The 57,671-nt window shown below is 40.7% G+C and carries 44 protein-coding genes, 3 tRNA genes and 1 pseudogene (1 of these 48 cut by a window edge); 24 read left to right on the top strand and 24 right to left on the bottom strand.

All coding sequences use genetic code 11. The annotated features are described in order from the left end of the window. Positions 1-81: 81 nt before the first annotated feature. The 3 genes from FUA25_RS12270 to FUA25_RS12260 all read right to left on the bottom strand — a co-directional run bounded on the left by FUA25_RS12270 (position 82) and on the right by FUA25_RS12260 (position 2,994). Complete coding sequence (locus FUA25_RS12270; protein WP_147757208.1) at positions 82-465, bottom strand: DUF3037 domain-containing protein; 384 nt, start codon at positions 463-465, stop codon at positions 82-84. Further along, positions 452-1,231, bottom strand: coding sequence for a HipA family kinase (locus FUA25_RS12265; RefSeq protein ID WP_147757207.1), 780 nt, complete (start codon positions 1,229-1,231; stop codon positions 452-454). The genes FUA25_RS12270 and FUA25_RS12265 overlap by 14 nt, the downstream gene beginning before the upstream one ends. A 101-nt stretch (positions 1,232-1,332) precedes the next feature. After that, complete coding sequence (locus tag FUA25_RS12260; RefSeq protein ID WP_147757206.1) at positions 1,333-2,994, bottom strand: ABC1 kinase family protein; 1,662 nt, start codon at positions 2,992-2,994, stop codon at positions 1,333-1,335. Positions 2,995-3,139: 145 nt separating this feature from the next. Between FUA25_RS12260 and polA the strand changes: the two genes are divergently transcribed. Further along, positions 3,140-5,977, top strand: a complete 2,838-nt coding sequence (polA, locus tag FUA25_RS12255; RefSeq protein WP_147757205.1) for a DNA polymerase I — start codon at positions 3,140-3,142, stop codon at positions 5,975-5,977. Between the two features lie 103 nt (positions 5,978-6,080). Continuing rightward, the gene (locus tag FUA25_RS12250) at positions 6,081-8,996 is read left to right on the top strand and encodes a M16 family metallopeptidase (protein WP_147757204.1); all 2,916 of its coding nucleotides are present in this window, start codon (positions 6,081-6,083) and stop codon (positions 8,994-8,996) included. An 88-nt stretch (positions 8,997-9,084) separates the two neighbouring features. Here the strand turns inward: FUA25_RS12250 and FUA25_RS12245 are convergent, their stop codons facing one another. The 7 genes from FUA25_RS12245 to FUA25_RS13505 all read right to left on the bottom strand — a co-directional run bounded on the left by FUA25_RS12245 (position 9,085) and on the right by FUA25_RS13505 (position 18,143). Further along, complete coding sequence (locus FUA25_RS12245; protein ID WP_147757203.1) at positions 9,085-10,161, bottom strand: GNAT family N-acetyltransferase; 1,077 nt, start codon at positions 10,159-10,161, stop codon at positions 9,085-9,087. After that, entirely contained in the window at positions 10,158-11,159 is a 1,002-nt protein-coding gene (locus tag FUA25_RS12240) for a polysaccharide deacetylase family protein (RefSeq protein ID WP_228411703.1), read from the bottom strand. The genes FUA25_RS12245 and FUA25_RS12240 overlap by 4 nt, the downstream gene beginning before the upstream one ends. A 116-nt stretch (positions 11,160-11,275) precedes the next feature. Further along, a complete protein-coding gene (locus FUA25_RS12235) occupies positions 11,276-13,417 on the bottom strand; it encodes a S46 family peptidase (protein ID WP_147757202.1) in 2,142 nt (713 codons plus the stop codon). Positions 13,418-13,483: 66 nt separating this feature from the next. Beyond that, the gene (locus FUA25_RS12230; RefSeq protein WP_147757201.1) at positions 13,484-13,819 is read right to left on the bottom strand and encodes a hypothetical protein; all 336 of its coding nucleotides are present in this window, start codon (positions 13,817-13,819) and stop codon (positions 13,484-13,486) included. Between the two features lie 11 nt (positions 13,820-13,830). Beyond that, entirely contained in the window at positions 13,831-15,825 is a 1,995-nt protein-coding gene (locus tag FUA25_RS12225; RefSeq protein WP_147757200.1) for a heavy metal translocating P-type ATPase, read from the bottom strand. A 15-nt stretch (positions 15,826-15,840) separates the two neighbouring features. After that, positions 15,841-17,811: a TonB-dependent receptor plug domain-containing protein gene (locus tag FUA25_RS12220; protein WP_147757199.1), complete on the bottom strand. Its 1,971-nt coding sequence runs from the start codon at positions 17,809-17,811 to the stop codon at positions 15,841-15,843. Between the two features lie 38 nt (positions 17,812-17,849). Then, on the bottom strand, positions 17,850-18,143 hold the full coding sequence (locus FUA25_RS13505) for a DUF6660 family protein (protein WP_410493481.1): 294 nt from the start codon (positions 18,141-18,143) through the stop codon (positions 17,850-17,852). A gap of 154 nt (positions 18,144-18,297) precedes the next feature. On the opposite strand from FUA25_RS13505, the gene FUA25_RS12215 reads away from it, so the two are divergent. Together FUA25_RS12215 and FUA25_RS12210 are read left to right on the top strand one after the other, a co-directional pair. After that, positions 18,298-18,708 carry a hypothetical protein gene (locus FUA25_RS12215; RefSeq protein WP_147757198.1) on the top strand — a complete coding sequence of 137 codons (411 nt, stop codon included), beginning with the start codon at positions 18,298-18,300 and terminating at the stop codon, positions 18,706-18,708. Between the two features lie 57 nt (positions 18,709-18,765). Next, on the top strand, positions 18,766-19,227 hold the full coding sequence (locus FUA25_RS12210; RefSeq protein ID WP_147757197.1) for a hypothetical protein: 462 nt from the start codon (positions 18,766-18,768) through the stop codon (positions 19,225-19,227). Positions 19,228-19,289: 62 nt separating this feature from the next. On the opposite strand, the gene FUA25_RS13285 is transcribed toward FUA25_RS12210, so the two are convergent. Beyond that, positions 19,290-20,678 carry a T9SS type A sorting domain-containing protein gene (locus tag FUA25_RS13285; RefSeq protein ID WP_185146708.1) on the bottom strand — a complete coding sequence of 463 codons (1,389 nt, stop codon included), beginning with the start codon at positions 20,676-20,678 and terminating at the stop codon, positions 19,290-19,292. A gap of 1,185 nt (positions 20,679-21,863) precedes the next feature. Continuing rightward, a complete protein-coding gene (gene ligA / locus FUA25_RS12200) occupies positions 21,864-23,867 on the bottom strand; it encodes an NAD-dependent DNA ligase LigA (RefSeq protein ID WP_147757195.1) in 2,004 nt (667 codons plus the stop codon). Positions 23,868-24,116: 249 nt separating this feature from the next. Here ligA and FUA25_RS12195 point away from each other — a divergent pair, with 249 nt between their 5' ends. From FUA25_RS12195 to FUA25_RS13500, 6 genes and pseudogenes are all read left to right on the top strand, one after another. Then, positions 24,117-27,113: a SusC/RagA family TonB-linked outer membrane protein gene (locus tag FUA25_RS12195; protein WP_147757194.1), complete on the top strand. Its 2,997-nt coding sequence runs from the start codon at positions 24,117-24,119 to the stop codon at positions 27,111-27,113. Positions 27,114-27,125: 12 nt separating this feature from the next. Further along, positions 27,126-28,580 carry a SusD/RagB family nutrient-binding outer membrane lipoprotein gene (locus FUA25_RS12190; protein ID WP_147757193.1) on the top strand — a complete coding sequence of 485 codons (1,455 nt, stop codon included), beginning with the start codon at positions 27,126-27,128 and terminating at the stop codon, positions 28,578-28,580. A gap of 2 nt (positions 28,581-28,582) precedes the next feature. Then, on the top strand, positions 28,583-29,332 hold the full coding sequence (locus FUA25_RS12185; RefSeq protein ID WP_147757192.1) for a glycerophosphodiester phosphodiesterase: 750 nt from the start codon (positions 28,583-28,585) through the stop codon (positions 29,330-29,332). A 1-nt stretch (position 29,333) separates the two neighbouring features. Beyond that, positions 29,334-30,920 (top strand): calcineurin-like phosphoesterase C-terminal domain-containing protein, encoded by a 1,587-nt coding sequence (locus FUA25_RS12180; RefSeq protein WP_147757191.1) that lies wholly within the window; start codon positions 29,334-29,336, stop codon positions 30,918-30,920. Positions 30,921-31,035: 115 nt separating this feature from the next. Beyond that, positions 31,036-31,863 carry a 50S ribosomal protein L11 methyltransferase gene (gene prmA, locus FUA25_RS12175; RefSeq protein ID WP_147757190.1) on the top strand — a complete coding sequence of 276 codons (828 nt, stop codon included), beginning with the start codon at positions 31,036-31,038 and terminating at the stop codon, positions 31,861-31,863. 54 nt (positions 31,864-31,917) lie between these two features. Beyond that, positions 31,918-32,151: pseudogene (locus FUA25_RS13500) on the top strand (lysozyme); the annotation flags it as partial. 6 nt (positions 32,152-32,157) lie between these two features. Here FUA25_RS13500 and FUA25_RS12165 read toward each other — a convergent pair. From FUA25_RS12165 to FUA25_RS12150, 4 genes are all read right to left on the bottom strand, one after another. Then, positions 32,158-33,087, bottom strand: coding sequence for a HEPN domain-containing protein (locus FUA25_RS12165; protein ID WP_147757189.1), 930 nt, complete (start codon positions 33,085-33,087; stop codon positions 32,158-32,160). A gap of 690 nt (positions 33,088-33,777) precedes the next feature. Beyond that, positions 33,778-33,851 (bottom strand) — tRNA-Arg (locus tag FUA25_RS12160). 36 nt (positions 33,852-33,887) lie between these two features. Next, positions 33,888-33,962, bottom strand: a tRNA-Pro gene (locus FUA25_RS12155). Positions 33,963-33,987: 25 nt separating this feature from the next. Then, positions 33,988-34,072 (bottom strand) — tRNA-Ser (locus FUA25_RS12150). Between the two features lie 145 nt (positions 34,073-34,217). On the opposite strand from FUA25_RS12150, the gene FUA25_RS12145 reads away from it, so the two are divergent. The 5 genes from FUA25_RS12145 (at position 34,218) to FUA25_RS12125 (ending at position 40,282) form a co-directional block, all read left to right on the top strand. Beyond that, positions 34,218-35,234 (top strand): N-acetylmuramoyl-L-alanine amidase, encoded by a 1,017-nt coding sequence (locus FUA25_RS12145; protein WP_147757188.1) that lies wholly within the window; start codon positions 34,218-34,220, stop codon positions 35,232-35,234. 99 nt (positions 35,235-35,333) lie between these two features. Then, positions 35,334-36,728 carry an aspartate ammonia-lyase gene (aspA, locus tag FUA25_RS12140; protein ID WP_147757187.1) on the top strand — a complete coding sequence of 465 codons (1,395 nt, stop codon included), beginning with the start codon at positions 35,334-35,336 and terminating at the stop codon, positions 36,726-36,728. An 8-nt stretch (positions 36,729-36,736) separates the two neighbouring features. Next, positions 36,737-37,621 carry a glycosyltransferase family 2 protein gene (locus tag FUA25_RS12135; protein ID WP_147757186.1) on the top strand — a complete coding sequence of 295 codons (885 nt, stop codon included), beginning with the start codon at positions 36,737-36,739 and terminating at the stop codon, positions 37,619-37,621. Further along, positions 37,618-39,237, top strand: a complete 1,620-nt coding sequence (locus FUA25_RS12130) for an amidohydrolase (RefSeq protein WP_147757185.1) — start codon at positions 37,618-37,620, stop codon at positions 39,235-39,237. The genes FUA25_RS12135 and FUA25_RS12130 overlap by 4 nt, the downstream gene beginning before the upstream one ends. Position 39,238: 1 nt before the next feature. Next, complete coding sequence (locus FUA25_RS12125) at positions 39,239-40,282, top strand: hypothetical protein (RefSeq protein WP_147757184.1); 1,044 nt, start codon at positions 39,239-39,241, stop codon at positions 40,280-40,282. On the opposite strand, the gene FUA25_RS12120 is transcribed toward FUA25_RS12125, so the two are convergent. The 3 genes from FUA25_RS12120 to FUA25_RS12110 all read right to left on the bottom strand — a co-directional run bounded on the left by FUA25_RS12120 (position 40,272) and on the right by FUA25_RS12110 (position 43,295). Then, complete coding sequence (locus FUA25_RS12120) at positions 40,272-41,750, bottom strand: lipopolysaccharide biosynthesis protein (protein WP_147757183.1); 1,479 nt, start codon at positions 41,748-41,750, stop codon at positions 40,272-40,274. The two genes, FUA25_RS12125 and FUA25_RS12120, sit on opposite strands and share 11 nt — an antisense overlap. Beyond that, entirely contained in the window at positions 41,747-42,550 is an 804-nt protein-coding gene (locus FUA25_RS12115) for an FkbM family methyltransferase (protein WP_147757182.1), read from the bottom strand. The genes FUA25_RS12120 and FUA25_RS12115 overlap by 4 nt, the downstream gene beginning before the upstream one ends. Positions 42,551-42,635: 85 nt before the next feature. Continuing rightward, positions 42,636-43,295 (bottom strand): DUF2461 domain-containing protein, encoded by a 660-nt coding sequence (locus FUA25_RS12110; RefSeq protein WP_147757181.1) that lies wholly within the window; start codon positions 43,293-43,295, stop codon positions 42,636-42,638. A gap of 95 nt (positions 43,296-43,390) precedes the next feature. Between FUA25_RS12110 and FUA25_RS12105 the strand changes: the two genes are divergently transcribed. From FUA25_RS12105 to FUA25_RS12070, 8 genes are all read left to right on the top strand, one after another. Next, entirely contained in the window at positions 43,391-44,149 is a 759-nt protein-coding gene (locus FUA25_RS12105; RefSeq protein ID WP_147757180.1) for a hypothetical protein, read from the top strand. Positions 44,150-44,265: 116 nt separating this feature from the next. After that, positions 44,266-46,020, top strand: a complete 1,755-nt coding sequence (locus FUA25_RS12100; RefSeq protein WP_147757179.1) for a DEAD/DEAH box helicase — start codon at positions 44,266-44,268, stop codon at positions 46,018-46,020. A gap of 190 nt (positions 46,021-46,210) precedes the next feature. Continuing rightward, on the top strand, positions 46,211-46,849 hold the full coding sequence (locus FUA25_RS12095) for a DUF47 domain-containing protein (protein WP_147757178.1): 639 nt from the start codon (positions 46,211-46,213) through the stop codon (positions 46,847-46,849). A gap of 30 nt (positions 46,850-46,879) precedes the next feature. After that, positions 46,880-48,022, top strand: a complete 1,143-nt coding sequence (locus tag FUA25_RS12090) for an inorganic phosphate transporter (protein ID WP_147757177.1) — start codon at positions 46,880-46,882, stop codon at positions 48,020-48,022. Positions 48,023-48,128: 106 nt separating this feature from the next. Then, positions 48,129-49,100 carry a polyprenyl synthetase family protein gene (locus FUA25_RS12085; RefSeq protein WP_147757176.1) on the top strand — a complete coding sequence of 324 codons (972 nt, stop codon included), beginning with the start codon at positions 48,129-48,131 and terminating at the stop codon, positions 49,098-49,100. Positions 49,101-49,188: 88 nt separating this feature from the next. Then, the gene (locus FUA25_RS12080; RefSeq protein ID WP_147757175.1) at positions 49,189-50,142 is read left to right on the top strand and encodes a GSCFA domain-containing protein; all 954 of its coding nucleotides are present in this window, start codon (positions 49,189-49,191) and stop codon (positions 50,140-50,142) included. A gap of 19 nt (positions 50,143-50,161) precedes the next feature. Then, a complete protein-coding gene (locus FUA25_RS12075) occupies positions 50,162-50,926 on the top strand; it encodes a TatD family hydrolase (protein ID WP_147757174.1) in 765 nt (254 codons plus the stop codon). A gap of 168 nt (positions 50,927-51,094) precedes the next feature. Further along, positions 51,095-52,246, top strand: a complete 1,152-nt coding sequence (locus FUA25_RS12070; RefSeq protein WP_147757173.1) for a hypothetical protein — start codon at positions 51,095-51,097, stop codon at positions 52,244-52,246. Between the two features lie 42 nt (positions 52,247-52,288). Here the strand turns inward: FUA25_RS12070 and FUA25_RS12065 are convergent, their stop codons facing one another. The 5 genes from FUA25_RS12065 to FUA25_RS12045 form a co-directional block, all read right to left on the bottom strand. Further along, positions 52,289-53,542 carry a DEAD/DEAH box helicase gene (locus FUA25_RS12065; protein ID WP_147757383.1) on the bottom strand — a complete coding sequence of 418 codons (1,254 nt, stop codon included), beginning with the start codon at positions 53,540-53,542 and terminating at the stop codon, positions 52,289-52,291. A gap of 206 nt (positions 53,543-53,748) precedes the next feature. Next, complete coding sequence (locus tag FUA25_RS12060) at positions 53,749-54,234, bottom strand: DUF6438 domain-containing protein (protein WP_147757172.1); 486 nt, start codon at positions 54,232-54,234, stop codon at positions 53,749-53,751. 78 nt (positions 54,235-54,312) lie between these two features. Then, on the bottom strand, positions 54,313-55,296 hold the full coding sequence (obgE, locus tag FUA25_RS12055) for a GTPase ObgE (protein WP_147757171.1): 984 nt from the start codon (positions 55,294-55,296) through the stop codon (positions 54,313-54,315). Positions 55,297-55,400: 104 nt separating this feature from the next. Then, on the bottom strand, positions 55,401-55,979 hold the full coding sequence (locus FUA25_RS12050; protein WP_147757170.1) for an adenylate kinase: 579 nt from the start codon (positions 55,977-55,979) through the stop codon (positions 55,401-55,403). A gap of 92 nt (positions 55,980-56,071) precedes the next feature. Continuing rightward, positions 56,072-56,626: a phosphoribosyltransferase gene (locus FUA25_RS12045; protein WP_147757169.1), complete on the bottom strand. Its 555-nt coding sequence runs from the start codon at positions 56,624-56,626 to the stop codon at positions 56,072-56,074. A 172-nt stretch (positions 56,627-56,798) separates the two neighbouring features. On the opposite strand from FUA25_RS12045, the gene FUA25_RS12040 reads away from it, so the two are divergent. After that, positions 56,799-57,671, top strand: the 5' portion of a protein-coding gene (locus FUA25_RS12040) for an adenylosuccinate synthase (protein WP_147757168.1). 414 nt of this gene lie beyond the right edge of the window; 873 of the gene's 1,287 nt are visible here — the first part of the coding sequence; its start codon is at positions 56,799-56,801; its stop codon lies off the right edge, out of view.

Genomic DNA, 57,671 nt, shown 5'->3' with positions numbered 1-57,671 from the left:
GGCAACTTGAAGAAATGACAAAACGGGTTGCAGAAATGGTATCGCAGCATTGTTTATTCATTTCTGTATTTGGTTTTTCCCTTATTTTACCAATTCCTCAAACAACCTCTCAAAAGTGGTGTCTAGATCCTTAGTTTTTCCCGGATGCGGGCGCGAAGTCTGTATCACAGAACTCCGGACTGCCGTTAACCAGCGGAACCTTTCAGGAATATCGAGTGCGGCAATTTCACCGCCGGCTTTCTCGCCGTTGGTAACGTGCCGGAAATTTTCAAGATTCTGCAGAATATCTTCAAAATCCATTTCAGAATGCATGAGCTGAAACTTATGCGGACACAGATGAAATTCCACCCGGATGTATTTTTCTTTTTTTGAAAACATGACGAGACCGATGTTAAAGAACTCTTCCCGTTCCACCTTTGGAACCAGCCTGATGACGGCGTATTCGTAAATTTTAACCTCTTGCATTTTTAGCTTCATTTACAAAGTTATGGGAATTTTCGAGCCGGGTTTTCAGGAAATTGAAATAAACTTCCCTGATTTCTTCCGGAGAATCGTCCGTATCATTCCAGTTCAACCATTCCAAAGGTATTAGGTTCACGATTCCGCGCAGAATCTCATCATTGAGAACCGTTTTGGCGAAAGCATCCGCTTCATCAAGCATGGTGGCCTGCGAGAGCAGAACATGGTCTTTTACATAAGCAAAAGGACTTAAGGCATGTTTTTCGAAATTCATCCACGAATGATGGAAATAAAAGGAGGCACCGTTATCGATGACCCATAGTTCCTTATGCCACATCAGCAGATTCGTGTTCTTAAAAGTCCGGTCGATGTTCGTGATGAAAGCGTCGAGCCAGACAATTTTGGAAGCCAGCAGCGGATCTACTTTTACTGAAGAATCATACGCAATCGCTCCAGAAAGGAAATGCAGCGCCAGATTAAGTCCTTCCGAAAACTTCAGAAGATCCTGGATTTCTTCATCGCCTTCCGTTCTTCCGAAATCCACATCCAGATTCGCGAAAACAAGTTCTGGAATCCTCAATCCCAAAACTTCAGCGATTTTTCCGCCTAAAAGTTCAGAAATCAGCATCTTAACGCCGTGACCGCCACCGCGGAATTTGAGGGCGTATTTGAAATCGTCATCTGCTTCAGCCAGCGCCGGAAGTGAACCGCCTTCGCGCAAAGGCAGAATGTAGCGCATGACCGTAACCGTTCGTAAAGATAAATCCTGCATGGTTACAAAATTAATCATTAAAAACTTCGGAATAAAAAAAAGTTACCCGAAGACCGGATAACTTATTTTTCAAAAATTATTGATGATAAACGTTCAGTCCATCAGTTTTTGTGTTTTTTAAAACTTTCGTCCCGGAACATAATGTTGTATACCAGAAAAAGTCCGAGGCCTATTGCAATCATAAAAAAGATAAAAGGCAAAATGCCGTAGCCCATAATGGAGTAGGAGGAAGGAATTCTCATGAGCAGCGCCGCACCAATAATCATCGCGGCAATGATGAGTCCGGAAGTGATTCTGTTTGCCACTTTTTGGAAACCGTCGGTCAGCCTTTCTTCATCAATCGCATTGATCTTGATTTCCAGGTCATTATTGGCCAGGTTTTCGGTGATTTTGTTGAGTCGTCCGGGAAGATTTTCGATCAGTTTTTTATTGTCGAGCAGAAATCCGTACAGATTTTCGGGCTTCAGTTCTTTCTTCATCTTTTCGTTCACCATCTTTTCCATAAACTTCCGGATGGCTTTCTGAAGATCGTATTTCGGCGTTAGAACTGCGACGATCTGATCCAGATTCAGAAGAATTTTTCCCAGAATATTGAGTTCCACGGCCAGTTGGATGCCGTCATCGGCTGCAATTCTGTTCATCTGAAGCAGAATTCTGCCCGTCTCCATGTCTTCAGCATTTGTACTCACGCTGTCCATCACGAGTCTGTTGATGTTTTTTCTGAAGTTTTCCAGATTCGCTTTCGCGGAATCATATTCGCTGATTTCGAGCAGGGCATCTGTAATGGCGTCGCCGTCTTTTTTACTCATCCCGACGAGGAGCATCATGATTTTTTCCTGAAGTTTCGGGCTGAATTTTGCGACCATTCCCAGATCCATCAAGGCAATCTTATCATCAGAAGTGAGGTGAATATTTCCCGGATGCGGATCTGCGTGGGCAAAGCCGTCAACGATGATCTGTTTCAGATAGGCTTCCACCAAATCATCGATTACCGGATTAAAGTCGGTTTCAATTTTTTTAAGATTCCCAAGGGCGGTTATTTTTTTTCCGTCAATAAAATCCATCGTCAGGACTTTCGAGGAAGAATATTCGGCAACAGGAGACGGAATAACCAGGTGCTGATAACTTTTCAGATTTTCTTTCAGAATGAGAAGGTTCTGTGCTTCTTTATTGTAATCGAGTTCGTTAAGGAGGATGAAGCGAAGTTCTTCAATCACATGATCCAATGCGTATTTTTTCGCAGCCTTTGAATGGTTAACCGCTAGATCTGCCATTTTTTTCAGCGTGTCCAGATCTTCCAGGAAATTTTTCCGGATCCCCGGTCTTTGGATTTTCACAGCAACGACACGTCCGGAATGGAGTAAAGCTTTATGAACCTGACCGATAGATGCACTGGCTAACGGCACCTGATCAAAATCAACAAAAGCTTTTTTGATTTTTACCCCGATTTCTTCTTCAAATATTTTTTCAACTTCTTCATATGAAATGGTTTCGACGTCATCCTGAAGATTGGCGAGTGCATTCAGATAATGATCCGGCAGCAAATCGGGTCTTGTGGAAAGTAACTGCCCCAATTTTACATAAGTTGGTCCCATTTTCTTCAGATCTTCTACAAGTTCCTCCGGTTTATGACTGAATTCGAGTTCATTTTCATCATCATCATTCAGTGGAGAACCCGCCGTGGATTTTACGACATCACTGTTGTAATATTTTAAAATAAAGCTGAAAAATTTGGTGTAAGTAGTGATCTGTTCGAGTGACATCCTTTGTTTTTTAAGGGTATAGAAAAAAATGTACCATAAAAATTCTGAGGGTCCTGAATTATTGCTTTAAAACCTGTTTGGGAATTTTCTTTCGCAGTGCCAATCTTCAGTATTTTAACTTCCGGCAATTTCCTATCTTTGCTTTATGACACACGATAACGACAAACGCTTGTTTCTGATTGATGCTTATGCCATGATTTTCCGCGGTTATTATGCCCTGATCAGAAGTCCGCGGATGACCAGTGACGGTAAGGATACTTCGGCAATATTCGGCTTTACGAATTCTTTGATCGAACTGATCCGCCGCGAAAAACCTTCTCATTTGGCAGTTGTTTTTGATGTCGGCCAGGCGAGTATCCGTACGGTAGATTTTGCTGAATACAAAGCCAACAGAAGCGAAACTCCGGAAGCTATAAAGTTGGCGATTCCATATATTCACAGGATCCTTGAAGCGATGCACGTTCCGATTTTGGGTGTGGAAGGTTATGAAGCCGACGATGTCATCGGAACCATTGCCTGCAAAGCCGAAAAAGAAGGTTACCTCACGTACATGGTAACGCCCGATAAGGATTTTGCGCAGTTGGTAACCGATAAAATAAAAATCTACAAACCAGGACTGAAAGGTGCCGAATTCGAAATTTTAGGGATAGAAGAAGTCAAGGCAAAATACGAAATTGAAGATCCGAAACAGGTGATTGATTTCCTGGCGATGATGGGCGATTCAGTGGATAATATTCCCGGACTGGAAGGAGTCGGAGAAAAAACAGCAAAGAAATTTCTGAAAGAATACGGCAGTATTGAAAACCTTTTGGCAAACACCGATAAAATCACCGGTAAACTCCGCGAAAAAGTGGAAGCCAGCGCAGAACGCGGGATTTTATCCAAAAAACTGGCGACCATTATTTGCGATGTACCGGTAGAATTCCATCAGGAACAGTATGACCTTGAAACGCCGGATTTTGAAAAAGTAAAGGAGGTTTTTGATGAAATTGAATTCCGCAGGCTTTATGAAAACCTGTACCGGGCTTTTGCACCGGCGATAGCAGATCCTAATACCGTTTCGCGATACGATAAAGTTGAAAAAGCAACTCCGCTTGGCAATCTTGGCGCTGCTGCGGTTCAGCTCGACCTTTTTGCAAGCTATGAAGAACTTGATCACGCCACCAATACCAAATCAACAATAAAAGATAACGACCATCTTTACCAGTTTATCGATTCCCCAAAAGCACAGAAAATGTTGGTCCGGAATTTACTCGCCCAGAAAGCGGTGAGTTTTGATACCGAAACCACTTCTTTAAATGAAATGGAAGCCGAACTGATCGGGATGAGTTTCTCATACAGGAACGGTTTGGCGTACTATATCCCGCTTTCTGAAAAGCGTGAAGAGGTTTTGGAGACTCTGGAAATATTCCGTCCGTTTTTTGAAAAAAAGGAGATTGTAAAAATAGCGCACAATTTAAAATTCGACTACAAAATTCTGAAGCAATATGGTGTTTCCGTTGAAGGCGCAATTTTCGACACGATGATCGCGCATTACCTGCTGAATCCCGACGGAAGGCACGGCATGGATTACCTTTCGGAAATGTATCTGCATTACAAACCGGTTTCCATTGAGACGCTCATCGGCAAAAAAGGAAAAAACCAGGGCACACTGCAGGATCTTTCGGTGGAAGAGCAGACGAATTATGCGGCAGAAGACGCCGATATTACATGGCAGCTTTACGAAGTTTTTGCACCGCAGCTTAAAATAGAGAATCTGGAGGATTTATTCTTTAAGGTCGAAATGCCTTTGATGAAAGTTCTGGCCAAAATGGAACTGGAAGGCGTTTCTCTCGATAAAAACTGGCTCGAACAGGAGAGTAAAGACCTGGAAAATGATTTGCGCGAACTCGAAAGAAATATTTTTGAAATTTCAGGAGAAGAATTCAATATGAATTCTCCACGACAGCTGGGCGAAATCTTATTTGAAAAAATGCAGCTTGACCCGAAAGCAAAAAAAACAAAAACCGGGCAATACGGTACTTCCGAAGATATCCTGCAGAAACTTTCCAGCAAGCACGAAATCATCAAATATATTCTGGAATACAGAACCTATCAGAAACTGAAATCGACTTATGTAGATGCTTTGCCTTTACAGATTGATAAAGACGACAACCGCGTTCATACCAATTTTTCCCAAACCACGGCCGCAACCGGCCGTTTGGCTTCGGTAAATCCGAATCTTCAGAACATCCCGATCCGGACTTTGCGCGGTCAGCAGATTCGCGGCGCATTTGTAGCCGGCGAAGGAAAGAAAATTATTTCTGCCGATTATTCCCAGATTGAACTCCGCCTCATTGCGGAAATATCGAATGAGGAAAATATGATTCTCGCATTTCAGAATGGCGAAGATATTCACGCTTCCACGGCTTCCAAACTCTTTAAAGTTCCGTTGGAAGAAGTGACGAAAGTGCAGCGGAGCCAGGCGAAAACGGTGAACTTCGGAATTATTTACGGTCAGGGCGCTTTTGCTTTGGCTGAACAGACCGGACTTTCCCGTACCGAAGCCAAACATATGATTGAAGCCTATTTTGAAACGTACCCACGGCTTAAGAAATACATGGGAGAGCAGGTTCAGAAAGCACAGGAACTCGGGTATGTCGAAACCATTCTGAACCGCAAAAGACATCTGAAAGACATCAATTCTGCGAATTTTGTCGTAAAGGCTCATGCTGAAAGAAATGCCGTAAACGCCCCGATACAGGGAAGTGCGGCGGATGTCATCAAACTGGCGATGATTAAAATCGACGAAAAACTTTCTGAAAAAAATCTAAAGACAAAAATGCTGCTGCAGGTTCATGATGAACTCCTGTTCGAAGCTCCGGTGGAGGAAGTGGAAGCCGTTACGGAGCTGATCAAAACCGAAATGGAATCAGCATTTGAAACGAGAGTTCCGCTGCTCGTGGAAGTTGGCGTGGGCGATAACTGGCTCGAAGCGCATTAACCTGATTGGAATATTGCCTTCCTTGGACGAGAGTAAACGTTTAAGAATCAACACTTATGTAATAATTAAAAATACTTCTATATTTATCCTTAAATAATTTTTAATGAAAAAAATCCTAACCACTTTAACAATAATGGGAGCGCTTACGATGACGAACGCACAGAAATTCGAGACGAAGAAAATCACAGATAAAGCCGGATACACTTACGAAACGGTAACAAACGATAAAAATGGGGTCAGAGTCTATACCTTAAAAAACGGACTGAAAGTTTACCTTGCCCAGAACTTCGACGCACCGAAAATACAGACTTACATTCCTGTAAGAACAGGGAGCAACAACGATCCGTCCGACAATACCGGTTTGGCGCATTACCTTGAACACATGATGTTCAAAGGCACCTCGAAACTGGCCTCTTCAAACTGGCCTGAGGAACAGAAATTGATCAGCCAGATTTCTGATCTGTACGAACAGCACAAAGCTGAGCAGGATCCGGAAAAAAAGAAACAGCTCTATAAAAAAATCGACGAGGTTTCTCAGGAAGCCAGCAAATTTGCCATTGCGAATGAATATGACAAAGCGATTTCATCACTCGGTGCTTCTGGAACAAATGCGCATACCTGGCTCGACGAGACGGTGTACAAAAACAACATTCCGAACAACGAGCTTGAAAAATGGCTTAAAGTAGAGAAAGAAAGATTTTCTGAACTGGTTTTAAGACTTTTCCATACCGAACTGGAAGCGGTGTACGAGGAATACAACCGTGCGCAGGACAACGATTCACGTCTCGTGAACTATGAACTGATGGACGCGCTTTTTCCGAAACATCCCAACGGTCAGCAAACCACGATCGGAAAATCGGAGCACCTGAAAAACCCTTCCATGGTAGCGATTCACAGATATTTTGATACGTATTATGTGCCGAACAATTACGCCATGGTTTTGGTGGGAGATCTTGATTTCGATAAAACGATTAAACTCGTGGATCAGTATTTCGGAAGTTTCAAATTCAAGGAACTGCCGATGAAAAAAATGGTTTCGGAAGAACCCATGACCAAAGTGGTGGAAAGAACTGTGAAAAGTCCTTCCGCTCCGCGTCTGCAACTGGCCTGGAGAACCGATTCTTACGGAACGAAAGAAGCCCGAATGGCGGATATCGTGGCGAATATTTTGACAAATTCCGGTGAATCAGGACTTATTGATCTGAATATCAACCAAAGCCAGAAAGCATTGAGAGCGATGGCTTATGCGTCGCCTTTTAAAACCTACGGAACATTTTCGATGATGATTGTCCCGAAAAACGACCAAAGCTTAGACGAGGCCAAAAAACTAATGTTGGATCAGCTGGAGCTCGTAAAGAAAGGTCAGTTTCAGGAGTGGCTGATCCCTGCGATCATCAATGATATGAAAATCCAGAGAATGAAAGGCTTTGAAACTGCTGACGGACTCGCGACAACCCTTTACGGAACTTACATCAACAAACAGGACTGGGAACAGGAACTGAATGAGATCAATGAGTACGAAAAAATCACGAAAGCCGATGTGGTAAAATTTGCGAATGAGTTCTTCAAGGATAATTATGTGGTCATTAAGAAAGAAAAAGGCACAAACGATAAGCTTGTCCGCGTAGAAAATCCCGGAATTACACCGATTAAACTGAACAAAGATGCACAGTCAGGTTTTCTGAAAGAAATTCTGAGCGAAAAATCTTCAGAAATCAAACCGGAATTCATCGATTTTTCCAAAGCCATCAAAACCGACAAAATTGAGGGCAAGAAAGCAAGTTTTGTGGAAAACAAATACAACGATGTGGCTCAGGTGTACTTCATTTATCCTTTCGGAGGAGACCATGACAAAGAACTGAGCCTTGCGACGCAGGTTTTGCAGTATTTAGGGACCGACAAACTTTCTGCAGAAGACCTGAAGAAAGAATTCTTCAAACTGGGAATCTCTAATGATTTCAGGACTACACCTGATCAGCTGATTGTTTCGCTGAGCGGGCTTGAAGAAAATATGCCCGAAGGAATCCAACTTTTGAAAAATTGGATGCAGAACGCAAAACCGGATCAGAAAGTGTATCAGGAAAATGTGAAAACCATTCTGGAAAGCCGCGATATTGCCAAAAAAGACAAGGCCAGAATCATGAGTGCACTCACGAATTATGCGAAGTACGGAAAAGTTTCCAGATTTACAGACGTGGTATCGGAAGCAAGGCTCAACGCTATCAGGTCTGAAGAAATGACCAAAAAGATTCAGGATCTGCTCAAAATGCCGTATGAAATCTTCTTTTACGGAAATGATTTCGGCGCATTTAAGAACTATGCTAAAACTTTTGTAGAAAACGAAACCGTGAAAGTTCCGGCGAAAAAAATCTATCCCGAACCGGCAACTGAAGGAAAGGTGTATTTCACGAATTATGATATGGTGCAGACGGAGATGAGCAAGATTGCGAAAGGCCGGAATGTCAACCTGAAAAATTTCGGAAAAATCAACGTCTTTAACGAATATTTCGGGCGCGGACTGTCATCTATCGTTTTCCAGGAAATTCGGGAGAGCAAGAGTCTGGCGTATTCTGCGTATGTTTCTTATGCGAACAACAGTGAGCTGAACCATCCGGATTATATCACGACTTATATCGGAACACAGGCAAACAAACTGCCGCAGGCGGTAAATGCAATGGATGAACTGATGGCCAATCTGCCACAGGTTCCGGCGCAGTTCGAGAACGCGAAAAACGCAGCCCTGAAGCAAATCGCTTCCGGAAGAATCAACAGGACCAATATCTTCTTCAACCAGCTGAATCTTAAAAAACTGGGAATCGACTATGATATCAGAAAAGATATTTATTCGGAAATCCAGAAACTTACTTTGGCAGATGTAACCGACTTTTACAATGCCGAGATGAAACCGTTGAAATACAACACCGCAATTATCGGGAAAAAAGAAAATCTTGATATGAACGCGATGTCCAAAATGGGAACATTGCAGGAAGTGAGCCTTGAAGAGATTTTTGGATACTAAAACATTAATCCGCCTGAATCTATAAAGAAAGGTCGGATTCCAGAAGGGAAAAATAAAAAATCTACGGAAATACACTCCGTAGATTTTTTTATGTAAACACCGGATCACCATCACCGTCCTGATAGTGAGGGTCGAAATTTTCGGGCAGAACCTTTAACAGATCCTTATGGTACAGATATTTTCTTTCTGCATTTTTATGATACAGTTTTGGAAATTTTCCGGAAATCAGTTGTTCATTTAAATGTGTATGATAGGAAATCAGGGTTTTGATCTTTTTTTCAATAATGAAATTTTTAAGAAAGTTCACAAAATCTTCCAGGTCGCCCTTACTGAACAGATAGGGAATCTTTAAATGTCCGTCACGCATCTGCAGTAATGCACCATCAGAAAGATGACCGGAATCATCATAGATCTTCACCCAGAAATATTTAAAATCTTTGGAATAACTTGAAAACAGATATTTTTTCAGCGTTTCCCGGCCTTCTAAAATCCATGGATTTCTGATGATGAGGTTCAGTTCTGCTGCCGTTCGGGTTGAAGGAAAATGGCTGATAAATCTTTCACTCTCTTCATCCACATCATCCTTAATTTCAAAATGAAGAGATTTTGATTTTTCCAGTTGCCTTTTAGCTGAAACCAAACTGTTCGCAAGTAAGTCAACTGTTTTAAAAATCGGCTTCAATTTTGAGAGACCGGTTTTCTTCCTCGGAATGAGCGTTTCGAAATCGGTTCTGAAATAGAAGCGCTGTCCTTTTTTTGACGTGATATATTCAACTTTTCCGGTTTTCATATACAGGTTTTCAGCTTCCTTTGTAAACTCTGTCATGGCGATTTTTCCATTGTACCTTTCAAAAACCTTCTGCAGGAGTTGCTGTGCAATTTTCTTACCGCGAAAATTTTCGTTTACATATACGGTGCTTAACCATGCATATTTAACAGGCATTGAATCAACCGTAAGCAGGTCGGGCAATGAACCGAGATAGCCGGCCAATTTTCCGTTTTCGAAGGCGAGAGAGAGCAGCACATCATCTTCATCCGCTTTGGGATTTTGGATCTGCGATAAGGCGCGGTGTTTGGTAATGGGCAAAAAATCAAAGGATTCATATTCACCGGAATGGATAAACTGTTCCAGATCCTTTTTGTTAAGGCATTTCAGAATAATCATTTGCGGTGAATGGTATTTTTGTTGAGCAATTTTTTCAGTTTAAAGTAAGCAATTTCCTCCTTCAGGATCTGGGCAGCGTCTTTGCCATTTTCCATAGGAATTCTCTGCAGATTTTTTTTAACACTGTCGAGTTTTAATCCGGCACTTCCGAAAGTACAAAACAGATCCTCTTTTTTATAAATCTCATCAAAAAATTCCTTTTTGACCCCGTAATCGGTAAACGGAAAAGCGAAACTTTCAACATTGAAATGTTTTGTAAGAAATTCGTGTCCGGCCACCGTATTCTGAATCTGTTCAGCGGGTTCCAGTGTGTTGTAAAGAGGATGATCAAACCCATGGTTGGAAATTCCGAAACCTTTGCTTACCACTGAGTGCAGCTGATCCAAAGTCATATAGGGTCTGTAATCGATCAGAAAATCTGTGAAACTGAATTTAAAATGAGATGCGATTCGGTCTAAAATAAACCGGTCGTCATAAGTAAATGCCTGAATCTTCGAAATCAGCAGTTTTTTGATGTCATGAGTCAGTTCGATTCCGGGAATAGTAGTAAGTGTGTTTTTATCCATCTGTGCGACTCTTTCAATCAGCAGACTTGCCTTGCAGCGGAACATTAAATCCTGATTACCGATAAATGCAGGGTTAATGAAATTAACGGCATAAATGCCTTTCCGTTCCAAAATGGGAACCACCACATCGTGAAATTCCACCAAACCGTCATCGAAGGTGAGAAGCGCTATTTTTTTTTTAGGTTTGAAATATCCGTTGTGGAAATCCTTGAATTCATCCCAACTCACGAACTGGAAATTGCGGGAAAGAATATCCAGGTCTTTTTCAAATTCTTTTTGCGTTTTGTACTGGATGATGTTTCGAAGATGGGGCAGAGGCCCATCTGAAACCGCGTGATAAACAGGAATGCAGTAATCCAGAGGATAAGATTTTGCAATATCGTCCGTCTGAAATTTCGAGCCTAGGCTGATTATTTTTTCTTTGATCCCCATTTCGCAATTAATGATTTTTGACCGATTTCAATACCATCAATTCTCAAAACATCACTCAAAAATAAGCAAAAATCCCGTGAAAATTCACGGGATTCATTTTTTTGATTTGTAAATAATTATTTTACAATCTTCATTTCATTGATCAGCCATTTTGCATCGGCATATTTATCGATGATGAAAAGGATGTATTTTGTATCCACCATGATATTTCGGGAAAAACGCGGATCGTAATTGATGTCGCTCATCGTTCCTTCCCACTGCCGGTCGAAATTCAGGCCGATGAGGTTTCCGTATGCATCCAGCGCCGGACTTCCGGAATTTCCGCCGGTCGTGTGGTTGGTCGCGGTGAAATTTACCGGTACATCTCCCGTTTTATCTTTATAAATGCCATAATCCTTGGTATTGTACAGATTGATCAGTTTTTTGGGAACATCAAATTCATAATCTCCCGGAACATATTTTTCCATAATTCCGGCAACATGGGTCTGATAACCGTAATAAACCGCATCTCTCGGGTTTGAGCCTTTCACCTGCCCGTAAGTCACACGAAGCGTAGAATTGGCATCCGGGAAAAACTTGCGGTCTTTGTCAGTTTCCATTTGCTGCGCCATGAATTTTTTCTGAAGCACATCGATCTGGCTTTGCAACGCGGCGAATTTTCCATCGGTAGAAGAAAAGTACGTTTCTCTCATGGAAGAAGCCAGCTGAATGATCGGATCGTTTTTCAACGTTTTGATCAGTTCCGCAGGATTTGAAAAAACCTTATTGATGTCAGTATGAACAGTCGCACCGTTTAAGGCATGCCGACCGGTAATCACGGAATTTTTAGACCAGCTTTCTACAGTTGCCAGATTTTTGGCTTCATCTTTATACTGACTGAAATTTGCCGGCTGGAACTGCAGTGGCGTTTTATTGGCATAAAGTGCAAGCAGTTTTGCCGTTACTTTCGCGTCGAGTTCGCCGCTGTAATCTTTGTAAAATCCGGACAGACGTTCCTTGAAAGCAGTAGTGGCTTTTTCATCTATTTTACCGGCTTCATAAGCCTGCATGAAACTCAGATATTGGTTGGCCAGCGTTAATGTTTCTGCGTTTCTCACCACTTCCGAATAATAGGAACGGTTCAGCGCATAGGGTGACTGTTCGGTGTAAAGGCGGTTAAGTTCATCAATCGTCGGTTTGATCTGTGCATTTTTTGCAATCAGAGACTGTTCGTATTGTTTCTTTTTTCCGACCGCGTCCGATTTTTTCAGACCTTCCACTTCGCCGATCCATTTTTTCCAGTAATTGGCTACGGAAGCGTATTTTGAAGCGTATTTGATTCTGGTGGCGGCATCGGTACGCATTTTTTCATCCAAAGTTTTTAAAGCCACTTCACGAACCGAAATCATCGCCGGATCGGTCTCATTCATCACTTTTTCTACTGCGATGGCGGGTAAATATTCCGTTGTTCTTCCCGGGAATCCGAATACAAACGTGAAATCGTTCTCCTGTTTGTCTTTAATGGAAACGGGAAGGAAATATTTCGGTTTGTACGGGATATTGTCTTTGGAATATTCTGCGGGTTTGTTGTTTTTGTCGGCATAAATCCTGAACATGGAGAAATCGCCGGTGTGTCGCGGCCAAACCCAGTTGTCGGTATCTGACCCGAATTTTCCGATGCTTTGCGGCGGTGCGCCAACCAAACGGATGTCTTTATACGTTTCAATGATGTAAGCGTAATACTTATTGCCATAATAAACCGGACGTACCACTGCTTTTTGCCAGGATTCCAGTTTAAAACCGGCTTTTACCGTTTCAATATTTTTGTTGATAAGTTCCTGTGAAGCTTTAGCATCAAGATTTTGAGTTCCTTCCAAAACTGCAGCAGTTACTTCTTTGATGTCAGCGATGAAATCAACCGTAACCCCCGGGTTCGGAAGTTCGCCGTTCATGTCTTTTGCCCAGAAACCGTTTGTGAGCAGGTCATTTTCAACAGTAGAATGGCTCTGAATGTTGTCATAACCACAGTGGTGATTCGTGAGCAACAATCCCTGTGCTGAAATGATTTCTGCCGTACAGCCACCGTCGAACTGAACGACCGCATCTTTAATACTCGGTTTTGAAGGATCAAAAATCTGTTTTGCGGAAATTTTCATTCCGAGATCTTTCATTTCCTTTTCATTGAGCTCCGTAGGAATCCACATTCCGCCGTACTGTTGCCCGAAAGCCATCACCGCCGGAAAAAGGATTGCCGAAAGCAATATATTTCTTCTGTTCATTTTAAAAATTTGTCTAAAAATAAGGAATTTTGCGGAAATGAAAAGCCTCATCCTTGTATGGATACCTTATTTTTTTGGTTTCTTTTCGTTCTTTTCGAGTTTTTCGGCCGCAGCGCATGAAATTTCCATCAGTTTTTTCCATTCCTGCTGATGTTCAAAAGGAATCACGTACCAACCGCCCATGGGTCTTCCTTCTGCCGGCGTAAAAACGCTGACGCCGGAGAGTTTCAAGGCTTCTTCCAGGGTTTCTCCGGAAATTTTTACGACCAAAAGATCGCGCCAGAACATTGCGCCTGCCTTTCCGTTTGGCATTTTAATGCATAAGGCACCAAACATTTTTCCTGGCCTGGCATTCGGAATCTGTTCTGCAAGTTCTGAAAAGTACTGTTCTTCCTGAGACATGATTGAATAATTTAATTATTTAATTTCTTTGAAAAGTCCATATGCTGGATTCTTATGGCGTTCAGAATGGCCAGAAGCGCGACGCCGACATCCGCGAAAACCGCTTCCCACATCGTTGCCAAACCGCCTGCACCTAAAATTAAGACAACGGCCTTCACCCCGAAAGCCAGAATGATATTCTGCCACACAATTTTTTTCGTTTCCTTTCCGATTTTAATCGCCATAGGGATTTTCGAAGGTCTGTCGTCCTGAATCACGACATCTGCGGTTTCAATAGTAGCATCGCTGCCCAGGCCGCCCATCGCAATTCCCACATCACTTAAAGCAACCACGGGAGCATCATTCACACCGTCGCCCACAAAAGCAACGGTTCCGTTCCCCGATTTTATCTCCTTTACCTTATTCACCTTGTCTTCGGGCAAAAGATCGCCGAAAGCATCGGTAATTCCGATTGTTTTTGCCACTTCCTGCACCACAGCAGATTTGTCGCCGCTCAGCATTGTGGTTTTGATTCCTAATTTTTGAAGTGATAAAACGGTGGAAGCCGCATCCTCTTTAATCTGATCTGAGATCGTGAGATAACCTGCAAATCTTTTGTCGAGTGCCACTGCAATCAATGTATCAGAAACGGTATGATGGCTGATGTGATGCTGAATTCCGAATTTTTCCAGGAGCTTGAAGTTGCCGGCCAGAAATTCTTTGCCGTCGACCGTTCCTTTCAGGCCGTAACCGGCAATATCTTCCACATTTTCCAATAAAATGGAATGCTTGACCTCGCCGACAAATTCATGAACAGCAGTGGCGATCGGGTGGGTGGATTTGCTTTCCAGAATATTCAAATACTGCAGAATTTCTTCTTTATTAAAATCTTTTTCGATAAAAACCTTCTGGACTTTAAAGACGCCTTCCGTCATGGTTCCGGTTTTATCCATCACTACATGATTGATACTGGCCAGAACATCGATAAAATTGCTGCCTTTAAACAAAATGCCATTCCTGCTTCCTGCTCCGATTCCGCCAAAATATCCGAGCGGAATGGAAATCACCAACGCGCACGGACACGAAATCACCAGAAAAACCAAAGCACGGTAAAGCCAATCCCTGAATTCGTAATCCTGAACAAAAAAGTAGGGAAGGAGACAAATCCCAATCGCAAGAAAAACGACGATAGGGGTGTAAATTTTTGCAAATTTCCGGATAAAAAGCTCGGTTTTCGCCTTTTGAGAGGTGGCATTCTGAACCATCTCCAGGATTTTAGACAGTTTAGAATCCCGGTAAGCGGTATTGATTTTCACTAAAGAAACCGTGTTGAGGTTGATCATGCCCGCCAAAACGGTGTCGTCTTTTTTCTTCGTACTCGGTTTACTTTCGCCGGTTAAGGCAGAAGTGTTGAAAGAGGCGGTTTCCGAAAGCAGTTTACCGTCGAGCGCCAGTTTTTCGCCCGGTTTTAACTGAATGAGCTGCCCGATTTCCGCACTTTCTGCTTTAATTATTTTAGGAATGTTATTTTCCATCACCGTAACTTCATCCGGACGCTGATCCAGCAGGATGCCAATATTGCGTTTGGCCTTCTGCACAGCCATCATCTGGAATACTTCACCAACGGAATAAAAAAGCATCACCGCAACTCCTTCCGGGTATTCGCCAATGGCAAAAGCACCGACTGTTGCAATGGTCATCAGCAGGAATTCTGAAAAGAAATCTCCATTTCTGATGCTCGAAAATGCTTCCTTCATCACCGGTAAACCTACAGGAAGAAATGCCGAAATATAAAGTGCGAGCCGAAGCCATCCGGTAAACCATTCAGGTTTCAGCACATAATCCAGTAAGATGCCAGTGAGCAGCAGAATTAATGAAAATAGCGCTGGTAGAAACATCTTTAAAGGAGATTTTCCGTCGTTTTCATGAGAATGATCGTGGTCATGACCGTTGGTTTCGTGGTCTTTGTCGGATTTTCCGTGAATTTTTATGGGTTTGTCCTCTGTGGAACAACATTCTTTAGACATAATGGGTTGTTTGATTTAAAATTTATATTTAATACCACCATTAAAGGTTCTGCCTTCTGTATGGGTCCAGATTTCATCAAATACCGGTTCGGCATGGCTTCCGGAAACGACCGGTTTATACCGGCTTTGTCTGGTATCGGTGAAGTTTTCAAAATTAATAAACACCGAGAATTTTCCGAAATATTTCTCTGCCATAAATCCAAGTTCCCAGTAGGGCTGCGTTAAACTGCGGTCGTATAAATATTGTTGATCGGTGAAATAGGCTTCGAATCCTGTTTTGAATTTCCCTTCCTTTTCTGCCACCAATGCCAAATTAATGCGGTTGGCGGGAACCAAAGGTATTTTCTGGGTATCTGGAAGATAATCTGCCTTTGTGTCGGTGTAGGTATACCCTCCAAAAAATTTGATAAAATCTTTATAAATGAGTTTAATATTGGTTTCAAAACCTTTGCTGAAAACATCTTCCCCGGTATTGGTCAGGAATGGATTTCCGGCATGGTCAGCGTCCAAAACAAGAGAATTTTTAAGTTGGGTATAAAAAAACATCTGGTTGATGCTGAAATCCAGGTTTTCGCCGATTTTCGTTTTAAAATTTACATCCGCGGTCGCTCCTGTACTTTTTTCAGAACTTATATTCTGCAGTGCCTTTAAATTTTGGAAATGAAAAGTATCCGTCTGTTCGGTGAAGGAAGTGGGCGTTTTATATCCAAAGCCGCCGCCAATTCTGGTGCTCCATTTGGTGTTAAATCTATAAAGCAGGGACGTTTTTGGGAGCAGGAAACTTTCTTTCTTCACAAAAAGAACGTTGCCGTAATTTACAAAATCGGCACGGAGACCATTCTCAATTTTAAAGTTTTCGGAAATGTCCCAGGTGTGCTGCACGTAAGCACCTGACGTTTCGGTGCGGAAGGTCAGATCAGCAACGACCTGCGCAGTACGGTCTTTAAAATGGTCATTGATATAGTTTGCGCCGAGTACCAAATTCTGATTTGTAAAACCCCGGTTCCATGAAAAGTCCGAATAAAAATTCCTGCTGGTTCCCTGGAAAGTGTAATCCGGAATCTGAATGGATCTGTCGAATATATTGAGTGCAGTTCTCAGATTGATTTTGGAATCCTCTTTGAAACGGTGCTCGAATTCCAACGTTGTGGTATTTCTGATGGAGGAATTTTTTTCAAAATATTGGTGAAATCCATCGGTATTTCCGGTAATTGCCTGCATGTCTCCACCGGTACGGTTCCCTGTTGTAAACGCATTTCCCAGGATTATTTCCGAATTTTCAGACAGATAAAGAAATATTTTAGGATTGAGTGTGAATTCCCGGGATCGCGGAAGCTCGGAAAAATCATCATGATCTACATCAAATTCTTTTTGGGAATTGAATAATCCTGTAAAAGTGTATCCGAATTTTCCGTATTTCCTCGAAGTGAAAACTCCAAGATTCAGAAGTCCGGTATTGGCGTAATTGGTGATGATGTCCAGATTCTGCCTTTCTTTCGGCTCTCTGGAGATGAAATTAATGACGCCGGCGATGGCGCCTGCTCCATAAAGCGTGGAAGACGGCCCTTTAATGATTTCGACCTGATTTAAATCCAAAGGTGGAATTTCCAGAATGCTTAAACCATTGGCGAAGTTGCCGAAACTCGGAAAACCGTCTTTCAGAAGCTGGGTATATCTTCCATCCAGCCCCTGAATCCTGATGCTGGAATTTCCTGATGTCGCCGAAGTTTGCTGTACAGCGATTCCAGTGCTTTCATGAAGGATCATTGCAACGTTTGAAGGTCTCATGTTGGATTTTTCGTCAATTTCTTCCAACGCTATCGTTTCGATACGGGTGGGGGTATTGGCAATGGTACGGCTGGTTCTGGTTGATTTTAAGATGACTTCTTCAATCTCTTCAGTGGAGGGTGATTTTAAAGTGTCGGTTTGGGCATAAACAGAAGGATACAGCATTAAAAATAATACTGAAAATAATATATTTTTCATTGAAATTTTATTTGTTAAACTTTTTTAAAGAAAAGAGCTTAACAAAATTTTGGAGGCTGCCAAACCACATTCCCAACTTCATAACGAATTTTGGAATCAGGGTTTGAGAATTGTGAAAAATACTGAGATAAAAGCGGAGCTAAAGTAAACTTCTCAAATTCGGCAGTGCGGTAAGGTACCCTGCAACATGAGCACCCGCAGAAGGGAGAACAGAAATCGCTTTCGGAATGTTGGCTGTCATGCTGTTTTTGAATGTGCGACGCGGTGTTTTCATCAATAAAAGTACCGTCGCTGCAGGAAACAGAAATTAAAAATGCGAAAAATACCGCCATGATGAATCCAAAAATCTTCACATCACAAACTTACAGAAATTTTAAATATCAAACGTTTCCAAATTACGACCAATAAACTTCAACGCTATTGATCTGAATAAATCATTTCCCGTGGCACTACTTTTGAAGGTCAGAATAAAACTAAAACTAAAACATGGAATCTCTTTACGAACAGTTGTTGTGGCTTTTTATTCTGGCTATTCCGGTTGCGTGTATTGCGTGGACCATCACCCATGAAGAAATTTTTAAAGAACCACGCGAATACTGCGTGAAAAGATCGCAGGAATGCCAAAAGTTGGTAGAAAGGAAGTTTTTTTACCTTTTTACTTGTGAATATTGCTTCAGCCATTATGTAACTGCCCTTTTTTTGATCATTACACAATATAAACTTCTTTTTGAAGACTGGCGGGGCTACCTGATTTCTTTTTTTGCGGTGGTTTTTATAGCCAATGTCTATATGAGTTTATTTGCTTTTTTGCGTCAAAACCTGAAAGTGGAGAAAATTGCAGCCAAACTCAAAGAGAATGAATTGCAAGAAGAGAAACTTCGGAAACAACAAGATTAATCAAATAAATAATAAACAGGCAGTAAACCGCTTTATATTTACCTTAAAAATTAAATTATGGAAGAAAATACAAGATTAACGAAATATGGGTATGATGAATACACCGTTATTACCAATTTCGAAACTTATGAGGATGCTGTAAATTATGCAGCAGAACATCAGGGAGAACTCATTGAGGTTGGCTTTACCAATGGTGCCGACAGTCCGATGCCAAACATCGACGGAAATCTGATCGCTGAAAAAAGGCCTTTCAAAGTAGGTCTTGATCCTGAATATAAAGTCTATTATTCTTCAGACGAAGGTTTCCAGGAAATGGCGGAAAATATTCTGGAAGAAATGAAGAAAAAGGAAAATGATGTCGCGCCGGAAGACTGGCTCGCAGACCAGAATATTGCTACCGGTGACCGGATTATCATTGAAAAAGATGGCGAAGTGCACACCGTTACGACCCGCGAACGAATCAAGTACCTTATGCGCGGGAATGTTTATGAGCTGGCTGTGAAAGTGATGAATTCTTAAAACAGAAAATTAAATAGAAAAGGCTCCCATTTGGGAGCCTTTTCTATGTTAACAATTAATTGTCATTCTTTAATCAGTTTCTTCACAATGATCCGGTCTTTTGTATAAGCTTTTATGAGATAATGCCCTTTTGCAAGTCCCGAAAGATCTGCGGAATTTCCTTTTATTCCAATGGAACTTATAATCCTTCCGGAGACATCAAAGATTTCCAGTTTAACGATCTTTTCATTGGTTTTGAAGTACAGCATGTCCTTTACAGGATTCGGATAGATGCTGAAATTTTCTGTTGCTGTTTCCGCAGTGGCCAGGAGCGCCTGTACCGTTGTGGTATAGGTATTGGTGACAATCGGTGCATTATAATCGAAGTAAATTTTTGCCAGATTGCTGAAACTGTCTCCGGTATTTAACGTAGATTTCGTTTTGATCTTAAAGGCAACAAATCCGTCATTGGTCGCATTATTGAAAGGAAGCTGAATGTTCTCGAAAATAAATTCCACGACATTCGGGCTTGTAATTCGGGTAACGAAGCTGTGACTTCCGTTCAGTGCTACAATGGAATTTATGTCAAACTTTGTAAGGTCGATTTCATCTTTCACCACAATGTTCTGCGCATTTGCAGTTCCTGTATTTTCGAACCGTATCAGATAATGAACATAGTCGCCAACCTGGGTTTGCGTAATTGCCGTTCCTTGCAGACAGGTTTTGTCATTGGGATCAAAGGAATTGACCACCGTTTGGTTCAAGGCGAAAGTATTGTCAGGCGGCGTCTCGTCGGTCAGACCATTGATCTGGGAAGTGAAATGCAGCACATCATTCCCGTTTAGCGGAGGAGTTGCTGTTGGGGTATTCAAAGCAAATGTTAAGGTGATTTCTCTGGTTTCAAACGGCAGCAGATTGGTAAAATTCCAGTTCAGTGTTCCGGTACTCTGGGAACCTGGTGCAACTGTAGCGGTTGAAAAATTCATTAAATTATCATTGTAATTAAAGACCACACTGCCGGATTGAGTAGCGGTACCTTTATTCTTAAACAATATTTTATACTTGGCGTTAAAACCGGGAGCTGCGGGGGTAACAGGAATAACCATCACTTCCAGATCATTGTGGTTTCCGTTTGCGGTAACGCAGAAGTTTTGGGTAAGCGGACTTGTTTGGGTCGGAAAATTTACTGTTAGTACATTCGGGGATATTGACCAAAAAGTTGGGTTTTCTAAAATGGGTGTGATGGTGTGCGTGCCTGCCTGAACAGGAATTGAATAGTTCCCGGAGTTATTTCCAATGATGCTTCCTGTTACAGTTCCGTTGGTGATCGTAAATTTTTGAAAAGCTTTTACTGGGTCAGTCGTATCGCAACCATTACTGTTGAAGTCGTATTTTGTATTGCCTTGTAAGGTATGGAAAGATCCTCCTGGCGTGAAGGAGCAGTAGGAATTGACATTAATGTTAGCACCCATTGAACCTAACCAAGCATATACAGTTGAAGTATCTTCTGAATCACAGCAAATAAATTGTAATTGAGGATTATTAGATATAGATAACATAGGAAAATTTTGAGCACCATTTTTAAGATTAACATATTGTAGATTATTGGATTGGCATTCCAATTGAGTTAAAAGTGGGTTTTGTGAAAGATCTAATGATGTTAATAGATTGTTCGAACACCTTAAGTAACTTAATTTTCCTACTGCAGATAAATCTAATGTTGAAAATTTATTATATAATAAATCCATTATTAATACCTCTGGAACATTATTCAATCCTAAACTGACCAAATTAGGATTTGAAGTTGCAGTAATTCTTTCTAAACTTGGACAATTGGAAAAATTTAGAGTATGCATGCTGCTGTTCGTATTTATTTCTACTCTCCATAGTAGTGGATAATTACTTAAATTTAAACTTGAAATAGCACTTCCCCCTAATCTAATATAGTAAAGACTTGTACACCCCTGCAAAGATAAATTGGAAAGTACGTTATTACTCAATAGATCTATATTTTTCAAAGTTGTCATATTTGCTAAATTTAGACTAGTCAAATGCGAACCTTGAATAGAAAGATTTTGAAGTGCTGTACAACCTAAAATATTTAATTGATTAAAAAAATTGCCACCAAAAAAAGTCAAATTTTTGAGTGAGTTTGAAACTAGTGTTATTGATGCTATACTAGTTCCGGTAATTTTAAGATTTTCAAGATTTGTGCAATTATCGATATTGATATCTGAAACATAATTTCCTGTTTGCAGATCGATTTGTAATAAATGATTCATACCACTAAAATCAATAGTATTAGCCTTAACCCCAAAAATTTTAACATATTCTAAATTAGAAAAACTTTGTAATCCAGTTAAATCGTACGTTAGCGATACAGATAGATTTAAATTTACTACATTTAATGCTTCTGAAACTTCAATTTCACCGTTGCTATTATTATCAATTTTTATATAGTTTCCAGAAGAATTTGTAGCAAAAGCATTACTTCCAGAAGTTGTAGAACTTAATAACTTAGCCTTAAAATTCGCATCCGGAATGTTCACGATTTGCGCATAAGAAACCGCAGAAAGCAGAATCAAAAAGAACAGGTAGATTTTTTTCATTCGTTGTATTTTTCTACGCTAAAGATAAAATTATTTCAACACGAATGATTATTTTTTTATCAGGTCCAGAAACTCCTGTTCATCGAGGATGACAATCGTTCCGATGTCCTGCGCCTTTTTTAGTTTGCTCCCGGCTTTTTCGCCAACTACCAGATAATTAAGATTTTTGGAAACTGCAGAAATATTTTTGCCGCCGTGTTTTTCCACCATTTCCTCTGCTTCTTCTCGAGTGAAAAGGGAAAGTTTTCCGGTAAAAAGAAAAGTTTTGCTGTCCAGAATATCGCTGATGAGCTCATTCGTGTTTTCCCCTCGTTCCAACTGAACGCCATACGATTTCAGCCGTTCAATCATAAGGATGTTTTCAGGATTCTGAAAGAAAGCGACAATGCTTTCAGCGATCTTGCCGCCGATGTCTTCCACCTGCACCAGTTCATCAACAGTCGCATTTTTTAAATCATCAATGGAGTTGAAGTTTTTTGCCAGTTTTTTCGCAACCGTTTCTCCGACATGCTTGATACCAATTCCGTACAGCACTTTTTCAAACGGTATTTCCTTAGATTTCTCAATGCCATCAATGATATTCCGCGCAGATTTCTCGGCCATCCTTTCCAGCGGAAGCAGCTGTTCTTTTGTTAAAGTGTAAAAATCTGCGGGATTTTCAACGAGTTTTTCGCGGTACAGCTGTTCAATGGTTTCACTTCCGAGATTTTCGATATTCAGGGCTTTCCGCGAGACATAATGAATCATTCTTCCCACCACCTGCGGCGGACAGTGGAGTTCATTCGGGCAGAAGTGAATGGCCTGGTCTTCAACTTTTACCAGTTCCGTTCCGCACTCCGGGCAGTTTTTGATGTATTGGATGGCTGAACTTCCGGCTTTTCTTTTTTCCGTATTTACCGCAACAATTTTCGGGATGATTTCGCCGCCTTTTTCTACATACACAAAATCATGTTCATGAAGATTGAGTTTTTTGATGATGTCTTCATTGTGCAGACTTGCCCTTTTTACCACCGTTCCCGCAAGTAAAACAGGTTTGAGATTTGCAACCGGCGTGATGGCGCCGGTTCTTCCGACCTGATAAGTCACTTTCTGCAGTTCGGTTTCCACTTTTTCGGCCTTAAACTTGTAAGCCATCGCCCATCGCGGAGATTTTGCAGTATACCCAAGCGTTCTCTGCTGCGAAAGGCTGTTCACTTTTACCACAATTCCGTCAATTTCAAAACCCAGTTGATGACGTGCTGTGTCCCAAAAACTGATGAATTCCTTTACTTCCTCCAGATTTCTGCAGAGTTTCATCTGTTCCGAGATTCTGAAACCCCAGGATTTTGTTTTCTGAAGGAGTTCCCAATGGGTATCAGCCGGAGTTTCCGTGGAAATAAACTGATAGAGAACCGAGGAAAGCCTCCGTCTGCTCACTTCTGCAGAATCCTGAATTTTCAGACTTCCGCTTGCAGTATTTCTGGGATTCATGAACAGATCCAACCCTTCCTCTTCCCGTCTTTTATTGATTCTTTCAAAATTTTTCCGCGTCAGGTAAATTTCTCCGCGCGCATAGAATTTCTCCGGAAAGTCGCCATGAAGCTGCAAAGGAATTTCAGAAACCGTTTTCACATTCGGCGTGATTTCATCGCCCTGAAAACCGTCGCCTCGCGTTACCGCTTCTTTAAGTTTCCCGTTTTCATACAAGATAGAAATCGAAGCGCCGTCATATTTCAGTTCAGCGACAAACTCCACAGGCTCTTGAACCGCTTTCTGAACGCGTTTTTCCCAGTCTTCAAGATCATTGAAATCGTAGGAATTGTCCAGAGAATACATTCTGAACTGATGCCTTACCGTAGGGAAGTTTTTTGTGATTTCGCCGCCAACCCGCAAAGTTGGGGAACTTGGGCTGGCAAATTCCGGATGTTGTTTTTCAAGTTCCTCCAGTTCTTTCAGTTTCTGGTCAAATTCAAAGTCAGAAATGGTGGGCTCGTCGAGCGTATAATAATTATAGTTGTGCTGGTGAAGTTCGTTGCGCAGTTCTTCTATTTTTTTCTGAATCGGATCAGTCATTTCGGCGGAGTTTTTACAAAAATAAATATTTGAACTCTAAATGATGATAATGTTTCTATTTTTCTCAAAAATGATATGTTGGAAATTGATATTAAATGTGCTTAATCTTATTAGTGAGTGCTCCGTCAGTTCATTAGAGGCCTTCTTAAGATTCGGTTCATTTTGAGTTTAAAGTTTGTTAAATAAATGTTAAAACGCAGTTAAAAGCTTCCTGATATTCGGAGACTACTTTTGCAGAAACAAAAATCAATGCGAAAGAAGACTCAGAAAATCGTCAGTTTGGTCATATTTGGAATCGTCAGCATCAATATGATCAACGCTCAGGAAATTCAGAAAAAAGACAGTGTTAAAACTATTGATGAGGTAGTGGTAACCGCTCTTGGAATCAAGAGGCAGGACAGATCCTTAGGATATGTTGCCGAGACCGTAGGTGCTGAAACGTTTGAAGAAACCCAAAACAACAACTGGGCCCAGTCGATGGAGGGGAAAGTAGCAGGTCTAAAGGTACAGACCGCCGGAGCCGGACCGTTAGGTTCTGCAAGGATCACACTCCGGGGCGAAAAATCAATGGCTCTGGATGGCAACTATGCACTTATTGTAGTGGATGGAATTCCACTGAGTGATGGACCGCGTGTAAATTCAGGTACCGGAACACCGGCCTACGGCGCCGGCTCGGGAGGGGATTTGCCAATTGATCTTGGAAACGGACTGAACAGTATTAATCCCGATGATATTGAATCAGTAACAGTTCTGAAAGGTGCATCGGCGGCCGCACTCTATGGCTCCCGAGCCGCAAACGGTGCTTTAATGATCACCACAAAATCCGGAAAAAGCAAAAACGGAAAATTACAGGTGACGTTGAACTCTTATTCCAGCTTCGACAGTGTTTTGAAATGGCCGGATTATCAGTACGAATACGGACAAGGAACCTTAGCTAAAAATGCGGCTGGCGAGTTTTATTATTCCTATGGAGCTTCTGACGACGGAGTAAGTACGGGTGGAACGAGCAGTGCTTTCGGACCCAAATTTAACGGCCAGTCTTATTTCCAGTATGATCCAACAGTGGAAGGTCAAAGTCTTACAAGACAACCATGGCGGCCTTACAAAGATAATATCAAAGGTTTTTGGGAAGGGGGTTCAACTTACTCCAACAGTATTTCGGTGGAAAGCTCTAACGACAAAACAAGTTTCCGGACCTCATTAACCTACCTGAAAAATGAATGGATGATGCCAAATACTGGGTTCGACCGTTTTAATTTCGCAGGCTCTTTTGCTCATCAGCTTAACGAAAAATTAAAGATATCAACCAAATTTGCCTATAACCGTACGACCAGCGATAACCTTCCTGCTACAGGTTACAACAACCAATCGATTTCATATTTTATGATTTTCCAGAATCCAAATGTTGATTTGGCCTGGTATGAACCAATCTGGAAAAAAGATCAGACTCAAATTGATCAGATTCATCCCTTTTCTTCTTTTATTGACAACCCTTATCTGATTGCCTATGAAATGCTGAATGGAGTTGATAAAAGAGCCATCAACGGGAATATTACCCTCGACTACAAATTCAACAATAATTTCAGCGCAATGCTGCGGTCGGGAATTGATGTTTTAAATGAAGTAAGAACGACTAAAAGACCGTGGAGTTCAGCAAATTACCGGCAGGGTTTCTACCGGGAACAGTTCATAAAAAATCAGGAATATAACAATGATGTTTTGTTCAATTACAAAAATGGGTTCGGAAAATTTGATGTTTCCGCTTCTGTAGGTGGAAGTATCCGTTATAATGAATACGTAATGAATGATTACAGAGCAGAGGGCCTGAAAATCCCCGGCAATTATACCTTAACCAATGCTATTTCGTTAATTACCAAAGTACCTAAACCTTATGACGAGCAGGTGAACAGTGCTTACGGATTGGTAACGCTCGGCTATGACAATAAGATTTTTGTAGATATTACCGGTAGAAACGATTGGAGCAGTACCCTGCCTAAAGAGAACCGATCTTTCTTTTATCCTTCTGTAAGTACCAGTGTAATTCTGAGTGAATTATTTAATTTGAAAACCTCCAATTTCAATTACTGGAAATTGCGGGGTTCATGGGCAAAGGTAGGAGTTGACGGATCGCCATATCAGCTTACCAAATACTATGATGTTGATGACATTCCGGGCGGGGTTACTGTACCTTCAGTTTACGCAAATCCTGCTTTAAAACCGGAATCCAACAGCAATATTGAAGCAGGGATGGATTTTGGACTTTTTGGAAACCGGATCAGCTACGGTGTTACCGTTTACCAGAATCTTACAGAGAATCAGATTATAAAAATTCCGATGCTGTATGAATCCGGTTATTCCCATCGCTGGATCAATTCAGGGGAAGTAAGAAACCAAGGGGTCGAGATGACTCTTGATGCTACGCCGGTCCGAACAAATAACTTCAGATGGAAAATAGGCGCAAACTGGTCTCTAAACAGAAATGAAATATTAAGTTTACCTGAAGAGTTCAACGGTGAACCTTACACAATGGCTACTGTAGGTGGTGTGGTATATTTCAATGCGGTTGTTGGCGGTTCTCTTGGAGATTTATATGGGTTTAAATTACTCAGGACTCCGGACGGACAGGTAATTTACGATAGCAACGGACTTCCGGCCAGACCGGCCAATATCGAAAAAGTAGGAAATGCTTTCGCTAAATGGCGCGCCGGTATTCAGAATGATTTCCAATATAAGAATTTCTCGGTAAGTTTCTCTTTTGACGGACAGTACGGAGGAATGGCTTATTCACAAACCCACCATAAAATGTCGGAACAGGGGAAATTGAAGCACACCCTGATTGGCCGTGAAAATCCAGACGGAAGCCAAAACTCCACTATTATTGGAGCTGGCGTTGTTCAGAATCCTGACGGCAGTTTCAGCCCGAACACCACACCGGTTTCGATATCAGCTTATTACGGAGATTATTACCGGAGAGCCAATGTGGAGACCAATACCTTTGACACTTCTTTTATTAAATTAAGAGATGCACGAATTGCCTATTCTTTCCCTAAAGAATTAACGGCATCCCTGAAAATTACTGATCTTACCATCGCACTTTTCGGTAAAAACCTTTGGATGTGGACCGACTATCCTATGTTTGATCCGGAAGTAGCAACATTAGACAACAGCACCATTACGCCGGGTGTAGAGATCGGGCAGCTGCCTTCTTCAAGAACAGTTGGCTTTCAGTTAAATGTTAAATTTTAAAAAAAATTAAAAATGAAACAGACTTTTAAAAAATTAATGATCATCGGATCTTTTGCTTTTGTGCTCGTCTCTTGCGGAAGAACATTCGAAGAGATCAACACCGATACGAGTAAGATTGAAAATCCAACTGCAGGGAGTTTGCTGGGACCTATCCAGTATGATATGAGTTCCTACGGATACAGCAGAGCCGACGATTTTACCTTCGATATTATGCAGGTGGCTCTTTCATTTCCGAATGAAGGAAATACCGTAAGCCGTTACTACCTCACTGAAAGTACTGGTGCAGGTTATTGGAACACCAGCTACAGATGGCTGAAGCAGGTGAAAGAAATGAAGCAGTTTGCTGTGAAGGAAGACAATAAAAATTATCAGGCGATTGCCATGGTTTTAAATGCCTGGATTTATGCCAATTTAACCGATGCTTTCGGTGATATTCCGTTTTCGGAGGCACTGAGTCTGGAGGAAAACATTTCAAAACCAAAATTCGATAAGCAAAAAGACATCTATATAAAATTACTGGATGATCTGAAGGCTGCGAACCTGATGTTCGATACCACAAAACCACTGACTGATCCTGATCTTTTTTACCATGCTGAAACTTCAGCTGACGGAATTCTGAAATGGAAGAAATTTACAAATTCACTGTCTTTAAGACTGCTGACAAGAATTTTAAACCGGAACGGAGAAGTGAATGTGCATCAGCGAATTCAGGAGATTGCCAATAATCCTTTAACCTATCCCATTTTCCAAAATAATGCCGACGGAGCGGTCCTTGATGTTTCGGGCGTTGCGCCGTATCTTCCTCCTATCGCCAGACCGCAGGATTTCACAGCATACCGTGCCGCAGGTGAATTTTTCGTGAATACACTGAAAAACAACAACGATCCAAGATTATCTAAATTTTTCTCGCAGGCGAAAAACCTTACGCCTCCAAACGCAAATATCGGATACTTTGGTGCACCTTCAGGCTATGCGTTAGGAACAGTCCTCAATTATCAGCCGTCCAATTTAAACCAGAATCTGGCAAAAGCTCCACTGAAAATTTTAGTTTTGCCATATGCGGAACTTCAGTTTATTCTTGCAGAACTTTCATTTAAGGGAATCATTTCCGGAAATGCCCAGACTTTTTATGAAAACGGCGTAAAAGCTGCCGTTGAACAGTGGGGGAATACCGTACCTGCAAATTATTTTGCAAACACCAATCTCGCGTACAATAATACTTTGGAGAGAATTATGTTGCAAAAATATGTAGCCCTGTTTTTTGTAGATCATCAGCAGTGGTATGAGCAGCGCCGTACAGGATTCCCGGTTATGCCCAATAACGGGGGGCTCATGAACAACGGAAAAATGCCGCAAAGAATGCCTTATCCTACCAATCCCCGAATTATGAACACCGCAAATTACAATGCAGCCGTAACCGCGATGGGTGGCGACAATATCAATGTTAAGATGTGGTGGAATCAGTAAATATGAAAAATAAACTCATACTCATCTTCGTCCTAACTTCATTTTTTATGAAAGCACAGACCAAAATCATCGCCCACCGCGGCTTTTTCCAAAGTTCACCACCAACCACCGAAAACTCCATTCAGTCCCTGAAAAATGCGCAGGATTTGGGGATTTACGGTTCAGAATTCGATGTGCGGATGACGAAGGATGGTAAACTCGTCATTCATCATGATGAAAATCACGATGAAATGGAAATTGCCCAAACCGATTTTTCAAAACTGAAAAAATCCAGGCTTGCAAACGGCGAAAAGCTTCCTACGCTCAAAAAATACCTGAAACAGGGAAGAGAAGATGAAAAATTAAAACTAATCGTAGAGATAAAGCCTGCCAAAACGCCGCAGCTCGAAGAGGAAATCGTGAAAAAAACGGTGGAAATGGTACGGAAACTCCGTCTGGAAAATCAGTGTGAATTCATTTCCTTCAGTCTGAACATCTGCAAAGAAATCAAACTGCTGGAACCCACTTTCATTGTACAGTATCTGAATGGTGACCTCTCACCACAGCAGCTTCAGGAGGCCAGACTCGACGGGTTCGATTATCATTACAAAATTCTCCTAGAAAAACACCCGGCCTGGATTCAGGAGGCAAAAAACCTGGGTCTGATCACCAATTCGTGGACGGTAAATGATCCTGAAATTTATCAACAACTTAAAAACATGGGAATTGGCTATGTCACCACCAACATTCCCGAACAACTAAAAAATCAGTAAAATGAAGCTTAATTTAACAGCATTATCTTTGGTATTCTCTTCGTTTGTTTTTGCGCAAACCTCCGTTTCGGGTTTTGTGTATGAAGATGCCAATAATAACTCTACCAAAGACCGCAAAGAAAAAGGTCTGGAGAATATTTCGGTTTCCAACGGCCAGGAAGTAGTTCTTACCGATAAAAACGGACGCTATTCGCTGCCGGTGTATGGAGATAATATGATCTTTATCATCAAGCCTGCAGATTATCAGACAAAAATGAATTCCAACAATTTACCGGAATTTTATTATAACTATAAACCTTCTGGATCGCCCTCAGATTTTAAATACAAAGGTATTTCGCCGACCGGTGAACTTCCGAAGGAGGTTAATTTTCCCCTGTACCGCAAAAATGAAGACAAGAATTTTCAGATTTTGGTTTTTGGCGATCCGCAGCCTTACACTTTAAAGGAAATCGATTATTTTAAAAGAGGAATTGTGGATGAGGTCAAGAAAAACAAGAAAAAAGCCGTTTTCGGGATCAGTCTTGGGGATTTGGTAGGTGATGATCTATCGCTTCAGGTGCCTTATGCAGCGGCGGTGAAAGAAATCGGTCTGCCGTGGTACAATGTAATGGGAAATCATGACATGAACTATGAGGCCAAAGATGACCGCTATTCCGACGAAACTTTTGAATCCAATTTTGGACCGAATAATTACGCTTTCAACTATGGTAATGTACATTTTTTGATTCTGGATGATATTCTTTATCCGGATCCGCGTGACGGGAAAGGTTATTGGGGAGGTTTCCGCGAAGATCAGCTGAAATTTATTGAAAACGATCTGAAACTCGTGCCGAAAGACAAATTGATCGTGCTGTCCTTCCATATTCAGATGATGGCAGAAAATCCTGAAGACGACCATTTCCGCCTCGAAGACAGGAAAAAGCTCTTCAGCATCTTAAAACCATTCGAAAATGTGCTGATGATGTCGGCTCACACCCACAAACAGTCGCAGCTTTTTTATACGAAAGGTGAGGGTTGGGAAGGAGCTAAAAACCTGCACGAATACAATGCGGGAACCACTTCGGGAGACTGGTATTCCGGAACTGCCGATGCAACCGGTGTTCCGGCATCCGTAATGCGCGACGGAACTTTCCGGGGCTATTCCTTCCTCGATTTTAAAGACAACAAATACAGCATCAATTATAAAGTGGCCGGAAAGCCGGAAGATTTCCAGATCAATCTGTACGTGCCGAAAGTTATTGCGAGCAAAAGAAACTCCGCAAGAATCCTCGCCAATTTCTTCATGGGCGGCAAAAATGATCAGGTAGAATACCGGGTTGATGCCGGTGAGTGGAAACCAATGGAATATGTGGAATCCATTGACCCTAATTTCGCACAGTCGGTTTTTAAATGGGACACTGCCGCCGAACTTCTTCAGGGCAGAAGGCCGTCAAATCCCGAAAACTCAAAACATCTCTGGATGGCTCCGTTTCCCGGAAAACTGCAGTTGGGTGCCCATAAAGTGGAAGTTAGAGCAACCGACATGTACGGCAAAATTTCCAACGCCGAACAGACTTTTCAGGTAGAAGAGGCAAAGCAGATTCCATAACTCATTTTTTTTTTACTTTTCTTTTCAGAAGCCGGCTGATTTTCTTTCAGTCGGTTTTTTTTCTGTGCTTTGGAGCCATTTTCATAACTTTACAGCCTTAAATTCAATAAAACCTATGCAGACTTACCTGGAATTCGATTTTAAAATAGAGCCGCTTCAACCCTGGAACGAAATACTCATGGCAGAACTCATCGAAATCGGTTTCGACAGTTTTACGGAGGAGCACGAAGGAATTCTGGCCTATATTCAGAAAGAGATTTTTGATGAAACGCAACTTCAGGAGATTCATCTGCTGCAGAACGATGAGGTGAAGATCAACTACACTTTTCAGGAAATGCCTAATATCAACTGGAATGAAGAATGGGAAAAGAACTTTGAACCGATTTATGTGGCCGATAAGGTCCTGATCCGCGCCGAATTCCACGATCCTAACCCGGAACTGCATGAAATCGTAATTCAGCCTAAAATGTCCTTCGGAACCGGTCATCATCCTACGACTCATCTGATGATCGAGCAGATGCTGGACATGGATTTAGAAGATAAAACGGTTCTTGATATGGGCTGCGGGACTTCCGTCCTCGCGATTTTTGCCAGACAGAAAGGAAGCGCGAAAACCACCGCCATCGATATTGATGAATGGTCGGTGGAAAATTCGAAAGAAAATGCAGCCAGAAACGGCGTAACACTTGAGATTTCTCAGGGAACTGCAGGAAATTTGGGTCAGGAAAAATTCGATATCATTCTGGCGAATATCAACCGTAACATCCTGATTTCTGATATTCCGACCTATGTTTCAGTCTTGAATGAAGGCGGCAAACTCTTGCTATCCGGTCTCTGCTTCTTTGATGTCGATGACATTCTGGAAGTCTGCACCGCGCAGAACCTGACGTTAAAAAAGAAAATGCAGCGGGAAGAGTGGGTGAGTTTGCTGTTGGAGAAATAGGAGCAAAATACAAAAGAAGATTCTACAAAGTCCGGATTTAATGAGAAAAAAGTAAATGAATATGTTACTTCCAATATCAACCAAAATCAATACAATGCATTGGTCTCATTCACTTACAATGTCGGAACTAACGCCCTGAAAACATCTACTCTTTTGAAAAGAGTAAACAAGAATCCGAAGGATCCGGATATAAAAGTTCAGTTCTTGAAATGGGTAAATTCTGGAGGTAGAAAAATACCTGGATTGGTTAGCCGAAGACAATACGAAGCGAAACTATATTTTTCGTAACGACAACTACATTGGCAAAACTAGATCACGAAAATACTGAGGAAGTAATTCGTCATCAAGAAAAATCCTCAAGTTATTATCATAAATAGCATTAAGAATTAACCTACACAATTCATCTAGTTTTATGGAACTTTCAGATAAAAGCAAATTCGTTTTACCATGTTTGTCCAATTTGTCCCCGTGGACATATTTTGACCTGATTGCGTAACATTTTTTAACGATATCATAAATTTCCTGCTTTGTGTATGTGGTATCATATTTATGTACAAAAATAGCAACGCGCTCCGAAACCTGGTGTGATATCTCTATTCCAGTCGTTGAAAAAAGACATTCAAGAAATGCGATTTTATTAGTAATGATAAGAGCTAAAGCGGCCGACTTACGAGCAGCAGTTAGAAATAGTTCTGCTCGTTCAATTCTATTTAGATCATTATGGTGGTAACTTTCTTGCGCTATATTTAGCGTAGTTGAGCCAATCTCCTCTACCTTAAATCCTTGTCGAGGCTGAATAAAAGGATCTCTTTTTTTGAAGGTCTGAACAATACTGATTATTTCTTCTTGATTAAACTTCGTTAATCTTCGTTTGGCACAGCAATCATAAAACTGCAGATCATTTTTTAAATAAAGATTCTCGTATGTTGGATTAGCCAAAATATAAGATGCTTTTACAAAAACACTATTGTCCCTAATATGCCATAATTGATGAAGCAATACTGCTATTAATGAAGCACTTTTGTGTGGAGAACTCGCGTCCGCCATTTCTGATTTGTGAAATAAATAACATCCGTTTGGATCTAAAAAATTACTGAAGGCTAACATTCCGAATGATTCTTGAAAAGCAAGTGGGTTGAGAATTAAATTTTGTGAAATGTACTCCAATGAATTAGTTAAGGTAAAACCGGAAAAAGTGATAACGGTATTCTTTTCCAGTTCCAAGCCAAATATTTCGGAACAACACATGTACGTCATATATAAATTTTTATAAAATTATGCCTTTATTTTTTAGTGCGGATCGATGTTTTTATCTAATGGTCACGATATTTTTGTCGTGACCATTCTTCTTTAGCAAGTTATACACAATAAGCAAATCCGTTTACGGGTGGATGCGATAGTATTTTTCCAACAATGAAAACAGTTTTATTTTTGATTCGAGCTTTGGCTTGGGTCAACCAGAAAAAATCAACCATTGTTGATACGATTGTGACTGAATTAATTGAAAGGAATTTTACACTTGATTGATCTTTTGATTCGAGCGAATTGAAAGCCAACGGCCATCTATGTGATGGCCGTCCTTTTCTAAAATTTAGTTTCCTTTTCTTCCAACTCCCAAATCCCTTGACGAATAACAAACAAATGCGCTAGTTGGTAATGGTGAGTTTTCATTTATTTTTCCGAAGATTCCAACTCATTTCAAAACAGGAACTTTTGAATTGTAAACCCGGAACCCATTTCGGATTTTCTGATCGATTTGTAATTTTTTGTAGAGATGAATACTTCAGATCTGAAACATCCATTATTTAGTGGTGAAAGTCTTTTCCCCAGTGCGTGTAGATTTTATGTTTGTAATCTACTTGTGTTTAAATAAAAAAAGACTTTACAGATGCTGTAAAGCCTTGTTTTATGGAGTGAGCGCGACAGGATTCGAACCTGTGACCGTCTGCTTAGAAGGCAGATGCTCTATCCAGCTGAGCTACGCACCCATTGATAATTTTTTGAGAAAAAATTATAAAAACTTGTCGGGGCGGCAGGATTCGAACCTGCGACCTCCTGGTCCCAAACCAGGCGCGATGACCGGACTACGCTACGCCCCGAGTAATGATATTTTTCTGAAGGTTGCGGAGGGTGTGGGATTCGAACCCACGCGACCCTTACAGGTCGACAGTTTAGCAAACTGCTCCATTAACCACTCTGGCAACCCTCCATTTTCAATGCTTTTGATGAACTTCTTTTCTGTAATTGCGAGTGCAAATATAAAGATGTTTTCACTACCAACCAAAAAAATATCCTAAATATTTACTTAAAAATTTTCTTATTTTTGAACCACAAACTATTAAAAAATCAGAACTATGCGTAATTCGTTATATATCATCGGATTAAGTGCGCTCTTGTTTTCATGCGCTTCTCAGAAGCCTGTGAAAAAAACTTCAAGATCCACTCATAAAACCACTGCAACGAAACCGGTACCGAAACCTGGGCCTGCAAAACCTTCCATAAGCTCAGCTTCCGGCGTCGAGTTTTATACGCAGAATATTGCTGATGCCACCAAAAATGACAATACGATCAGTTACGGTTCCATTGTAACGGCGAAACCTGCCGGCTATAAAGTGGTTAAAACCTATTTTCCTTCCATCGCTCAGAACTTCCGCCAGAAATATCTGATCCTGCATTATACCGCTTTAGATGAAGCCAAATCGGTTTCGGTACTCACTCAGCAGGCGGTAAGTGCTCATTATCTGGTCAATGACTTGGGCGACAATGAAATTTATCAGCTTGTTGATGAAAACAAACGCTCTTATCATGCGGGAATCAGCGGCTGGAGAAACGACAGAATGCTGAATGATACTTCCATCGGAATTGAAATCGTAAACATCGGTTACACAGTTGATGCTGCCGGAAAGAGAATTTTTGCGCCCTTTAAAGAAGCGCAGATTAAAAAGGTAGCAGCACTCGTAAAAGACATTGCACAGCGGTATATGATTCCGCCAACCAATATTCTGGCGCATTCGGATATTGCTCCGACCCGTAAACAGGATCCGGGTCCGAATTTCCCCTGGAAAAGACTGTATGATGAATACCAGATCGGGATGTGGTACGATGAACCGGCCAGACAGATGTTCCTCACCGAAACGACTCCTGAAGATTTCACAATGAAACTTACTGATACGACCTTTATCTTTAAGGTTCAGATGGCCTTACAGAAGTTCGGATACGATTTGCAGCCTTCCGGAACCTGGGACGATGCGACTCAAAAAACGTTGCAAGCTTTTCAGTATCATTTCCGGCCGCAGGTTTCCGACGGAATTCTGGACATTGAAACATGGGCAATACTGCAGGCCCTCAATCAGAAATATCCTGCAAAATAGCGGAAAATTGCTCTAAACAGTACAAAACGCATCTTTTATCGGTGCGTTTTTTTATTCAATCGCAATAAAAAGTCTTAACTTTTCACTCAAATTATTTTTATGGAAAATTTCAGAAAAGAAAGCGACCTTCTGGGGGAACTGAAGGTGCCTTTGCAGGCGTATTATGGAGTTCAGACCCAGCGCGCCATTGAAAACTTCAGGATTTCCGGACAAATGCTGTCTTCCTATCCGAAATTTATCAGAGGTTTGGCCTGGGTAAAGAAAGCCGCCGCAAAAACCAATTTTGAACTCGGACTTTTGGAAGAGGACATGTATCAGAAAATTAATGAAGCCTGCGATGAACTGGCGGCCGGAAATTTTGATACTCAGTTTCCGATCGATATGATTCAGGGCGGAGCCGGAACTTCTGTCAATATGAATGTTAATGAAGTAATTGCCAATATCGTTCTTGAAAAACTTGGAAAAAATAAAGGAGACTATCAGTTCTGTTCTCCGAACGACCACGTCAATCTCTCGCAGTCAACCAACGATGCTTATCCTACCGCCATAAAAATGGGACTTCTGCAGATGAATGAAGGTTTGGTCATAAGTCTGACTAAGATCGTAGAAGCTTTCCGTGCGAAAGGCAATGAATTTCACGACGTCATTAAAATGGGCAGAACCCAGCTTCAGGACGCAGTTCCCATGACTTTAGGACAGGAATTTGAAGCTTTTGCAGCAACACTCGAAGAAGATATCTCGAAACTGAACAACAATGCCAATCTTTTTGTTGAAATCAACATGGGCGCAACGGCAATCGGAACCGGACTTAACGCACCGGTTGGGTATGCGCACCTCTGCGCGAAAAATCTGGCTGAAATTACCGGTTATCCAATCATTTCCGCGCCAAATCTGGTTGAGGCAACCCCCGATACAGGAGCATATGTCATTTATTCTTCCGCACTGAAGCGTCTTTCTGTGAAATTATCAAAAATCTGTAACGATCTGCGGCTGCTCTCTTCCGGTCCGCGCGCCGGCTTTTTTGAGATCAATCTTCCACCCATGCAGCCGGGTTCTTCAATTATGCCGGGAAAAGTAAATCCTGTGATTCCGGAGGTGGTGAATCAGGTATGCTATAAAGTCATCGGCAATGACCTCACGGTTACTTTTGCAGCAGAAGCAGGACAGCTGCAGCTGAATGTGATGGAGCCCGTGCTTTGCCATTCGATCATGGAAAGCATCCAGTTTCTTTCAAACGCTCTGGATACGCTGCGCGAAAAATGTGTGGTCGGAATTACCGCCAATAAAGAAGTTTGCCTGAGTATGGTGAAACACAGCATCGGAATTGTAACGGCACTGAATCCGTATATCGGTTATAAAAATTCGACTAAAATTGCCAAAGAAGCTTTGGATACAGGTAAAAGTGTTTATAACCTGGTGTTGGAATACGGACTGATTTCCCAGGAAATTCTGGACGGGATTCTGGATCCGAAAAATATGCTTAAACCTCATTAATTAAGATTTTGAAATTTCTCATCATCATTCCGGCGCATAACGAAGAGAAAAATATTCTTTTCTGCCTTGAATCTCTGAAAAATCAATCATTTAGGGATTACAGGGTTGTAATCGTTAATGACGGCTCTACCGACAAAACCCGGGAATTGGCGGACAATTTTGTACATGAAAATGCCGCTTTCCAAGCTCTACACTTAGAGAAATCAGAACATGAACCGGGAGCAAAGGTCGTGAGGACCTTTAATAAAGGTCTGGAAACATTAAATGTGAAAGATTTTGACATCATCTGTAAATTCGATGCCGATATTATTTTCCCTGAAAATTATCTGGCAAAAATCAATGAAGTTTATGAGAAAAATCCCAAAGTCGGAATGGTTTCGGGATTGGTTAAAGTCAAAAAATCAGTTTTTGAAAAAAGTCTGGCTTTTGATTTTAAAGATGACAAACGCCAGTGGATCTTTGAAAATATCTCTTCCAAAAATCACGTTCGCGGACCGATTAAATCCTACCGGAAAGCCTGTTTTGAAGATATGAACGGTCTCCGTTCCGTTTTGGGTTGGGACAATATTGATGTGATGCTCGCGAAAAAAAACGGCTGGGAAGTCATCACCGTTAAAGATCTCTGGGTAAAACACCTTCGGCCAACTGCTTACCAGTACAGAACACAGAAGGCGGAAAAACTGGGTGAATATTTTTACAATATCGGCTTAAGTCTTCCGCTTGCTTTGATTTCTTCGGCTAAATCCGCTTTAAAAAATAAATCCTTTTCCGAATTTTTCACGACTGTAAAATGGTTTGCGAAACAAAAAGGGGAGAGGAAACTGTCAAAAGAAGAAATTCGGTACATCAGGAATTTGCGGTGGCGAGAAATGATCAATAAAAATAAAAAATGAAAACAGTATTTTTTTTCCTTCTATTTTGTTTCGGAATTTTTTCCGCGCAAAAAAACGCCGATCTCATCATTCACAATGCGAAAATATATACTGTCAATCAACAATTTGATATGGCCGAAGCCATGGCGGTTTCAAACGGCAAAATCATTGCGATTGGCAAAAACGGAGATATTTTAAAAAAATACACGTCAAAAAACACCCGGGATCTTGGCGGAAAAGCAGTTTTTCCCGGATTTATCGATGCTCATTGCCATTTCACGGGTTATGCAACCGACAAATGGAAATGTGAATTGTGGGGAACTAAATCCTGGGATGAAATCATTCAGAAAATTACGGCGTATTCCAAAACCGCGCCTATGGAATGGGTATACGGCAGAAGTTGGGATCAAAACGACTGGCCTGTGAAGGAATTTTCGAATAAAGATCAGCTGGACAGGCTTTTCCCGGAGCGTCCGGTCTTTCTGAAAAGAATTGACGGTCACGCCGCTGTAGCCAATCAAAAAGCGCTCGATATTGCCGGAATAACTGTGAAAACTAAAGTTAAAGGTGGGGAAATTCAACATAAAAACGGAAAACTGACCGGCATTTTAACCGACAACGCCATGCCTTTGGTCGAAAAATATATTCCTGAGATCAGCGACGAAATGGCAATAGGTTACTTTGCGGATCTTCAGAAAGAATGTTTTTCTTACGGTTTAACGTCGCTTCACGACTGCGGAATTTCTGAGCATACTTTTTCGCTCCTTGAAAAAGCACAGGAACAGAATATTCTTAAAATGAAGATTTTTGCCCTGCTCGAGGACAAAACTTCCTCCTATGAAAAATGGATTAAAAAGGGAAGATTTACCAACGGAAATATCACCTTCGGAGGTTACAAAGTCTATTCTGACGGTTCACTGGGTTCACGCGGCGCCTGTTTACTCCATGATTATTCCGACAAAGAGAACTGGAGAGGCGTACTTTTGAGCGATCAGGTCCATTTTAAAAATCTGGCGGAAAAACTGATAAAAAGTGACCTCCAAATGTGTACGCATGCGATTGGAGACTCGGCAAACCGCACCATCCTAAAAATTTACGGTGACGTTTTGGGCATTAAAAACGACAGAAGGTGGCGGATCGAGCATGCCCAGATTGTGGACAGAAACGATTTCGTCCTTTTCGGGAAATTTTCCATTATTCCTTCAGTTCAGCCTACTCATGCCACTTCTGATATGTATTGGGCAGAATCCAGACTTGGAAAAGAGCGTCTGAAAAATTCTTATGCATATCAGGATCTGTTGAAACAGAACGGCTGGCTTCCGCTCGGGACGGATTTTCCTGTGGAAGAAATCAATCCCATTAAAACATTTTTTGCAGCGGTTTTCAGAAAAGATGCGCACAATTTCCCCAAAAACGGTTTCCAGCCAGAAAATGCTTTGACAAGACAACAGGCTTTGCGCGGAATAACGATCTGGGCGGCAAAAGCTGCGTTTCAGGAAAAAGAACTCGGAAGTCTGGAAGTTGGTAAATCTGCAGATTTTGTGGTGTTAAGTCAGGATTTAATGAAAGTTGAAGAAAACAAATTTTTGGAAACCAAAGTGCTTGAAACCTGGTCAAACGGACTAAAAGTTTTTTAAGTTGAAGAAAATCGCTTATATCGAAATCGACACCCACGCTGAAATTGCGCAAAATTTCATGGAGCTGATGAAAGGCTCAGAGAAATTTTCTGTCGATTATTATTTTTCTGAAAAAATCCTTAAGCAAATTGGGAAACATCAGGTAAATTTGTTTGTGACGGAAAGTTCTGTTCTTCTGGACCAACTCAAAAGCAAGGAATATGAGATGGTGATCATCGGGACTGTGCACCGCTATTTTAATATTTTTGAAAGAATTACCGCGCAGTTCAACACTTCGGTTATAGTGCACAATCTCAATTTTACAAAAATTTCCCGTTTTCAGCTGTTGAATAATATTTTAAGAGATGATTTCTCTTACCGTCTGAAACTGTTGCTGAAGGAAGGTCTGCTCTCGGCACCTGAAGTGTACCACAAAGCGAAAAACCTGTTGGTTTTGGATGAAAATCTTGGAAATGAAAAGCTGAAGTTTTTGCCGCTCTTTTTCAATAAATGTCATCCAAAAAAAGCTTCTGAAACATTTACCGTGGTCATTCCAGGTACAGTGTCACAGCAACGGCGCGACTATATTTCGGTCCTGAAAAAAATCCAAAATTTCCAAACCGATGTGCAGATTATTTTTCTGGGAAAAGCCGCAGGAAAGGAATTGGAATGGCTGAAAAACTTCGAAAAAGTCCAACCGGAGAACATTGAAGTACAATATTTCACCGAAAAAGTTCCTCCGTCTGTTTTTGATAAATGGATGAAAAGCGCCGACGTTTTATGGTGTCCGCTTCAGAATGACACTTCATTTTTCAGCAACCCTGAAATCTACGGAAAAACCAAAATGTCCGGAAATATCGGTGACGCCATCAAATACGGAAAACCGGCGCTTTTTCCGGAGAATTATGCAGGAAAATATCCTTTTATTTTTCCTGAAAAGAGCGATATTGAAGAACAGCTGCACAGTTGCAGTCATTCGGTGATCTGTGATTTTCAGGAAAAATTCAGCAAAGAAAACGTACGGAAAGGTTTGGAGGAAATACTGAACAGCCTTCTTAAAACTTGAAAATACTTCTCAGAAAATTCCGGTTGATGTATTCGTGCAATGGAAAAATTTTCAGAAAATGATTGCCAATAATGAACATCACTAAAACCACTCCTGGTTTGTAGAACAGATTCAGCAGGCTGCTTTTAAATTCAGGCAGAATTACCGCCACCGTAATCCCTAACGTTCCGACGATAAGTGCGTAAATCATCTCGATAGTCAGTGGGAATACATCAAACTTGATATAATTGAAAACGATTTTCGCAATATTAAAAAGCGTAAGCGAAACTGCTGTCGCAACCGCCACTCCAAAAAGTTCAAGATTGGTATGTTTAAGGAAATAAATATTGAGCGTAACCGTGGTTATGGCCAGAAAAAGCATCACGACAATATTGAAACGGTAATATTTTGACAGAGAAATAATATGACCGTTGAAACCGGTTGCCAGATCAAAAAGCATGGCAAAACCCAATACCCAGATCACGGGCTCCGACTGTCTCAGCAATTCTCCGTTTTTTATGAAATGCGTTAAATAGGGAAAGCCTACCAAGACGCAGGAAAGCAGCACAAATCCAAGAAAAAACAGCACCAATGAAGATTTTTTGTGCAGCCGGTCGAGCTCTTTAAAATCATTTTCGGCCAGATGTTTATTGATGATAGGCGCCGAAATACTGTACAGCCCCATCGCCGGAATGGTGATGAGTGAAATAATGGAGTAAAGCGTGTTGTACACTCCGTTTGGCTCAAAACCCAGAAATTCGCCGATCATGACACTGTCGATCCTGACCGCTATAAAATTTCCGATGTTGCCCAGAAATCCGTAAAAACTGTAATTCAGGACTTCTTTCCAGAGCCCGTCTTTTTTGATGTACGCGGTCGAAAAATCCGGCTTTATTTTTTCGAGGTGGTTCGCATAATAAATATATCCGAACAGTCCTAAAACAAACATGCCGATAAAAAAAAGATACGCCGCTTTCTCAGGAAATCCTAGAAAAAAGAAAATACAGAATGCACCCAGATTCGCGACTTTCGGCAATAAATTTTCAAAAATATTTGGGATTACGATTCTTTTGAAATTCGTAAGGTATTTATTGAGGACCGCACTGAAGGCTAAAACCAGAACCAAAGGCAAAATCAGGCGTTTCATCTGCCAGATTTCCATTTTCTGCAGTTCCGGGAAAAGATAGTTCGCCGCGAAATATCCGATGACAAAAATAATGAAGTTCAACAGGATTCCCAGTAACGAAAGCGACAGGAAATTCTGGTGTTTTCCTTCTTCACGGGTTTTGGCGAAATATTTTACATTTGAGAAAGACAGTCCGAATACCACAACAGGCAAGAGCATTTCGGCGAATGGGAGCACGTATCGCAGTTTTCCATAAAATACCATGTCGTTCGGAAAAACGAAAATAGAAGAGAACGTTCCCAGTAAAAAACCGAAATATCCAATGAGCGAATATTTAAACCCCTGCCTTGCAACTACACTCATTTTCGAGATTTTTGAGGCGTGAAGATAATATTGTTGATGTATTGCTGCCGGTTTTTAAACTCATTATTAGCCTGCTGCTCTATAATTGTTTCGGTGAGTTTTTCAAGCTGAAAAGTTTCGCGGTTTAGGAACTGTGCATCATAACCCCATTTTTCAACCTGCAAAATGAAATTAAGGATTTTTTCTTCGTGATGACGCTGCTCCATTTCCACCATTAATGTAGGTCTGAATTTTATGATGGTGTTCACAGCACCTTTTAAGGTATGCATTTCATTGCCTTCAACATCAATTTTAATGAAATCAAGACGCGTCAGATTATCGATTCCGGCCCAGTCATCCAGTTTGATGACTTTTACCTGATGTGTGACGTTCGTATGCTCACCGGTTTCCTTGAAGGATGTTTTCAGGGTTCCGCGCGTATTCAGGGCTTTTCCGTTGATGACAGGAATTTTAAATTCTGCGGTCTTGTTTTCGTCGGAAATAGCAAAAGGCAGAATGTTCATTTTCGGAAAAATTCTTCTGAGCCTGCGGTAAAGTTTCTGGTTGGGTTCGAAGGCAAAAATGTTATCATTGTCGAGTTTTTTTTCGAGCTGATACAGGAAACTTCCTGCATTGGCACCAATGTCTAGAATGACTGATTTTTTGTTGAGATAATTTTTTATCCACACCAGTTCCGGTTCCACATTGCGTTCGGAAAAATTTTCCTCAGAAAGCGATTTTAAGTTTTTAAAATACCGCTCTTTGTATAATCCGGGTAAAATAAACTGTAATTGGTAAGTAATTCTTCTGTATAACCACATTTGATTCCGTTGCATGCGCAAATATAGAAATTTATGTTAAAGAATTGTTAAATTACTGTTCTATTTAGTTTAAGGAAGTGGAATTTTAAAAGGGAGCGCAAAGAAATTTATTAAGCGGAACCATCGCCTTAAATATTTCAGCAGACTTCTCAACGCTTTTTATATCAGAAAGGTCTTCATTCTGTAAATTATAGACTACTATAAAGTTTTTGAGTTTCAGGAATTCCGCCATCGGATCATCTTTTTCAAAACCCTGCGGAATCTTCACCAGTTTTTCGTTTTGGGAAAGTTCCTCGAAATATTTTTTGAAATTTTTGGCATTGATGATCTTTAAAAATTCCTCTTTATTCATAGAAATTTCTTTCCGGATCTCTTTTAAAACTGCAGAATCTGGCTGATAAACACCGCCGGCTAAAAATGAAGCGCCCGGTTCTATATGAAGATAGTACCCGGAAATCCTGCCGCCTTTCCCCATTCCGAGACCTGCACCGAAATTTGTTTTGTACGGCGTTTTATCTTTCGAGAATCTGGTGTCTCGATAAATCCGGTACAGGGCTTTCCTGGCATCGAGTTTCAGGATTTCTACATCAAATTTTGAAATTTCTTCAATAAGGTCCTCCACAAAAAGCCGAACGTTTTCCTGAGCTTCCGTAAAATCAGTTTTATGCTCGTTAAACCATTCTCGATTGTTGTTAAGTTTCAGATTATGCAGGAATTCCAGAACTTGCGGATCAATGACTTTCATGGGATAATTTTAATTCAAAGTTAGATTTTACAAATGATTTTTAATAATTAACTTAGGATAAATTTTCAAGGTTTTTTCATTGTCAAAATTTAATTATGATGAAAAGTAGCAACATTCTTCATTCACTGACCCTCATCTTTATTGGCGTTCTCGCATATATTTTTGCGGATATTGTGCACGAAGCGATTGGTCACGGCCTCACTTCACTTATACTTGGAAACAGAATAACTTTACTTTCTTCAGTATATTTCAGGAGCCAGCCGCACAGTTTTATTACCGATGCTTTTGGGCCGTTGCTGAATCTTTTTGTTGGAATCCTTTTGCTGATTGTTTTAAAAAAAATATCTTTTTCAGAATTTTATGTAAAGCCTCTGTTTATTATTGCCTACCTATTTCAAATGTTCTGGTTCTCGTGGATGTGTATTTATGCGGCTGTTACCGACAGCGGCGATTTGGCCTTTTATTTTCCGCAAGAAAAATCGGCGTATGTGTGGCGGGCTGTTTTAGTGCTAATCGGATTCTCAGCTTACTGGTTTTCTTTTCAAAGCACTTCCAAAATAATTCAATCATCTGCGAAGTTAAAAAACAGGACATTTTATATTATTCCCTATTGGTCGGCAGGTGTCGCAGCTCTTTTCGCAGTTTCATTTTACAGACCATTTTCAGTGGAGAATCTCTATGAAGCGTTGGTATTTCCTGTGTTTTCCCCGATGCTGTTTTTGGGTAGGAAATCAGAGCTGGCTGACTGGAAGAGAAAAGAAGAACTATATATTGGAAATATAACAATCATCATCTCCGGAGTTGTTATTTTTACAGTTTTCTGCTTAACCATGGGAGTTGGACTAAAACTTTAAGGATTCAGAATTAGTTGACGGTAGTTGACATCCTGCCGTTAAGATAAATTTAATAAAACAATGCAATTTTTATCAATTCAAAAAAGTGTATCTTTGCAAAATATTTAAAATACTTAATGAATTTATTTACGGAAACCAATCTAAGCCCTGAAATCTTGAAGGCAGTTGGCGAATTGGGCTTCGAAAGCCCCACAGAAATCCAAAAACAGACCATTCCTTTTATCTCCACAGATATTCGCGATTTAATCGCACTAGCGCAGACGGGAACGGGCAAAACAGCAGCATTTTCGCTTCCGATTTTGGATATGATTGACGAAGGTAGTCGCAAAATCCAATTTTTGGTGCTTTGCCCGACAAGAGAACTGTGTCTTCAGATTACGAAAGACATTAAAAATTATTCGAAATACATGAACAACATCAAAACTACAGCAGTTTACGGTGGTTCAAGTATTTCAGATCAGATCAGATCGCTCCGCGACAAACCGCAGATTATTGTGGGAACTCCGGGACGTGTTATTGACTTAATCAACAGAAAAGCTCTAGATTTTTCCGAAATCCAGTGGTTGGTTCTTGATGAAGCCGATGAAATGCTTTCAATGGGTTTCAAAGACGATTTGGAAACCATTTTAAGAGAAACTCCTGAAACAAAACACACGTATTTATTCTCGGCAACGATGAATAAAGAAGTGGAAAGGATTTCAAAAAGTTACCTTACCTCTCCACACCGTATTTCGGTTGGATCCATCAATGAGGTGAAGAAAAACATCAAGCATGAATTTTATGTGGTAGGTTACCGTCATAAAAAAGAAGCTTTGAAAAGACTCATCGACGCGAATCCTAATCAATATTCGATTCTTTTCTGCCGTACCCGTATGGAAACGCAGGAAGTTGCAGATTTCCTGATGCAGAACGGTTATGCTGCAGATGCACTTCACGGTGATCTTTCGCAGGCCCAGCGAGATACGGTAATGAAAAAATTCCGTTTGAAAAACATCGATATTCTGGTTGCGACTGACGTTGCTGCAAGAGGTCTGGATGTGGATTCTTTAACACACGTGATTCATTACTCTTTACCTGATGATCCTGAAGTTTTCGTTCACAGAAGCGGAAGAACAGGACGAGCAGGAAAAGACGGAATCTCCATGTCGTTAATCAAGCCAGAAGAATCAAGAAAATTAAAGCAGATCAAGATGTCAACGAAAATTGACATTGTAGAAAAGAAAATCCCAACCGGTGACGCGATTATCAAGGCACAGGTAGCGGGAGTCTTTGAAAAACTGTTTACCGAACACGAAGAATTTTTCACTTTTGATGATTCTTTGATTCCTGATTTATCAGCATTTACAAAAGAAGAACTCGCACATCAGATGCTTCAGCTTCAGCTGAGAGATTTGGCGATGTTCTATAAAGACAAAAATGACCTTGCCGACCAGAAATTCAACAGTGACGACAGGGGAGACAGCCGAAGAGACCGTGACGGTAGAGGCAGAGACCGTGACAGCAGAGACGGTGGAAGAGGAAGTTGGGATCGTGGAAACGACAGAAGAGACAGTTTCCGTGATGGTGGAAGAGACGGCGGACGTGACGGTGGCAGAGAATCCCGTGACAGAAAACCGAGAAAAGACAGCGGCGATATGGTAAGGTTTTTCTTTAATTTAGGAAAAAAAGACCAGCTGAAGAAAATGGACATGCTTGAAATCATCAATAAATCTACAGCGAAATCCAAAAAAAGACCTGATATTGGTCAGATCGAAATTCTGGAGAAATTCTCCTTCTTTGAAGTGGAAAAATCTTTCAAGGACGAAGTTCTGAAAGGGATGGAAACCCAGAAATTCAAAGGAAAAGACATGAGAGCAGAAGTAGCAAGTTAAACAAGGTTACTCACTGATATAAAAACCAAGGCGCTTGCTTTGGTTTTTTTTTGGGGAGAACTTTGCCACAGGGCGCTTGGCAACTTTATTTTTGTTGATAATTTCCTTAATGTTAATAAAACTTAATATTAAAGCGCCGTAGTTCAATCTCTTTTTCGGAAATTTGCACTCTAATTTTTAAATTAAAAAAATGGGAATCGGAAATATTTTTAAGGCATTCCAGCCAAAAGACAAAGTATTCTTTGTGCTGTTCGAAAAAGTGGCAGAAACCTTATCTGAAATGTCGAGAGAGTTTCATGAAGGACTGCTTGATTTTGACATCAATGATGACACAATGCTTAAAAATATGAGCGATTACGAGCATAAACTAGATGATCTTACTCACGAAATTTTCATTCAGTTAGGCGAGAATTTCATTACCCCATTCGACCGTGAAGATATCAATCATTTAGCAAGTGGGTTGGATGATATTGCAGATTACATGTATGCATCAGCAAAATACATTTACCTGTATAAGACGCCGCTGGATCCTGCTTACACCGAATTTTCTCTGCTTATTCAGAAATCGTGTTCCGAGATCGAAAACGCGATCAAAAACCTGAAAGATTTTAAAAACCCAAAAGAGGTGAAAGAATCATGCATCAAGATCAATTCCTATGAAAATCTTGCTGATGATGTTTTAAGCCAGGCAACTGTTAAACTTTTTGAAACCAATGATGCCATCAACATCATCAAAATAAAATCGGTTTTGGAATACCTCGAAATCGTAACCGATAAGGCTGAAGATGTGGCCAACACCATGGAGAATATCGTTATAAAATACGCATAATCTGTTCAAATTTAACCTTAAAAATAAAGAATGGATTTTCCAATACTTTTAATCGTTATCATTGTTTTAGCCTTAATTTTCGATTACATAAACGGTTTTCACGATGCTGCCAATTCTATTGCGACCATTGTTTCCACTAAAGTTTTAACGCCTTTCCAGGCCGTTCTTTGGGCAGCAGTTTGGAATTTTGCCGCCTTTTTTCTTGCCGCATATGTGATTGGTGAGTTTAAAATCGGTAACACCATTGCAAAATCTGTAAACGAAGATTTCATCAATCTTGAAGTTATTTTTTCCGGCTTAATTGCCGCCATCGCCTGGAATTTGCTGACCTGGTGGTTCGGAATACCGTCTTCTTCGTCACACACCCTAATCGGTGGTTTTCTGGGAGCGGCTTTGATGTACGCTTTGGTTTCGGATTATGAGTCAATTGCTTTAGCGCAACCCGGTTCCGGCTTTTTCGACAATCTGATTTTGGCTTTTAAACAGCTTTTCACCCAAAATGTGGTGAAATATGAAAAGGTACTGCCGATTTTTCTGTTTATTTTTCTGGCACCAATCATCGGAGCCATTATTTCAATCATCATCACTTTAATTATCGTTAATATCGCCAAGAAAACGAGTCCTCGGAAAGCAGATACGGTTTTCAGAAAGCTGCAGTTGTTTTCTTCAGCACTTTTTAGTCTGGGCCACGGAACGAACGATGCGCAGAAAGTCATGGGTATCATCGGTGCCGCGGTAATTTTTTATCATGTACAGATGCTTCATGACCCGGTCTATCTCGCTTTAGACGGTAAACACCAGTTCTCCTTTTTTGTTGAACATTACTGGTGGGTTCCTTTTACTTCGTTTTTAATGATTGCCCTCGGAACCATGAGTGGCGGTTGGAAAATCGTGAAAACAATGGGAACCAGAATTACTAAAGTTACCCCTTTGGAAGGTGTAAGTGCAGAAACTGCAGGTGCAATTACCCTGTTTATAACCGAGCATTTCGGTATTCCTGTTTCCACAACGCATACGATTACCGGTGCAATCATCGGCGTAGGGTTAACCAAAAGAGTTTCTGCCGTTAGATGGGGAATCACCGTAAGTTTACTTTGGGCCTGGATCTTAACCATTCCAATCTCTGCGATTGTAGCCGGAGCCACTTATCTGATCGTTAATCTGTTCAAATAAATTCAATATATATCTTTAAAACCATTTCTGCGGAAGTGGTTTTTTTTATGCCTAAATTTTAATAAAAAACTTTTAAAAGTGTATTTTTGTAAAAACAAGAAATTTTATGCAATTTTTAGATGAATATCAGGAAATCGTTGCCAAAGCTGTTGAGCGGTACACCTTCAAAGACAAGCCTGCAGAGTTGTATGAGCCCATGAATTACATCATTTCGCACGGCGGTAAACGCCTCCGTCCGATTATGGTGCTCATGGCCAGCGATATGTTCGACGGGGATATTCAGAAAGCCATAAAACCTGCGCTAGCGATCGAGTTTTTCCATAATTTCACCCTCATTCATGACGATATTATGGATGAAGCGCCAATTCGCCGAAACAAACCGACGATTCATACGCTCCACGGCATCAATGTCGGAATCCTTTCTGGTGATGCTCTTTTAATTAAAGCCTACAAGTTTTTTGAAGATCTGGAACCTGAACTTTTCAAAGCCTGTATCCGGGTTTTTACCCACACTGGTTTGTTGCTTTGCGAAGGCCAGCAATATGATATTAATTTTGAAACGCGTGAAAATGTAACTTTCGACGATTATATCCGAATGATTACGTATAAAACCGGCATTTTAAGTGCCTCTTCATTTGAAATAGGAGCGTTGATTGCCGGAGCAAATTTTGCCGATGCAAAAGCGATCTTCAACTTCGGAAAACATATCGGGATTGCTTTCCAGATTATGGATGATTATCTGGATGTCTTCGGAAATCAGGAACAGTTCGGTAAGAAACATGCTGGTGATATTTACGAAAATAAAAAAACCGTGCTGTACCTTTTGGCGCGCGAACATGCGACAGATGAAGAACGGAAGGAACTCGATTACTGGTATTCAAAGAAGACTGACAACGTAGATAAAATTTACAGCGTTGAAAAGATTTTCCGCAGAACCAGAGTAGATGAGAAAACCCTTCATTTGATTCAGAAACACAACGAAATCGGACAAGGTTACCTGAAGCAGATCAATGTTCCGGATGCGAAGAAAAAACCGTTTATTGAGCTTGCAAACTACCTATTGAGACGGGAAAGCTAAAACCTGAACCAGTAACGACTTAATTAAATGAGATGGTTTTTGGTCGAACCATTTCATTATCATATTCTCACATCACCACCTTAATCTTATGAAATTCCGGACCGAAGTAGAAATTCCAGAATCACCGCATAAAATTGAAATTGAGGACCATGTGTTCTCAATCGGTTCCTGTTTTGCCTCCGAAATCACTGATTTGCTGCAAACCGGACAAATCCAGACGCTCAGCAATCCGTTCGGCACCCTTTTCAATCCGTATTCAATAAATCAGGCGATTAAAAAACTCCATCATTCGGAGTTTTACACGGAAGATGATCTGATCAGCTATCAGGATGAAGCGATTTCGCTCGATCACCATTCCCGGTTCAGTTCCCGGTTCGCGCATCAGGCTTTAGAAAAAATCAACACAAAAATTGAAGAAGGCAATCTGTTTCTTCAGAACACGAACCGGGTGATCATCACGTACGGAACTTCTTTCGTTCATGAATTTCTGCCGAAAAACAAACTCGTGGCCAACTGCCATAAAATTCCGGCAAAATATTTCAAAAAAAGGCTTTTGACCAATTTGGAACTCACCGATTCCATGTACGAAACGGTGGTCAATCTGAAAGACATCTGTAAAGAGGATGTTCAGATCCTTTTTACGGTTTCGCCGGTTCGTCATACCAAAGACGGTATGGTTGAAAACAACCTGAGCAAAGCCAAACTTATTTCCGCAATCCACGAGATCCTGCCTCAGTTTGAAAACTGTCATTATCTCCCAGTGTATGAAATTTTAATGGATGATCTTCGGGATTACCGCTTTTATAAGGATGATTTGATTCATCCGAACAGCCAGGCGGTTCAGTACATCTGGGAGAAATTCGGGAATGCCTATTTTTCTGATGAAACGATGGATTTTATTGAAGAAAACTTCAAAATTGCAAAAGCACTCGACCATAGACCTTCAGACGAAACTCATCCAACCTATCGGGAATTCCTCAAAAATTTAAAAGGAAGAATTGCGCTTCAGCAAACAAAAGTGAAACACAGAATATTTTCCTGAAATATACCTAAGGCAAAAAATGATCGATACCCACACCCACCTATACTCCGAAGAATTTGACCATGACCGCAAAGAAATGATCGAAAGGGCTGTTTCTAAAGGAATTTCCAAATTTTATCTGCCGGCAATCGATTCTGAAACGCACGAAAAGATGCTGAATCTGGAAAAAAATTATCCGGGACAGATTTTTGCTATGATGGGCCTCCATCCGTGTTATGTAAAACCTGAAACCTGGGAAAATGAACTGAAAATTGTAGAGAATTACCTGAAACAAAGAAGTTTTCCTGCAATCGGTGAAATTGGGATTGATCTGTATTGGGACAAGTCTACTCTGGATATTCAGGTGAAAGCTTTCGAAAAGCAGATCGACTGGGCTGTAGAAAGGGATGTGCCGATCGTCATTCACACGCGTGAAAGTTTTGATGAAGTTTTCGACGTTTTGGAAAGGAAAAAACACCCCAAATTGCGCGGAATTTTTCATTGTTTTTCAGGAAATCTGGAACAGGCACAACATGCCGTTGAACTCAATTTTCTTCTCGGAATCGGTGGAGTGGTGACCTTTAAGAATGGTAAAATTGATCAGTTCCTGCATGAAATCCCATTGGAAAAAATTGTTCTGGAAACCGATTCCCCTTATCTGGCGCCGGTTCCGTACCGGGGAAAAAGAAACGAAAGTGCTTATCTGGACTTAATTGTCGGAAAATTGGTCAATATTTACGGTAAGGATTTCAATGAGATCGACAGAATTACCACCATTAATGCTGTCCAATTATTCACACAATGAAGTTTTTAGTCTGTAAGCTTCGCAGACAAGATCACCATCGTTGCTTTTGAAAAATATATTTATCCAAATCAAATTTACAACGTGGATATTTAAAAAGATGTTGCTGATATTGAAAGAACCACGACTGAGAACGCAACGGAATTATTTTAATAAGTGGAAACTTGAATAATGAACAAAATCTTAGATTTTATCGAAAATACTCAGATGATGAAATACGTCATGTTCTCGATGTATGTAATCATCAATCTGCTTTTCGTAGTGAAGTACGGCGTAAAACAAGATTTGATACCGACTTATATTCTGATAATATTGTTTATTTTATCTCAGATTTTCATCTTAATAGGTTATGACTATTTTTTAAAAAAAATAAAAATTAGCAATACGCTAGTTTACTCAACTCTTTTTTTGAGTACAGTTTTTTATATTTTTCTGTGCCATATTATAAAGGATCCTTATCAGTTAAAGATCGACAGATGGCAAACAATAGAGTATTCGCTGAATTATTGGATTCACGGAGAGTATATTTACGACACTAAAAATTTTATGGGCAATGTTTCCTCCTATTTACCGGGACAGCTTCTTTTTTTAGTAGGATTTTATCTTTTGGGAAATGTAGGATATATACAGGTTGCAAGTTTGCTATTGTTTTCGTGTGCGATTATTTGGTCCTTTAAGAACAATACTGTCAGGTTTTACGGAATTGTTCTCTTAACAATCTCACTGTCATTTTTGTACGAAGCTGTGTGTAAAAGTGATTTTATTTCGTCATTTATTATAACTACTGTTTTTATACTTTTGTGGCATAAAAAATTTGAGGGAAATTATTTCGAAAAGTCTGTATTATTGGGTTTTATTTTGGGAGTGATATGCCTTACACGCAGTGTTGTTGTTATTCCGCTGATTTTATTTCTGTTTAGACCTTTTTGGGAAGCTGCTTGGAAACAAAAAATAAAATTTATTGCTTCATTTTCTTTAACGGCGGGGATTTTATTGGCTTCGGTATTGCTGCCTGCAGAAAATTTCGAATTTATTCTGAAGCATAATCCTTTAAAAATGCAAGGCCAGTCAAATATTTTTGTAGTTGTATTTTTCCTGTTGCTGTCGGTTTTTTTTTCCTTTTATATAAAAAATATCAAGCAGGTGTTCAATTTGTCAGCGATTATTATTTTTTGTCTTATGGGTGATCATATCCTCGAGCAACTCATAAAAGGTTATGATTCTAAATTTTTGAATATAACTTATTTAGCTGCCGCCTTGCCCTTCTGTATTATAAGCTATTGCTTTTTGCTGAAAAGTAATATAGAAGACGGTAAGATATAAGCGAAAAAATCCTTCTCAATATTTGAGAAGGATTTGATTATTTTACTTGTTTCTCGAGAAATTACTCTTGTTGTTTGGTTTTTTCGAAGCAATGTTTTCCTTTGATTGAGGTCTTGGCCTCTGTTGAAAAGGTTTGTTGTTCGAATCCCTTTTTTGGGCAACCAGATTATCGGTGTGGTAAGGATGGTCCCTTTCTACCGGAATTTTCTTGCCGATGAGTTTTTCGGTATCTCTCAGATTCAGTAGATCCAGACTGTCTACAAACGAAATCGATTTTCCTTCGGCGCCGGCTCTTCCGGTTCTTCCGATCCGGTGAACATAGGTTTCAGAAACGTCGGAAAGTTCAAAATTCACCACATATTTCAGTTCGTCAATATCAATTCCTCTTGCAGCAATGTCGGTCGCTACCAGAATCCTTGTTTTTCCGGATTTGAAGTTGCTCAGTGCGTTCTGCCTTGCATTCTGGGACTTATTTCCGTGAATGGCTTCGGCAGAAATCTTGTGCGACTGGAGTTTACGTGCAATTTTATCGGCACCGTGTTTGGTTCTTGAAAACACCAAAACTGAATCTGAAATGTCGTTCTGAAGAATATGCGTCAGCAATTCCAGTTTATCCTCTTTATCAACAAAATATACCTTCTGCTGAATTGTATCTGCAGTTGCTGAAACCGGTGCAACAGCAACCTTTACTGGATTGTTGAGGATGGTGTTGGCAAGGGTTTTAATTTCATCAGGGAACGTAGCGGAAAAAAACAGAGTCTGTCTTTTTGCGGGAAGCATTTTTACAATTTTCTTCACATCGTGAACAAATCCCATGTCCAGCATACGGTCAGCTTCGTCCAAAACGAAAATTTCAAGATTTTTGAGAGAGATGATGCCTTGTGAAATGAAGTCTAAAAGCCTTCCGGGCGTAGCCACGAGAATATCCACACCTTTTTTCAGCGCAGCTTCCTGAGCGCCTTGTTTTACGCCGCCAAAAACTACGAGATTCCGCATTTTAAGGTGTTTTCCGTAAGCGTTGAAACTTTCTTCAATCTGGATCGCAAGTTCCCGCGTCGGCGTCAAGATAAGTGCTTTTATTTGATTATTGCGAATGTTTTTTTCGGTAAGATTCTGCAGAATCGGGATGGCGAAAGCAGCTGTTTTCCCTGTTCCGGTCTGCGCGGTTCCGAGCAGGTCGCGTCCTTCTAAAATGCTTGGAATAGCCTGTTGCTGAATTGGAGTTGGTTTTTCATAACCTTCCTCTTTAAGCGCATCAAGGATGGGCTTAATTAAATTTAAGTCTGTAAATAACAAAATTATTTCTGTGTTAAAATTAGAGCGGATGAAGCTTTTTGCTTCTTCATTTTTGAGCATTCTGTCAAAAATTTTAAACAGAATTTTTAGTAAAGCTAATTACGAAAGGGCTTAGAATGCCGCGGATATGGCGCAAAGATACACTAAAAATAATAAAGGGCATTTTTTAATTAAAAATGCCCTTTATTTAAATTTTAAAAATTATTCTAATTTACTTTACTCCATGTTTGGGTTTTTCTAAGATTTTCGATGAAATCATACAGCGCGTCCAGCTTTTCTGTTCCGCGTTTTCCATAATCTTCGATATGTTTGGTACTTCCGTCACTAAAAGTGATGTTCAGGTGTGCCGTAGGTAAGTCGGTTACATTTTTACTGCCGTAGTTGTTCTTAAGCGTTTTTAAATCTAAACCGTCCAGAAGGCTGATCAGTTTTTTATAATCTGCTTCTTTAAGGGTGGCTTTAAAGGTTCCTTCCTTTGGTCGTGAAAAATCGTCCTTGGATTTTCCGTCTGTAAAGGTGAATCGTTCCGCTTCAATTACGGCAGTCCGGTCAGGATTTACCGTAAGTTTAAAAATCGGACAGAACCCGAAGCAGGCACCCGCCTCGTATTGAATTTTTGAATATTTTGACGAGTTGGTTGTCGCGCAGGACATCAGCAGAGCGAAGCTGAATAGGGATAAGAGGTATTTCATGTTTAAATTTTTATTTGCAGTCTCAATTATTATTCCAAAAAAAACAGATTTGAAATCTCAAATCTGTTTTAATATTTTTTAGCCATGAAGTTTTTGCCAGATCAGATCTTTCAGTTCCATCAGTCCTTCCTGCGTAACGGCAGAGAAGTAAATCGGCTGTCTGTTTTCCGGAAATTCTTTTGAGATTTCCCTTTTCAGTTCATCATCCAGCAAATCAGCTTTAGAAACTGAAATAATAAAGTCTTTGTCCATCAGTTCCGGATTGTATTCTTTAAGCTCATTTTCGAGGATTTTAAATTCCTGGAAATGGTCTTCGGAATCCGAAGGGATCATGAACAGTAGAATGGAATTCCTTTCAATATGCCTCAAAAAACGGTGGCCCAACCCTTTACCTTCTGCTGCACCTTCGATAATTCCGGGAATATCGGCCATTACAAAAGATTTGTAATTCCGGTAATCCACAATCCCAAGATTCGGAGTTAAAGTCGTAAACGCATAATCTGCAATTTTAGGTTTTGCTGCCGAAACTGCTGCTAAAAGTGTAGATTTTCCTGCATTTGGGAATCCTACCAAACCAACATCTGCCAAAAGTTTCAGTTCAAAAGTGATGAAACCTTCTTCTCCGGGTAATCCCGGCTGCGCGTAGCGCGGCGTTTGGTTGGTGGAAGATTTGAAATGCTCGTTTCCCATCCCGCCTTTTCCGCCGTGCATAAGGATGATTTCCTGTCCGTCTTCAAGAATTTCGGCGATGATTTCACCTTCTTCGTTTCTGGCGATGGTTCCAATGGGTACTTCAATGTAAACATCTTCTCCGTAGCCGCCTGTTAACTGATTTTTCTGACCGTTGTGGCCGCGTTCCGCTTTGATGTGGCGCGTAAAACGCAAAGGAAGGAGTGTCCATTCATGGGCATCGCCTTTCATGATCACGTGGCCGCCTCGTCCGCCGTCACCGCCGTCGGGACCGCCTTTGGGAATATATTTTTCACGGCGAAGATGTGCAGAACCTGCACCGCCGTGACCACTCTTACAGTGGATTTTTACGTAATCTACGAAATTGCTCATTGAACTGTTTTTGTCATTGCGAAAAAATCAGGGCCGAATCACAAAACCATCTTTTCTTAAAAAATGGATTGCTTCATTCAGCTGCGCTGCATCGCAAATGACGATTATTTTATTTTTTCTACTTCCGCAAAAAGTTTTCCGGAAATTTCGGAAATTTCTCCGACGCCGTTTACTTCAACATACTTGTGCTGTTGTTTGTAAAGTTCGGCCACTTCTGCGGTTTTCGCATAATATTCTTTAATCCGGTTGCGGATAATTTCTTCGTTTGAATCATCGATCCTTCCGCTCGTTTCGCCTCGCTTCAGAAGTCTTTCCACCAGAATTTCATCATCAACAATCAATGAAAGACAGATGGAGATCTCATCATTCAGCACTTCTTTTACAATTTTTTCGAGTGCTTCCGTCTGGTTGGCTGTTCTCGGATATCCGTCGAAAATAAAACCGTTGGTATCGGTTGGTTTTTTTACTTCATCAATCAGCATGTCGGTAGTCACCTGATCAGGAACCAATTCCCCTTTGTCGATATAGGATTTTGCCAGTTTGCCGAGTTCCGTATTGTTTTTCATGTTATAACGGAACAGATCACCGGTTGAAATCTGTTTCAGGTTGAATTTTTCAATTAAATTCTGTGCCTGAGTGCCTTTTCCACTTCCCGGAGGGCCGAATAGAACGATGTTTATCATATTTTGCTGTTGGCTTCCGACAGTTCGCATGTCCGCCGGTTTTTAGTTATACTTTTTAAATTTTCCGGCAAATGTATTGCCGTACAAATGTATTAATCGTTGATCTTTCCTTCTTCAAGCTGATAAAGATCCCGGTAATTTCTGCCCAGTTCATCATAATCAAGACCATATCCGAGGACAAATTTGTTCGGAATTTCTTTTCCGATATAATCGAGCTTGAAATTTTTCTTATACACATCCGGTTTCAGCAGAAAAGATGCCAGTCTCACCGATTTCGGACGCTGGGTTTCTGTAAAATACTGGAACAGGCTTTCTACGGTGTTTCCCGTATCCACGATATCTTCCACCAGAATAATATGGCGGTCTTTTACGTCTTTGGTCAGTTCCATTTTCTGGTAAACAATGCCGGTAGACTGCGTTCCCGCGTAGGAACTCATCTGAATGAAGGCGATTTCGCATTTCCCGGGATAATGTTTCAGAAGGTCCGAAAAAAACATGATCACCCCGTTCAGGACACCAATGAAAATTGGGGTCTCATCTTTATAGTCTTCATAAATTTTTAAAGCGGTGGTTTTTACGATTTCCTGAATTTCTGCATCCTTCAGATAAGGAACGAATGTTTTGTCGTGAACGTGAATGGATTCCATAGATAGATTTGAAAGTGCAAATTTAAGTTTTTTTGAGGAATTTATTTCGTTTTAAAGACTTAACGTTTGTAAAAGCGTCAAAATCTACAAATTACACAATTATTTTTCCACAAACTTTGCCCAAAACTTTTATTAAAACTATTTTTGTGGAAATCTATTAAAAAAGTAAAATATGTCAACTTATGTGGTGGTTGGTCTTCAGTACGGCGACGAAGGCAAGGGTAAGATTACGGATGTTCTTTCGGCAAAATCGGATTATGTGGTGCGTTTTCAGGGCGGCGACAATGCGGGTCACACCGTTTATGTAGGCGATGAAAAATTTGTACTGCACCTTCTTCCTTCAGGAGTGCTGCAGTGTAAAGGAAAATGCATTATTGCGAATGGAGTAGTGGTAAATCCAAAAGCTTTCATGAAAGAAATTGCTCAGATCGAAGAAAAAGGCCTCCGAACCGATCATGTGTATATCAGCAGAAGAGCACACGTGATCATGCCATATCATATTTTATTGGATACTTACCGCGAGGAAGATGAAGACGGAACCCAGATCGGTACCACGAAAAAAGGAATCGGTCCTTGTTATGAAGATAAAATTTCGCGGGTTGGAATCAGAATGGTAGATCTTCTGAATCCTGAAGTGCTGCGCGAAAAAATTGAAAAAAACCTCAAAACCAAAAACAGTCTATTCGAAAAATATTTTGGGAAACCAACACTTGATATCGACGAGATTTACAATGAATTTATTGAAATCGGCGAAAAATTAAAAGACCGCATTGTAGATACCGAAGTGGAACTTAATCAGGCCATAAAAGACGGTAAAAATGTACTTTTCGAAGGAGCGCAGGCTTTAATGCTGGATATCGATTTCGGAACTTATCCATATGTTACTTCCTCTTCGCCAACAACAGGCGGCGTTTGTACCGGAGCTGGAGTTCCGCCGACAAGTCTTCAGAATCTCATCGGTGTTGCAAAAGCATACACGACAAGAGTTGGTAATGGTCCATTTCCTACGGAACTTCATGATGATTTAGGCGAGAAAATCCGTCAG

The organism is Chryseobacterium sp. (assembly GCF_008014695.1).
GTDB lineage: Bacteria > Bacteroidota > Bacteroidia > Flavobacteriales > Weeksellaceae > Kaistella.
The sequence above is the reverse complement of the archived record's forward strand: the minus strand, read 5'-3'. Positions and strand labels throughout refer to the sequence as shown.

Excerpts from the sequence above, each read along its gene's own strand:
- FUA25_RS13505 (WP_410493481.1), bottom strand. The coding sequence starts at position 18,143 with ATGGCGGTATTTTTCGCATTTTTAATTTCTGTTTCCTGCAGCGACGGT.
- FUA25_RS12180 (WP_147757191.1), top strand. The coding sequence starts at position 29,334 with ATGAAGCTTAATTTAACAGCATTATCTTTGGTATTCTCTTCGTTTGTT.
- FUA25_RS12085 (WP_147757176.1), top strand. The coding sequence starts at position 48,129 with ATGCAATTTTTAGATGAATATCAGGAAATCGTTGCCAAAGCTGTTGAG.
- FUA25_RS12190 (WP_147757193.1), top strand. The coding sequence starts at position 27,126 with ATGAAACAGACTTTTAAAAAATTAATGATCATCGGATCTTTTGCTTTT.
- FUA25_RS12095 (WP_147757178.1), top strand. The coding sequence starts at position 46,211 with ATGGGAATCGGAAATATTTTTAAGGCATTCCAGCCAAAAGACAAAGTA.
- FUA25_RS12080 (WP_147757175.1), top strand. The coding sequence starts at position 49,189 with ATGAAATTCCGGACCGAAGTAGAAATTCCAGAATCACCGCATAAAATT.
- prmA (WP_147757190.1), top strand. The coding sequence starts at position 31,036 with ATGCAGACTTACCTGGAATTCGATTTTAAAATAGAGCCGCTTCAACCC.
- FUA25_RS12090 (WP_147757177.1), top strand. The coding sequence starts at position 46,880 with ATGGATTTTCCAATACTTTTAATCGTTATCATTGTTTTAGCCTTAATT.
- FUA25_RS12235 (WP_147757202.1), bottom strand. The coding sequence starts at position 13,417 with ATGAACAGAAGAAATATATTGCTTTCGGCAATCCTTTTTCCGGCGGTG.
- FUA25_RS12130 (WP_147757185.1), top strand. The coding sequence starts at position 37,618 with ATGAAAACAGTATTTTTTTTCCTTCTATTTTGTTTCGGAATTTTTTCC.
- FUA25_RS12195 (WP_147757194.1), top strand. The coding sequence starts at position 24,117 with ATGCGAAAGAAGACTCAGAAAATCGTCAGTTTGGTCATATTTGGAATC.
- FUA25_RS12240 (WP_228411703.1), bottom strand. The coding sequence starts at position 11,159 with ATGGGGATCAAAGAAAAAATAATCAGCCTAGGCTCGAAATTTCAGACG.
- FUA25_RS12250 (WP_147757204.1), top strand. The coding sequence starts at position 6,081 with ATGAAAAAAATCCTAACCACTTTAACAATAATGGGAGCGCTTACGATG.
- FUA25_RS12210 (WP_147757197.1), top strand. The coding sequence starts at position 18,766 with ATGGAAGAAAATACAAGATTAACGAAATATGGGTATGATGAATACACC.
- FUA25_RS12265 (WP_147757207.1), bottom strand. The coding sequence starts at position 1,231 with ATGCAGGATTTATCTTTACGAACGGTTACGGTCATGCGCTACATTCTG.
- obgE (WP_147757171.1), bottom strand. The coding sequence starts at position 55,296 with ATGAGCAATTTCGTAGATTACGTAAAAATCCACTGTAAGAGTGGTCAC.
- FUA25_RS12105 (WP_147757180.1), top strand. The coding sequence starts at position 43,391 with ATGATGAAAAGTAGCAACATTCTTCATTCACTGACCCTCATCTTTATT.
- FUA25_RS12270 (WP_147757208.1), bottom strand. The coding sequence starts at position 465 with ATGCAAGAGGTTAAAATTTACGAATACGCCGTCATCAGGCTGGTTCCA.
- FUA25_RS12045 (WP_147757169.1), bottom strand. The coding sequence starts at position 56,626 with ATGGAATCCATTCACGTTCACGACAAAACATTCGTTCCTTATCTGAAG.
- FUA25_RS12115 (WP_147757182.1), bottom strand. The coding sequence starts at position 42,550 with ATGTGGTTATACAGAAGAATTACTTACCAATTACAGTTTATTTTACCC.
- FUA25_RS12225 (WP_147757200.1), bottom strand. The coding sequence starts at position 15,825 with ATGTCTAAAGAATGTTGTTCCACAGAGGACAAACCCATAAAAATTCAC.
- FUA25_RS12230 (WP_147757201.1), bottom strand. The coding sequence starts at position 13,819 with ATGTCTCAGGAAGAACAGTACTTTTCAGAACTTGCAGAACAGATTCCG.
- FUA25_RS12260 (WP_147757206.1), bottom strand. The coding sequence starts at position 2,994 with ATGTCACTCGAACAGATCACTACTTACACCAAATTTTTCAGCTTTATT.
- FUA25_RS12050 (WP_147757170.1), bottom strand. The coding sequence starts at position 55,979 with ATGATAAACATCGTTCTATTCGGCCCTCCGGGAAGTGGAAAAGGCACT.
- FUA25_RS12185 (WP_147757192.1), top strand. The coding sequence starts at position 28,583 with ATGAAAAATAAACTCATACTCATCTTCGTCCTAACTTCATTTTTTATG.
- aspA (WP_147757187.1), top strand. The coding sequence starts at position 35,334 with ATGGAAAATTTCAGAAAAGAAAGCGACCTTCTGGGGGAACTGAAGGTG.
- FUA25_RS12075 (WP_147757174.1), top strand. The coding sequence starts at position 50,162 with ATGATCGATACCCACACCCACCTATACTCCGAAGAATTTGACCATGAC.
- FUA25_RS12220 (WP_147757199.1), bottom strand. The coding sequence starts at position 17,811 with ATGAAAAATATATTATTTTCAGTATTATTTTTAATGCTGTATCCTTCT.
- FUA25_RS12110 (WP_147757181.1), bottom strand. The coding sequence starts at position 43,295 with ATGAAAGTCATTGATCCGCAAGTTCTGGAATTCCTGCATAATCTGAAA.
- FUA25_RS13285 (WP_185146708.1), bottom strand. The coding sequence starts at position 20,678 with ATGGGTGCTAACATTAATGTCAATTCCTACTGCTCCTTCACGCCAGGA.
- FUA25_RS12070 (WP_147757173.1), top strand. The coding sequence starts at position 51,095 with ATGAACAAAATCTTAGATTTTATCGAAAATACTCAGATGATGAAATAC.
- ligA (WP_147757195.1), bottom strand. The coding sequence starts at position 23,867 with ATGACTGATCCGATTCAGAAAAAAATAGAAGAACTGCGCAACGAACTT.
- FUA25_RS12100 (WP_147757179.1), top strand. The coding sequence starts at position 44,266 with ATGAATTTATTTACGGAAACCAATCTAAGCCCTGAAATCTTGAAGGCA.
- FUA25_RS12215 (WP_147757198.1), top strand. The coding sequence starts at position 18,298 with ATGGAATCTCTTTACGAACAGTTGTTGTGGCTTTTTATTCTGGCTATT.
- FUA25_RS12145 (WP_147757188.1), top strand. The coding sequence starts at position 34,218 with ATGCGTAATTCGTTATATATCATCGGATTAAGTGCGCTCTTGTTTTCA.
- FUA25_RS12120 (WP_147757183.1), bottom strand. The coding sequence starts at position 41,750 with ATGAGTGTAGTTGCAAGGCAGGGGTTTAAATATTCGCTCATTGGATAT.
- FUA25_RS12245 (WP_147757203.1), bottom strand. The coding sequence starts at position 10,161 with ATGATTATTCTGAAATGCCTTAACAAAAAGGATCTGGAACAGTTTATC.
- FUA25_RS12060 (WP_147757172.1), bottom strand. The coding sequence starts at position 54,234 with ATGAAATACCTCTTATCCCTATTCAGCTTCGCTCTGCTGATGTCCTGC.
- polA (WP_147757205.1), top strand. The coding sequence starts at position 3,140 with ATGACACACGATAACGACAAACGCTTGTTTCTGATTGATGCTTATGCC.